Below are 56,298 nucleotides of genomic sequence, written 5' to 3'. Positions count from 1 at the left end.
GTTGGAAATGTTCGAGCTTCGGGACGACGACCTTGACGGCTGAAAGTGGTGCGAAGCGCTGGGAGAGGACCACGCGAAGGACCTGCCGGATCCCGCGCCGGCCGAGTGTTTCAATCAGTGTGCCAAGCGCACTGTCAATGTCGATCGCGGCGTTCGAAGCGTCGGGGATGGCGGAGTACTGAATGCATTCTGCGGAGTCGATGGCCTGCTCACGGGCCGCGCTCATCGCCTGTTTCTCGAACTCCCGCCCATAGCGAGCGAAGTACTCGTGGCGGTCGACGAGGTCGTCGCGGCCGCCATGGATATGAGTGAGCCGCGACTGGGCGGCCTCAGACAGCGCGCGGACAGCTGCGATGTTTTTCACGAGGTGCAGTCCGGCGCCGTAGGCAAGGGCAACCGGAGCATCGTCGGACGACTCTAGGAGGAATGCGTCGAAGTAGGGCAGTTCGAACTCGTTCGGGGTGTAGCGGATAACCGCTTCAAGACCAGCGGACACAATTTTGGAACGGAGAACCTCAATATGGGCAGTTGGGTCACCGAAATTTACACGACGTGAGGTGTTCTTGAAGTAGTTAAGTGACCTAATGTCGCGTTCGATGACCTCGCAGAGGCCGTGCACCGTGGCCTCATCGATCGAGTTTCCTGAACATAGCCCATTGGTTCCGGAGCCGAATATCCGCTGCCCCGGGTTCTCTGGAAAAGGATGGTAGGCGAGCTCTGCGGGGACCAGCAATGTGCGTCCTGTAGTAACGTCTTCAGCCTCGACGCAGGCAAGAGCTCCGTCCGGGTCGACCGGAACCCCCATAACCGGGCAGAGGTCGACAAATTCGAAATCCGCCCACTGCTGCGAAGCCACCTCGCGCGGAGTGGACATGATAATCTCGATCTCGCGGTTTCGGTATTCTGCGAGCGCGAATTCGATGGCCTCCATGTAGGCCCCCACTCGGGCTTCTTCCGGATATGCGCCCTTTCCAGCATTGACGCAGAGAGATTTGGAGTCCGGGCGAATGCTGGCAAATACTGGAATGCCAATGCAGTCGAGCCAAGTAGTATCCGTCACTCTAACAATGCCGAGTTCTTTCGCTGCTACTTTCGCCCGCGACAGAGTTTCGGCCAGCGGTGCAGTTCGCAGGCTTGAGGTCATCCGATGCACGTTGCGCCCTCCGCCCAATAGGTCCGAACGGTTCGGTGTGGCGGCGGACCGGTATCAACTGCCGACGGTCGTTGTGGAGCAGTTAGGTGCTCCACAACGACCGGCCGCCGAATAAATCAGTTGGCGACAGTAGGGGTCTCCGGGTTGACGTCGGTGATCCCCTCAGAGAGGGCGTGGTAACCTGCAAACATGGGGCCTTCGTCGGTCAGCAGATCGGAGAACTTCTCCACGGCGGCCTCATCAAGGACGAAGTTTCCGGAAAACATACCGCTATTCATAGACTTAATCCCTTACTGAAGAGCTTGGCATTTCCACGATAATATGTACCTCCCGTGAGCGAGGGCTTGAGTAGTTGATACTCAGAGCGGCGCCCCAACCTGACGTAGTGATTCCTAACGTCCTGTGTCTGGTACTGCAGGAGCGCTTCGTGTTGAAGTCCCCCGTTGATCTGGACAGGTTGATACTGGGACGGGGTGGTCCCGCAGTAAGCAGTCCAGTCACGTGAGTAGCAAGAGCAGTTCGGGTAAGCGGTACACGGCCGAGTTCAAGTACTACAGCAGCAGATCTTGAGTGAGTGGTCGTTCTTGGTCGGCGTGTTTCCAGGGGCGGAGTCGTGCGGGGAGTGGGTCGTCGCGGCGGTAATGGGCGATGGTGGCCCGGGGCTAGCCTCGATTCGTCAGCGGGGTTCGATCGCTGATCGGTCCGGCGGTTCGCCTGTAATGTCCTTGGCCGGTGTAGGACAGGTCGTCGCGTGACGCTGCGGCTGCGCCGGGTTCCACGGGCCCGGAGACTGCGAGGCTCCTCCTTCCTGATCCTCGTCGGGGCAGTTCCCGGCCGTCAGGTGACGGCCGGGAGGGCGGTGAGCCGCTGCCAGCAGGTAGTGAACGCCGATGCCCAGGGCCAGGTCCGCTCGATGCGCAGCCATCGGCGGCGGGCGTGGTCGGCGAGGCGGGCGGGCAGGTGGTAGAGGCGGAAGCGCATGGTGTCCGGCTCGGCGTCGGCCAGGCCCTCGTTGTCGTGCAGGGCCAGCAGCCGCACCCAGGCGTCGAGATCACTCGCGAGGTTCGCGGCGAGCATCCAGCCGCGATTCACCTCCCATGACGCGGAGGGTAAATTGTCCAGCCCCATGGCCTTGTTGGTGCGCACCCGGTCTTCCACACCGGCATGCGAGCGGTGCAGCACGTCCAGGAACTGGCTGTGGCCCGAGCCGGCGATGCCCCACATGTGGCGGATGTTGGTGGCGGTGATGCAGTAGCGCCAGCCGGTCTTCTTCTCGAACGCGGTCAGTTTCTTCAGGTGCCGCCGGGTGGGCTTGACCCGGCGCACGATCAGCCGCATGCCCTCGGGCCAGCCTTCACGGGTGTTCAGCCCGGTCAGCTCCGCGACGAAGTAGCCCTCCTGGAGGCTGCCGTCCTGGTGCACGGAGGTCTCCCAGGCGCTTTCGGGCAGCTTTGCGATGGCCTTCTCGTCGTCTTCGGTGATCTTCCAGCCGACGGTGTAGCGGACCGTGCGCCGGGTGGTGTTCAGTGCTTCGAGGTGTTCCAGCAGCCCGTGGGTAGCGCCGGCCCCGTCCACCCGCACCAGGATTTTCGCCGTGGAGGAGCCGGGGATCTGGGCGAGCGCGTCGGTGAGCACGGCGAGGTGGTCGGCCACCGTGTTCGCCCCTGCGTTGCCCGGTCGCATGAGCATGGCCAGCGATTCGGTGGTGTTCGCGCACCACGCGGCCAGTGGATGAAACCCGAACGTCTTTTTGAAGGTGACCGCAGCCCCGGTCTTCTTCGAGGCTGCGGTGATGACGGTGGCGTCAAGGTCGATGACGATCCAGCCGGTCAGCCGCTTGCCCGCCACCGTCAGCCAGGGGAAGCCGCCCTGCCGCAGGTGCAGCAGGCTCCACACGTGCCGGCGCACCCTCGCCCGCGCCTTTGCGACCTTCGACAGGGTGGCCACGTCAAGGGCGGCCAGCGTGCGGCGGGCGGTTGAGTCCGAGGCCGCAGCCCCGAACAACGGCCGGTAATACGACTGGAGTTGCCCGGCTTCCGAGAAGTTCGCCGCTCCCAGCACGATCGCGACCGCGAGGTGCACCAGCACCCCTGCGCGGTCCCGCCAACCGGCCACTGTGCCGGACGGCAGCACCCCGGCCAGCGCCTCCGTCAGTCCCGTGCGGTCTGCGCACCGGCGCAGCAGCACCGCCCCGGTATGCCCGACCAGCCTCTTCCCGTCAGCCGCCACGGACAGCCGACGGTCCCACCCTGTACTCTCGACCACCAGAAAGGTGCCTTGCTCTCTGCAGCGGATACGACCTAGACACTCGCATCCTCGCAGGTCAACGGCACCTTTCTGCTATCGGGGCGTCAGATCACCCAATTCCGCTGAATACCCAGGGCTAGTGTTCGGTGCGCCAGCGGTGCTGTTGAAGCTGATAGGCGTCGCTGTGATGGGGCGTCAGGATCGTACCCGCCGCAAAACGCTCGCCGGCCTAGTGCTGGATTCCTCATTGGATGTCACATATCGGCGCTACAACAGGCGATCGCACGTTCGCGTTGTCTGGTCGGCTGGTGCGAGTTCTCCGTCCGGTTGTTCAGTCCCTTGTGGGAGCTATCGACCGAGGGCGTCGCCTCGCGGTGGGCGGCGCCGTAGGAGCGGAGCTTGTCGGTGGGCGGCGCCGTAGGAGCGGAGCTTGTCGGTGACGACCACCCGCGGCACCGCGCGGGTCCCTTTGAGGAGCTTGCGGAAGAAACGCCTGGCCGCAGCCTTGTCGCGGCGGTTCTGGACAAGAATGTCGAGCACGTTGCCGTCGGCGTCGACGGCCCGCCACAGGTACTTCTGCTCCCCGTTGATTGTGATGAAGACCTCATCCAGGTGCCATTTGTCACCGGGCCGGGGACGGCGGCGCCGCAGGCCGTTCGCGTAGGCCTGTCCGAACTTCAGGCACCACCGGCGCACCGTCTCGTAGGACACGACGACACCGCGCTCGAGCATCAGCTGATGGCGTCCCGCGTGATGGTGTAGGCGATCACCGTGTGGGTGTGCGCGGGCGGGTGCCCGGGGCGTGCATCCGGTGACGGTCTCCGCTCCCTGCGCATGAGGCAGGCCACCGTGCAAATCTCCCTGGTGAACGGCCAGTTCAACCCTGGAGGTGCCCGATGGCCTTGTCCCAGTCTGACCTACAACGCCTGCTGGAGTCACTACGCACGGCGGACGGGATCGAGCTCGTCCGCAACGTCGCCGAGCGCATGCTGCAAGAGCTGATCGAGGCCGAGCTCAGCGGCCGGATCAGCGCCCAGTGGAACGAGCACACCGAAGCCCGCACCGCCTTCCGCAACGGCCACCGGGAGAAGACCTTGGCCACCCAGGCCGGCGATCTGGACCTGGCGATACCGAAGCTGCGCAGCGGCAGCTTCTTCCCCAGCCTGCTGGAACGGCGGCGCCGCATCGACCAGGCGCTCTACGCCGTCATCATGGAGGCATACGTGCACGGGGTGTCCACCCGCTCGGTCGACGACCTGGTCAAGGCGCTCGGCGCGGACAGCGGAATCTCCAAGAGCGAGGTCTCACGGATCTGCGGTGACCTGGACGAACAGCTCACGGTCTTCCGCGGCCGGCCCCTGGATCACAGCCGCTTCCCCTACCTCTACCTGGACGCCACCTACTGCAAGGTGCGCGTGAACCACCGGATCGTCTCCCAGGCCGTGGTCATCGCCACCGGCATCAGTGAGGACGGCGGCCGTGAGGTGCTGGGTGTGATGGTCGGTGACAGCGAGACCGAAGCGTTCTGGAGCGAGTTCCTGCGCTCCTTGCGCGAACGCGGCCTGGGCGGGGTCCGTCTGGTCATCTCCGACAGTCACAGCGGCCTGGTGGCAGCGATCCGCAAGGTCATGCTCGGTGCCGCCTGGCAGCGTTGTCGTGTCCATTTCTTGAGGAATGTGTTTTCCGTGATCCCCAAGGAATCCGGGGAAATGGTCGCGGCGACCATCCGCACCATCTTCATCCAGCCCACCGCCGAAGCCGTCCATCACCAACTCGATGCGGTGGCCGACATGCTCGGGCAGCAGTTTCCCAAGGTCAGGCAGATGCTCCTGGACGCCAAGGAGGACCTGACCGCCTTCGCTGCCTTTCCCATCTCGCATTGGAAGAAGATCCAGTCTTCAAATCCCCTGGAGCGGATCAACCGCGAGATCAAGCGCCGCACCGACGTCGTGCAGGTCTTCCCCAACCCGGCCGCCCTCGAGCGGCTGGTCACCGCCGTGCTCAGCGAGATGCACGACGAATGGATCGCCTTCCCCCGCCGCTACCTGTCCGAAGGCAGCATGACTGCCATCTACGCCGCCGAACACGCCGACCACACCACCCATGCACTCCCCAACACCCCGAACACTACGGAGGATTGATCGCCTACACCATCACAGGGGACGTGACCCATCAGCTCCTCGACCTCGCGGAAGCTCAGCGGGAACCGGAAGTACAGCCACACACAGTGGGAGATGATCTCCACTGGATACCGGTGCCCCCGGTAAACGACGGCAACGCGCTTCCCACGGCAAGCCCCCTCCCGAGCATGATCATCCCGCACCGGCCAGCCAACGTGACAGCTCCACGTCGAGTTCTACCTCTACCTCGCCGCCACGTTCGTCACCATGCGTTGCCTCATCCAACAGGCCCGAAACCGCTACCTATAGGACACCCGCCCCAAACCCGTCGCCTGAAGTGTCACCTATCCTCGGTCGCTCTTACAGATCCGATCGAAACCGGGCAGCCCCGCGTATAGAAGCAAGTAGTGATTGCTCAGCCAAGTTGCGGCGGGGCGTGTTGGGGTGGAGACAACCCCGAGGCCAGTGCTGAAGCTCAAGGTCAACAGTGTCGCCACGGGCAACGCCTTGAGGTTCCCCCGAGTTGCGGCAGGCGTTGGCAGAGAGGCGGATGGGTTGCATGAGAGGAGCCCAGGCGATGCCTGCCCCGTACCCGCTGGAGTTGCCTGAGCGTGCGGTGCGGATGTACCGCGCTGCCGAGCCGAAGCCGGTCATCCGCTGTATAGCCGAAAAACTCGGCTTGCATCACGAGGCCTTGCGCGGCTGGATCCGGCAGGCCGAGGCCAACACCGGTGAGCAGGACGACCTGCTCGCCACCGAGGAAAAGGAGAAACTCGCCCAGCTGCGGCGCGAGGTGAGGGAACTGCTCTGGGCGAATGAAGTCCTGCGGACGAAGTCGTGCTGGCGTATGCCGCAGCCGAGTACGATTACCGGCCCGTCTCCGAAGCCATGGTGAACATGCGCTACCGGCTGCACCGGGCAGAGGCGGCAGGGCTGATCAGCGCCAACAGCAGGGCATGGCAGGTGCATAGAGCCATGGACGCTTCCTGGCCCGACGGCAACTGGCCCCGGCACCTGCACCAGGCACAAGCCGACGGCCTGCCGTCCGAGGAGGCCGACCGGCTGTGGGAGTCCATCGGCACCGAGCGCCCGGATCTCAAAAGCAATGGCAAAGCGCTCCACCTGCTCGCCCGTCCCCGAGAGCGGACTACAGACGTAACGGCTGAGCCGTTCGTGTTCGAAACCACCAACGTCTGGCAGCGGATGCAAGCCCACCAGGCAACCACCCCGTTGTGACGTCGATCCAGCCCTCACCCGTCCAAGCAACGGACCGGCTGCCACGCTCCTACTGGCAGCTGTGGACCCTATCCCTGCTCACCGCCCTGGGCGGCTTCATCGTCCTATTCCTCACGCCCTACCTCACCGAAAGCCTCGGTCACAGCCCCGTCTTCGCCGGCCTGGCTATCACCTGCTTCGGCGCTGGCACCCTCGCCGCGCCCCTGGGTGGCATCCTCGCCGACCGCTTCGGCCCCCGCCCCATAATGTTGACTGCCCAACTACCCAGCGCCGCAGCCCTGCTGGCCCTCGGCCACGTCCGTCACCCTTGGCTCATCGTCACCTGCGCGGGCCTGGCTGGGCTCACCACCAGCACCGCCCGTGCCGCCCGCACCGCGATGATCACCAACATCGTGCCTGCCGCCCAGCGTCTGAAAGCCTTCTCCTACACCTACTGGGCCACCAATATCGGCTACGGCGTGGCCCCCCTCGCCACCGGCGTCCTCATCGACCACCACAGCGCCTGGCTCTTCACCGGCAGCGCTGCCATCACCGCCGCCTGCGCCCTGTTCGGCTACCGGATCCCACAAGGCCACCCTCCCCCCATGCCCGACGCCGCAGCTGCGGCGTCGGCCGTCCACAGGCCAGCGCAACCTGGCCAAGCAGCGCCTCCCGACCCAAGTGCCCTCCCGCGCCGGTCTCCTGCGGCCTGGCGCTGCGGGAGTCTGCCGTATGCGCTCATCGGCTCCTTCCTGGTGTGCCTGCTGTTCAAGCAGGCTTCCGTGACCCTCCCGGTCTCCCTGCAGGCCGACGGCCTGAGCAGCACCGTCTACGGCACCACCCTGGCCGTCAACGGTGTGCTCATCATCGCCCTGCAAGTCCCCTTGACCCGCTGGCTGACCGGAAAGAACGAAAACCGCATCCTCGCTGTCGCCGGCGCACTAGTAGGTCTCGGCTTCGGACTCACCGCCCTGGCCGACACGGCTTCGACCTACACCCTCACCGTCGTGGTGTGGACGGTGGGCGAAATGCTTTATACCCCCGCCTTCGCGACCCTCACCGCCAGATTGACCCCTGACGGCCGCCACGGCTACTACCAGGGCATCGCCGCCTCCACTACCTCGGCAGCTGGCCTCATCGCCCCGGCCACCGCCGGACTGGCTCTCACCGCCGTCGGCCTCATCCCCTGGTGGGGCCTCTGCACCGCCCTGGGCGCCCTCAGCGCTGTTCTGTTCCTCAAAGCCAGCCAGCGATCCGCCCACTCCAGCAGTCTTACCCAGACCGCCGAATGACCTCAGAAGCTGTTGGCTTTCCGGACGTGATCGCCGCGTTTTTGCTGGTCGGGCGTGGGGTCGGTGATTCGGTGGGAGTAGTGGCCTGTCGTGCTGTCGCTCCCTGGGAGGTCGTGGATGCCGTCGGTGGTCGGGCTGTTGGAACAGCGTGAGCTGGGTGCTCGCCGTCGTGTAGACGAGCTACGGGAGGAGGCCGACCGTATCCAGGCCGAGTTGGCCGTGGCCGAGCGGGAATGGAAGGAGTGGGCCATCGCCTGCTCGCGGGTCGGTGAGGTGCTGGCCCCGGCGGACGAGAGCGGGCAGGACCGCGCCCGGGTCGAGGGGACCGCGTCGGCCGCCGGGGAGCAGGCCGGAAAGACGTCGCAGGTGCCGGATGCGGCGAATATGAAGCCGCAGGTGCCGGTGTGGCGTGAGGGGCTGGCCTGGTCGGTGCTGTCGGTGGACTACCAGCGCATCCTGCAGGTGCTCGCGGACCGGCACCGGCTCCATCAAGGGCCGCTGACCTGCCAGGAGAGGGCCGCGGCGTTCGGCATGGACGCGGTGCCGGCACGCATGGAGGCGCTGCGGTCGACGGCGAAACGCCTGGTCGCGCGCGGCTGGCTGGCCGAGCCCGCGCCGGGCAGATTCACCCTCGCGCAGACCGTGGCCGGGCCAGGCGGCGGGTCATGAGCAGGATCATCGACCAGTAGATCACCGCTTCGGCGCTGGTGGTGCGGCGTTCGTAGTCGCGTGCCAGGCGGCGGGTGCGCATCAGGTGGGCGAAGAGGCGCTCGACGATCCACCGCTTGGGCAGCACCACGAAGCCGCGCATGTCGTCGCTGCGCTTGACGATCGCCAGGACCAGGGCGAACGCGGTGAGGCAGTACTCGACGGGGGGGCCGGTGTAGCCGCCGTCGGCCCAGATGAGGGCGAGCCGGTGGTGCGCGTCGGCCACCTCTTCCAGCAGCACCCGGGCGGCGGCGCGGCCGCCAGTGTCCGCGGCGGTGACCATCACCCCCAGCAGCTGGCCGAGCGTGTCGACCACGACGTGCCGCTTGCGCCCGTTATCTTGAGCCCGCACGAGTGTGTCCTTCATGTGCGTGAAGCACTCTGAAGTTTCCCCAACTCCCGTCGTGGATGCGGTTATCTGCTGCTGTCCAACACGGAAGGGGTGAATGCGCGATGCGCGTACAGAGGGTGCTGGCACCCGGGTCGACGACGGAATCGTGGACGCTGCTGGGGGATGATCTGCGACCGGTCGATCCGGTCGAGTCGTTCCTGGCCTACCTGACGGCGATCGAGCGGTCGCCGAACACCGTCAAGGCGTACGCCCACGACCTGAAGGACTGGTGGTACTACCTCGACGGTCGTGAACTGGACTGGAAATCAGTGGACTTGGAGGCAGCGGGCTCCTTTGTGGCCTGGCTTCGGCTGCCGCCCCTAGCCCGGAGCGGGACGGTGGCGGTGCTGCCGACGGTCGAGTACCACTGCACGGCTTCCAGCGTGAACCGCAAACTCTCGCGGTCAGCACGTTCTACGAGTTCCACGCCCGCAGCGGCATCGAGGTCGCCGACCTGCTGGTGACGATGCGCCCGGCCGGACCGCATCGATCGGCGGCCACCTCCTACAAGCCGTTCTTGCAGCACATCGCCTCCGGCAAGCCCGAGCGGACCCGGACGATCAAACTCAAGACCGGACGGAAGCACCCCCGCGTCCTGACTGCCGCCCAGGTCCAGAAGATCCTGGACTCCTGCGAACACCTGCGGGACCGGCTGCTGTTCGCCCTGCTGCTGGACACTGGGGTCCGCATCGGTGAGGCCCTCGGCCTGCGGCACGACGACATCGCGATCGCCGAACGGCATGTGACCGTGGTGCCGCGGCAGAACGACAACCGGGCCCGCGCGAAGGCCGGCCGGTCCCGCAGCATTCCGGCGAGCGCGGAGCTGATGCGTCTGTACTCGGACTGCTTGCACCGCGAGTACGGCGCCCTGGATTCCGACTACGTCTTCGTGAACCTCTTCGCCGAACCCCACGGCCGCCCCTGGGGCTATCCGGCCGTCTATGACCTGGTCAGACGGCTCCGGAAGGCCACCGGGATCGCTTTTGAACCCCACCCATACCGCCACACCTACGCCACCTGGCTGCTTCGCCGCGGGGCCGGGATGGAGACGGTGAAGGAGTGTCACAGCCGGACCTCCCGGCCGGTGAACCAGCCTGCGGCCTCCAGCGTCCGCACCTTCCCGCCGAGAAGGCATCGGGACGGACGAGCTGCTTGAGCAGCTCATGGCCGTCGTCCGATCCGAGTTCCGCACCGAGATCTACGTCCCCGCTCCGGACGACCCCGTCTTCATCGCCGACGAGTGCGCGGTCATGGACTGCGACCGACGGCAGCGTCGGCCAGGCGCGGACTCTGCAACGCCCACGACATCCGGTTCCGCAAGCGCGGCCGCCCGCCGATGACGGACTTCCTCGCCGAACCCGGCCCACCGGTCCGAGGCCGCAGATCGCTGGCCGCCTGCGTCATCGACGGCTGTCGCTACGGACGCCGCGCCAGAAACGGCTTGTGCTCCAAACACCACGACCGTTGGAGCCGGGCCGGCAAGCCCGACCCGGCCACCTGGAATGCCCCTGACCTGGCCCCACGTGACACCACGACGTCCGAGTGCCGTCTGCCGTTCTGCAACCTCTTGGTCGAAAACCCCGCCAAGCTCTTCTGCACGGACACGACGACCGCTGGCACCGCCACGGCCGCCCCGACCCCGACCACTTCATCGCCGACTGCGAACTGGTCGGAACCGCCAGCATCGATCTGCGTGACCTGGCCCCACAACTGAAACTGGAGATCCAGTACGCGCTGCAATGCCGCCACGACGCCCGCTCCCGCATCGCCGCCCCTCGCCTGGTCATGCCGGCAGTCCGACGCGTCAAGGCACTCGGGGTCGCCTCGCTGCTGGACCTATCGGAACAGCAGCGGCGCCAAAAGGTCGGGGCCCAGGCCGACGAGTCGGCTCTGTTCCTCCTCGACGCCCGTGACGGGCTGGAGGCCCTGCGCGACGGAACTGGCTGGGGGATCGAGTACCCCAGAGATGTGTGGCGGCTCCACAAACTGCCCGGCATCACCACCCCGGCTGGACGTCCCTGTCCACGCGCCCGGCTGCGATTCGACCGCATCCCCCAGTTCTGGCTCCGTGAGCTGGGCAAACGATGGACGAGGTTGCGGCTGACGTCCGGGTTGAGCATTGGTGCGGCCCGCGCCGGGGTCGACGCGCTCATCTGCTTCGGCGGTTTCCTCACGTCCGCCGGCGTCGATGCGCTCGCCGAAGTGAACCGGCCGCTGCTGGAGCGCTACCTCGCCCACGTGATGTCACAACCCGGCGGGCACAGCATGAAGAAGACGAGGATCGGCGCGCTCAACCTGTTCTTCCAGAACATCCGGCAGTACGGCTGGGAGGAGACCCTGTCCGGCACCGCGGCCTTCTACGTCGGCGACGTCCCGCCGGTCCCCGAGCAAGTCGACCGGCGCCTTGCCGAGTACGTCATGACCCAGATCGAGTCGCCCGGCAACCTGGACCGCTGGCCCGACGCGGCAGGCCGATTGGTCACCCTCATCCTCACCCGCTGCGGACTGCGCATTTCCAGCGCTCTGGCCCTCGACTTCGACTGCTTCCTCCACGACGGCCAGGGCGCCCTACTTCAACACCAAGATGAGGCGCGGGGCGGCCGTGCCCATTGACGAGGAACTCGAAGCAGCTATACGCGAGCAACAACGCCGGATGCTGGACCGGTGGCCGGACGGGACGGTCTGCTTGTTTCCCCGCCAACGCGCCAACGTCTCGGGGAACCTCCCGCTGGCGGACGGCACTTACCGGCGGATGCTCGGCCGCTGGCTGGAGACCTGCGAGGTGCGTGACGAACACGGCCGGCCAGTACACCTGACACCCCATCAATGGCGGCATACCTTCGCCTGCCGACTCATCAACCGAGACGTCCCGCAAGAGGTTGTCCGCGTCCTCCTGGACCACGATTCGCACAAGATGACCTCGCACTACGCCAAGATCACCGACCAGACGGTGCGGCGGCACTGGGAACAGGCAACCAAGGTCAACATCAAGGGCGAACGCGTAGTCCTTGATCCCGACGGACCGCTCGGTCAGGCCCAGTGGGCCAAGACGCGCTACGGCATCGCCACCCAGACCCTACCCAACGGCTACTGCGGGTTGCCTGTTCAGAAGACCTGCCCACACGCCAATGCTTGTTTGACCTGCCCGGTCTTCCTCACCGGGCCGGAGTTTCTGCCGGAGCTCCGCGAACAGCGCACCCGCACCCTGACGTTGATCGACAACGCAAAGAGCTGTGGTCACAGCCGCATGACCGAGATGAACCAACAGGTCGCCGACAACCTCGACCGCATGATCGGCGAGATGGAAGAAGGTCACGGCGAGGGCGAGGAGACCGCGGATGCCGGCTGACAACTCCCACCTGATCGTCGACGCGGCCCGTCGCCGATCCGCGGCGACCCGCCGACGGGCGGTCGCCGCTTCCTGCTGCGGATGGACGCCACCGGCACCGCGATCACCTTCGAGACCGTCGCCCGCGAAGCGGGCGTCTCCCGGTCCTGGCTCTACAACCAGGCGGACCTGAGAGCCGAGCTCGAGCGACTCCGCGCCGGCCGCCGGCCGATCCCCGCGGCCCGGCCGGTTCCAGACCGGCAACGAGCCTCCGACGCCTCCCTTCTGCGACGTTTGGAGGCTGCCACCGAGCGCAACCGACAACTGGAGGCCGAGAACCGGGAGTTGCGTGATGCCGAACAAGAAATCTTCTGCCGTCATGGGACCGTGCTGAGGAGACCGTCAAGGACAGCGTCCTCCACACAACGCACCAGGTCAGGCACCTACAAGATCAGCGGGCTCAAGATAACGCCCGACGATCTTCTTCCCGGCGTCGATGCCGCCGGAGGCAAGCACGCGGGTGGAGGTTTTCACGCTCTGCGCGTCGATCACGCAGGCCGACGGTTCGGCCTCCCGTCCTTCCTTCTGCCGTAAGAGTTGCCTGAGCAGGCCGTTGAGCTGGGCGAACACGCCTTCCTGCTGCCACCTGGCGAAGTAGCCGTAGACCGTGTTCCAGTGGGGAAAGTCGTGCGGAAGGTAGCGCCACTGAACCCCGGTACGGTCCACGTCACTTGTCGCCCTGCCCCGGGCGGCCCGGACGCAGCGCGGCGGCACAGGCGGGAACCGGCGCGTCCACTGGTGGATCGTCTCGCGGCTGACTTCGATACCACGCTCGAGCATCAACTCCCCCGACGTCGCGCCAGGCGCAGGCTGAACCGGTGGTACAGCCACACATAGTGGGAGATGAACCTCCGGCGGGAAACGGAACCCCCGGTACGACACCGCGTCCACGAGCAGCCCTCCCGGCGATCCGACCAGACGGACGATCATGCCAGCCGAGGAGGCCTCCACTCAACCTGACCATGCCCCCGCGAGAGCGTGTCTCAGTAGGGGCCGTTGACGTTGTCGATCGAGCCGTACTTCACCGCCGCGTAGTTGCACGCCGCCGTGATGTTCGCGACCGGGTCGTAGGGGTCCATCGAGGTGCCGAGGACGTGGTAAGCCTTGAAGGTCGGGTCGTGTGAGCGATCACGAAATTCCCCAGGTGGGGCGGGTGCCGCGTCACGTAATTCCCCACCCTCGCGGTCACGTAATTCCCCAGGGGGATCGCGGGTGGCGGGGGTCATAGTCCTGGCCGTTGAGAAGACGCACGCTTCCTCGATCAGTGGTTCGAGGTCGAGGGAAGCGCACGATGGCAAGGAGAACGTTCAACGTGGTCGACGTGACCGAGATCTACGTCCACTGGTATGCGGGCCGCTCGAAGAGTGAGCTGTCCGCGTCGCTGGGAGTAGACCGCAAGACGATCAGGAAGTACCTGGCCCCGGCGGAGGCTGCCGGGATCACCCCGGGCGGCCCTGCGATGACCGAGCGGGACTGGGCCGGGCTGATCAAGGGCTGGTTTCCCGAGCTCGGCGACGTCCGGCTGCGGCAGGTGACCTGGCCGGAGATCGACAAACACGGTGATTACATCAAGAGCCTGCTGGGGACGGTGACCGTCTCCACGATCCACCAGCGGCTGCGGGACGAACACGCCTTGACGGTGTCGGTGTCCAGCTTGCGGCGGTGGATAGCGGCGACGCTGCCCGAGGAGACCCGCCGCTCGCAGGTCACCGTCCTGCGTGACGAGGTCGAGCCGGGGCTGGAGGCCCAGATCGATTACGGCTTCCTCGGCCAGTGGATCAACCCGCGCAGTGGGAAACGGCACCGGATCTGGGCGTTCGTGATGGTGCTGCCGTGCTCGCGGCACATGTTCGTCCGGCCGGTGATCCACCTGGACCAGGACGCCTGGACCGAAGCCCACGTCGAAGCATTTCGCTTCTTCGGCGGCATCCCGCGGCGGCTGGTGCCCGACAACCTCAAGACCGGGGTGGACAAGCCCGACCTCTACGACCCGAAAATCAACAAGGCGTATGCCGAACTCGCCACCCATTACGGCGCGTTGGTAGATCCAGCTCGCGCCCTGAAGCCAAAAGACAAGCCCCGGGTCGAGCGCCCTATGCCCTATATACGTGACTCGTGGTGGCGGGGCCGGGAGTTCGTCTCGATCGAGCAGATGCAGACCGAGGCCATCAAGTGGTGCGCCGAGGTGGCGGGCCGTCGGCAGTGCCGGCCGCTGGGCGGGGCCTCTCCGCTGTCGGTCTTCGAGGCCGTCGAGGCCGGCGCCCTGCTGCCGCTGCCGAAGACGCCGTTCGTGCTGGCCCGCTGGAGCACGGCGACCGTCGGCCCGGACATCCACATCAAGGCCGGCCGCACCCTCTACTCGGTGCCCTGGAAACTCATCGGCGCCCGCGTCGACGTCCGCTCCACGGCCGCCTTCGTGTAGATCTTCCACGACGGCGAACTGGTCAAGACCCACGCGGCACTTGAGCAGGGCAAACGCACCCACCACGGCGACTACCCGCCGGAGAAAATCGCTTTCCCTATGCGGACCCCTGCCTGGTGCCGCACCCAGTCCGCGCAGGTCGGCGCCGCCTGCAAGGAAAGGAGGTGATCGACGGGCTGCTGGAGATCAACGCGCTCTACCGGCTCCGCGCCGCCCAGGGAGTCCTCGGCCTGCGCAAGAAGTTACGGCGATGCCCGGCTGGAGGCCGCCTGCGCCAAGGCCAGCACGGTCGGCGACCCGTCTTACCGCACCATCAAGGGCATCCTCATCGCCGGCACCGAGACCGAACCCGCACCCGAGAGCTCCGGCGACGGCGGAGCCGCCGCGTTCCTGCACGGCCCCAAGCGGCTCTTCGCGACCGCGGCGACCCCCGACATGACGAACGCCGGCCGTGATGACCACCGTCACGAAGAAGGAGTCGCGTGATGAGCATCATGGACACCGCCCTGCGCGACGCGCTCCGCGCGCTGAAGCTCTCCGGCATGCTGGAAACCCTGGACGCCCGCCTCGCCCAGGCTCACGGCGGCGAGCTCGGACACCTGGAATTCCTCCAGACGCTCTGCCAGGATGAGATCACCCGCCGAGACACCGTCGCGTTCCAACGCCGCCTGCTCCGGGCGAAGTTCGAGCATCAGGTCACCCTGGAGGAGTTCGATTTTTCGGCCTCGCCGAAACTCCCGGCCGCCCAGATCCGCGACCTGGCGGCCTTGCGCTGGCTGCACACCGGAGAGTCCGTCATTTTGTTCGGGCCGGTCGGTGTCGGGAAGACACACGTCGCCCAGGCGCTGGGGCATCTGGCGATCCGGCAGGGCGCGAATGTCCGCTTCGCCAAGACCAGCCGCATCCTGGCGGACCTGGCCGGTGGCCACGCGGACCGCACCTGGGACCGACACTTGCGCGAGCTGGTACGTCCCGACGTGCTCATCCTCGACGACTTCGCGATGCGCCAGCTCACCGCGGCCCAGGCCGACGACCTCTACGAACTGGTCAGCGACCGCCAGGGCCGGTCGTTGATCCTGACCAGTAAGGGCTCGTAGCGAAACAAGTTATGAATCAGTCGCGCGGCGCGTACGTTTCCTGCTATGCCGATCGATATGGAGTCCCTGGCCCGGCGCTACGAGGCGATCCGGGATCACCTGACCGAGCGGCAGCGACGGTTGTGGCTCGGCAACGAGGCTCGTGAGCTGGGTGGCGGCGGTGCACGGATCGTCTGTGAGGCGACCGGGGTGTCCCAGGACACGATCCGACGGGGCCGCGGGGAACTGGACGATCCGCAGCCGCTGGCGGTCGGGCGGTCCCGGGGGCCGGGAGGCGGCCGCAGACGGGCCGAGGTCCTGGACCCGCAACTGGCCGTGGACCTGGATGCCCTGGTCGAGCCGGAGACTCGTGGTGATCCGATGAACCCGCTGCGCTGGACCACGAAATCGCTGTCGCACCTGGTTGCCGAGCTGGTCAATCGGGGACACCGGTGCACCGAGAACGTCGTGGCCCGACTGCTGCACGAGGCCGGCTACTCCTTGCAGGGCAACGCCAAAACCGTCGAGGGCAAGCAGCACCCCGACCGCGACGCCCAGTTCCGCTACCTCAACGATCAGGTCAGGGCGGCCCTCGCTGCCGGACAGCCCGTCGTGTCCGTGGACTGCAAGAAAAAGGAACTGATCGGGAACTTCAAGAACGTCGGCAAGGAATGGCGACCGCCTGGGGACCCGGTGAAGGTCAACGTCCACGACTTCCCCGGACCGGCCGGCAAAGCCATCCCCTACGGCGTCTACGACATCGGCGCCAACGCCGGCTGGGTCAGCGTCGGCATGGATCACGACACCGCCGCGTTCGCCGTGAACACCCTGCGGACCTGGTGGAACAACGTCGGCCGGGCCGCATATCCGCAGGCCACGACACTGACGATCACCGCGGACAGCGGCGGATCCAACGGCAGCCGACTACGGGCCTGGAAGACCGGGCTGGCTGCCCTCGCCGCCGAGACCGGCCTGTCGATCACCGTGCTGCACCTGCCGCCGGGTACTTCGAAGTGGAATCGCATAGAGCACCGGCTGTTCTCCGCAATCACCATGAACTGGCGCGGGACACCACTGACCAGCCACGAGGCCGCCGTTTCCCTGATCGGTGCGACGACGACCGAGACCGGCCTGACCGTGTCCGCGGCCCTGGACACCGGTGTCTACCCCACAGGCATCAAGATCAGCGACAAGGCCATGAAGGCCCTCCCGCTGACCCGTCACGAAACCCACGGCCAGTGGAACTACACCATCAGCCCACCCGCCGACACTCCCGAACCCGCAGACGTTAAATCACACTGAGCCCCAACCGGGCACCCAGCGACTGGTATCCGCTCTTCCCCAACCCCGTGGTCGCCGAGTCGCTCCTGGACCGGCTGATCAACACCAGCCACCAGGTCATCATGAACGGCCCCAGCTACCGGCCCAACAAGCGCCCCCGAGCGGGCACCGACAAGACAAACAAGCCCTCGATCAAGTAGACATGGACAGGGCCAGGACCTGGGGAATTACGTGACGCCGGGCCCGGGGAATTACGTGATCGTTCACAGCAGCTCATGACCGAGCTCCTCAACGGCCCGGGCGACCCGGCACGCGAGATCCTCCAGCAGCGCTATCTCATGTGACTGACGGTAGCGGAAAGTAGTCAACACTACCGAGTATGGGTGTATCCCACCGGCCTTCACCACCAAAACGAATGCCAGTCACAGGGGCAAGTGACGCTTCGCCGGGATTCGAGAGGATGTGCGGGCCGTCCGCCGGGTGCCGGCGACCCGCTGGACGCCGGAGACGACGGAGTCATAAAGATGCAGGTCCAGGCCACTCTCCCCAGTGGGTACTCTGAGGAGGGCGGTACGCGGCATACTCGACGCATGGCTGGCATCGAGATTGACGACACCACCCGGGATGCGCTGCAGTCCCTAGCCGACGCGGCTGGACTGCCGCTCGACGGCTATCTGGCCCAGGTAGCCGACGAGAAGCGGCGCGAGCGTGCGCTGGCCGATGGCGCCGAGATCTTCCGCCGGGTGACCGGCGACCCGGACACGGTCGCGGCCTTCGACGCCGAGTACGGCGGCCCGGCGCAAGCCGAGCACGCCCCTCGGGCAGCCTGACCAGTGCCTGCCGAGTACTACGTCGATTACCGGTGGTTCCTGGAACGGCAAGCGGAGCTGCTGGACGACCTCTCGGTCAACGACTACTCCGTGTTCGTAGGCCTTGCGGCCCGACACAAGGTCGACCCACCCCGCCATGACCAGCACCAGCCCGACGCATTCTGGCGGGCAGCGGTGATGCTGGAGGAGTGCATCCTGCTGCGCCCGCTGCCCACCCGCAACGAGCTGTACGGCTTCGGTGTGGCCGTCGCCTACCTGGGCCTGCACGGGGAGCGAGTGAACACGAAGTTCGAGGAGTGGCGCAAACTGATCGCGGACATCCGTGCCCTGCAGCTCGACTCGTACGACATCGCCGAGCGGCTCCGATCCCTGCGCCAACCCTCCAGCTGACTCCGGCTGCCCTACCATCCCTGGCATGCCGCGGTGAAGAAGGCACGCGCCGGGGAAGAGGCAGCCGCGGCTGACAAGAGAGACCCACTCGAGAAGGAGCCTGTCGCTAACGCAGCGGGTCCCGCATCATCGTCGCGAAGACCGGCGAGTCGTCGAACGGCTGCTGAGTACCGATCTGCTTGTAGCCCCAGGACTCGTACACAACCTTGAGGCGCCCCTCGGAAAGCGCTGGATTGACCAGCAGTGTGACGCGCTTCTCTTGGCGTTGCGACAGCAGCTCCTCGTGCAGGGCATGCGCAGCCCCCTTGCCCTTGGCTCCCCGCCACTGTCGGCGTACGAGTATCTCGTTGAGGGCCAGGGTCCTCGTGCCGTCTTCCGTCACGTACTTGGCGGCGAGGGGCTCGCGTTCGGCAGACCACCATCCGGTGTCCTCGCCGAGCGGCACGGCGAAGACGTATCCGACTGGTTCCTCGCCCTGATATCCGACGACGGCCTCCCAGCCGGGGCGGGACGAGTACGCCGTCAGCCGCTCGTTGAACCGCTCACGCTGGTAGAAGGGCCGATCCATCAGCCCGAACTCTCCACGCACTTCGACGTGGATCCCGACAATGAGTTCCCGGACCTTCTCTACGTCACGGGTCCGACGGTAAGCGATCCTGTCGTTCATGCGGCTGCCTTCCGGTGCTCGAGCCACGCAGTGGTCTCTGGACTGCGCGGCGCCACGGACGTGAGTTGGGTGGTGAATTTGTGCAAGAGCATGGAGATGCGACCGTGCCCAACCATCCCAGCCGGAACGGTTCGAGCCGCCGTGACGGCTGGCTCGATGTCGCCCTGACCGAGCTGGGCGAGGGCCAGGTTGGCATGCGTCAGGGCGCGGTTCCGTTCGAGGTCAGGTTGCAGCGCAGCAAGGCAACGGTGTGCGTGACGTTCGGCGTCCTCCCACTTCATGAGCCGCAGGTGAGCGAAGGTGGCCAGGCTGTCGAGTTCCGCCTGATCGTAGAAGCCCATCCACGGCGGGCGGTGCTTCGTCTGGTCGGCCCGGTTGTAGCTGGCCTGCGCGAGACTGATCGACCGGAGCGCACTGCGCTCGTCTCCCGCGTCGGCGTGGAAGGTCGCGAGTCGCGCCAGCGCCAGAGAAGCGTACAGCGGGTCACTGCGAGTGATAGACGTCGCACGGGCCGCTTCAGCGGCAGCAATGGCATCGGCGGGACGGCCAAGGTGCCGGTACATGATCCCGGCATGGCCCCATACCCGGAAGAGGACGTGACGGTTGTTGGCCAGGCCAGCAAGAGTGACGGCCTGGTTGAGGTAGGGCTCTGCCTCGTCGAGGCGCCGGCCGTCGATAGCGGCCCACATGGCGCTCGCCGTGAATGCGGCCGCGACACCGTACAGCTCGGACCGAATGCGGTTGGATGCGGCATGAGAGTTCTGCAGGCGCACAGTCTCCTCGGCGAGCCCGGCGGCGTGCCGTTGGAGCTCCGCCGTGCCCCCGTACTTGTTATCCATACTGACGACGGCCGCCAACTTGGCATTCATCCGGTCCACGTCGGCCGATCCAAGCCGGCGTTGCGTGGCGGAGGGCGCGGTCAGTGAAGCGCCTGCGGCGGTGGCCGCGGCCAGGAAAGCGCGTCGATACACGGGGTCGTCCTCGGGTGCTGGGGAATCTGAGTTCTGCTTTCCCCGGGGAACGAAGCCTAACTCTGCGGCTGTTCGGCCCGTCACTTTGTGGAGCGCTGCCTTCATCAGTGCATTGGGCGACCGGTGCTCCCCGCTAAGCAGCTTGTAGATGTGCCGGTCGTGCACTGTTCCGTAGCGACCTGTCAGATCACTGATTGCCGTGTTGACCAGGGACGTTAGCTCCCCCACTGGCACTCCGTGCTCGTGCAGCCACGATGCGAACGTGTCGTTCCGTGCTTCCGGCATGTCAAAACGTTAGGTCTCCTCGCCACAGCGAAGATTAAAGAGAGCGTCAAAACGGCAGAGGGGTTGCAGACAAGTCCCGGCCTATACGGCATCCACACGACCCCTTGCACAGCGGTTGTCTGACTACACGTAAGCAAGCAGGCGTGGCGGGGCAAGTCGCCTCTGCACCCTCTCCTGCCCCCAGAGGACGTGATGATGACGACATCCGTACGGACGCCTCGCGCGGCACCCCACTGCAGCGGCGAAGTGATGCAAGCGCGCTTCAAGGTCGCTCCTTGCCCCAATGACGCCCCGCCCCGTGCCGAGGACGCATACCGGGTGGGAATCATGCGCCGGATCGCCGCCGCACGACTCAGGTACTGCGGACTGGCCTCAATGACGGACGACGTCATGATCATCGTCTCCGAGCTCCTGACCAATGCCGTCCTGCACAGCGGCAGCCAGGACATCAGCCTTGTCATCACGGTCCAGGGCGGCTTCCTGCGCGTCACCGTCACGGACGGAATGCCGGGCACCGCCACCCGCCGGCAAGGGGGCACTCACAGCGAATCAGGGCGCGGCCTCCACCTCGTCCAGGCCATCGCGGAGGTAAACAACGGGACGTGGGGCACCGACAACGCCGGCGCCACCACCTGGTGCACTCTGGCCGTTTCGGCACAGGAACGACCATGACACCGACCGCCACCATGCCCACCCGATCCGCGCAGGCCTGGGCATCACGCCTGGATGCCACAGCGCTGAGCGCGCTGCTGGGGAAGATGCGACAGTGGGGGACTTTCGACGGTGACGCGCCCCTCGAGGACATCTGTGACGCCCTCGACGATGTGCCACCTCGCAAGGACAACCTCGCCGTCCTTGCCCAACGGCTCCACGAGCACCTGATACAGCTGGCCGACATCGCCGCCGCATCCCCAGCCAGCCACAAAGGCTCGAGCGATAACCCGCTGGCTGGCCAGCACGCAATTCCGCGCACAGGAACTGCCGGAAGACGTCAGGCAGGCCGTCGAGCGCCTGCGCCGCATGGCCTGGACCGTCAACGAGCTCCTCGATCAACTGGCCGCGGCAAGCGACTCAACGAAGCGACATGACCGCTCCCCCACTCATCTCCTACAGCCTGTCGCAGACGAGAAAGACGAACCGATCCATGCACTCCGTGAGCGAGCCGGGCCTCATTCCCTTCATCACCCACCGGGAAGGTGAACAGGCCGCACCGGACAACCTGCTCATCCTCCAGCACGGACCCGGCAACTACCGGCTCCACTACCGTGACGAGGACGTAAGGGACCGGGACCTGCGCGGGGTGCTGTGGGCGCGCTGCGCCTTCAATGCGGTCGACGAGCGTGGGATGCCAACGGGCGCGCCGTTATGGAAACTCATGCATCCCTACCGGCAGATGATGACGATGCAGGCGCTGCGCTGCCAGGTGTGTACCCGACATGCACGCACTCCACTCGGTTTCATCTTCCTCGCCGGGCCGGGCGACCACGACCCCACCCAGCCGCAGATCCTCACCAACCAGCCCCCCGTCTGCCCACGACATGCCCGTACGGCTGCCGCGCTGTGCCCGCACCTGGAGGCGAAGCCGATGGTTTTCCTGGCCACCAGCGCCCCGTTGTACGGGGTGACCGGCACCCTCTACGGCCTGAACGGTGACGGCGTCCACGTGGTGGCCAAGCCCGACCAGCCCCTGCCCTACGGCCACCCCAATCTGACGACCTTCCTCGCCTCCCAGCTCATCCGCCGGCTCAGCAGCTTCCGCGTCCTCGACCTCAACACGCTGCAACGAGAGCTGGCAGAGGCACAAACCCCTGCCTGACAATCCCAAGGCCATCGGGCAGGCCTGAGCGTCCGGCGCGGGAAACCCCCCGCCTACCCCGCCCCGCGCCGGACTCGCACCACGTGACATGCGATCGATGGGAGAGGACCGTGACGACAGCACGAGACCGTGAGGCGTTGCCTCGTGCACCCTGCCAAGGCCGTAGCCCCACGCCCTGGTGGGTGAGCCACTACCGAGGACGTCTGCTTTGGAAGCTCCTCTCGGACCACTCGGGCGGACATACCGGGAAGACCGTGCAGGCCGTCCTGTCGGCGTCCTCGAGCGACCCAGTTGGCCCCGACGGACCTTGACTGAACCGGCCCCACCACCCCCAACCTCGCCGAGGCTCCCCATGCCCGATTCATCAGTGACCAGTGGTGCGCCCACCCGCCGCGGAGTCCGTACGGCGCCCCCCAATGGCATGCATCTCATCCTCAGCCCGGTCGGTGCCGATTCCGATTTGCGGGCAGCACTGGAGGACTTGAAGCTGGGCCGCTACGCGGCCGCCCGCGACCTGCTGCACCGGACAGGCTCCAACTGGTCGCTCCTCGCCAGCCGCAGCCAGCTCCTGGCGGCAGACGCGGGCCTGCGCGGCATCCTCAAGATGTGGCGGGATGAGGAACCGGCCAACCAGTACGCGTCCATGCTGTGGGCTCGCGCGCTCACCCAGGGAGCGACCGACCTCGCCCGCAGGGGCCAAAGCCTCAGCGTGATGGGCCGCGCCGCCTCGATGGCGCAGCAGGAATGGAAGAGGGCGGCTGACCTGTGGCCGCAGTCTCCGGAACCGTGGTGCGGCCGCCTCCAGCTGAGCCGACTGCCGTTCGATCCGATCCTTTTAGACCCCTTACGGCGCAGCCGTCCCCTGCCCTGGGACCGGCTGAACGACCCCACGATGCATTTCCCCGGGCCCTGGCCCCTTCTGGCTGAGGCCAATGTGCGTCACCCCGGCAGCCGGGACGGCCACCACCGCATGCGCGAGCATTTCCTGTACCGCGCCGGCGCCGGTGTCTCTCTCCAGTACGCGCAGTGGCTCGTCTCCGGCCGCCTGGAGAATCCCGAGCTGCTGATGCTGCCGCTGTACGCGCTGATGGACCTCTACCGGGCTCAGCACGGCAAAGGCCAGAGCGGTGCACTCCAGTTCTGGCAGACAGCCCAGGTAGCCCACTACGCCACCAGGGCCTACGAGGAGTGGTTCGCCCATGTCCCGCCGACCGAGTACTGCTGGGTGTCGCACTGGGACCTGAACCACCTGGCGCACGCCCTGGTGGCCTGCGGACAAACCGCGCGGGCGGCGAAGGTGTTTCGCGCTCTGGGCCCCTACGCGACGCCGCAGCCGTGGAAGGACGTCAACGACAGCCTCGGCCGCTCCAAAGAGTGGGCGGACGAGTTCCTGCGCATCCGAACCGCTGTCCTCGATAGGGCCGTGTCCGCATGACCATCCGCGCACCGCCTCACCGCTCCCGCATCTGACCTTCACTCCACACCACCCCCACCCCGCCCCTTCTCGTCCCTTCCTGTCTGGAACGAGGTTTCTGGTGTCTCACAGAAGTGCCAGTCCGCATGTGCTGGATGACGATGACGTCCTGGCCGCCCTCGGGATCAAGCCGGAGCTGTCCCGCAAGATGGGCTCCTTCGGGAACTTCGCGATCAGCTTCTCGGTCATCTGCATCCTGGCCGGCGGCATGTCGTTATTCGGATTCGGCCTCGGCCACGGCGGACCGGTCGTCATGCTCGGCAGCTGGGCCGTGATCGGCGGCATGACGCTGCTGGTGGGCATGTCGCTGGCCGACGTGGTCTCCGCCTACCCCACCTCCGGCGGCCCCTACTTCATGGCCGAGAAACTCGGCGGCAGACGGTGGGGCTGGTACACCGGCTGGCTGAACCTGCTCGGCCTGCTCGGCGCGATCGCCGGCATCGACTACGGAGCCGCGGCCTTCATCGGCGCCTTCGCACAGCTCCAGTGGGACATCACCCCCACCACTACCGGCACCCTGCTGATATTCGGGGCCATCCTCCTCCTGCACGGACTGCTCAACTCAGCCGGCGTGCGCCGAGTCAACGTCCTGAACTCGATCTCGGTGTGGTGGCAGCTCCTGGGCGTAACGGCCATCGTCGGCGCCCTCATGCTCGCCCCGGCCCCACACCAGTCCGCTGCTTTCGTGTTCACGCACTTCCACAACGACACCGGCTTCACCAGCCCCGTCTACGTGGCCGTCGTCGGTTCTCTGCTGGCCGGCTACACGTTCTGCGGCTACGACGCCAGCTCCCACGTGGCCGAAGAGACCACCGACGCCTCCACCTCCGCCCCCAAGGGCATCGTCCGCTCCATCTGGGTCTCCTGGCTGGCCGGGTTCGTCCTGCTGGCCGGCATGCTCTTCGCGATCCAGGACTACGCCGGAACCCAGAACACCGCGACCGGCGTGCCGCCCGCACAGATCTTCCTCGACGTCCTCGGCGCCCAAGGCGCTAAGGCACTCCTCCTGGTCGTCATCATCGCGATGCTGTTCTGCGGCAACGCCGAGGTAGCCGCGGGCAGCCGCATGGTCTACGCGTTCTCCCGCAGCCGCGCCCTGCCCGGCTGGCAGAGCTGGCGTCAGGTCAACGCGAGGACGAAGACCCCCACCCGAGCCGTCTGGCTCTGCACCGCGGTCCCGTTCATCCTCGCCCTGCCTGCCCTGTGGTCTCCGGCCGCCTACGGCGCAATCACAGCGATCAACGCAGTCGGCATGGTCCCCGCCTACGGCATCCCCGTCTTCCTCGCCCTGCGCAAGGGCCGCCACTACCAGCCCGGGGCCTGGTCCCTGGGGCGGTGGCGGCGGCCCATCGGCGTCATCGCCATCACCTACGTCGTAATCATCACCGTGGTGTTCTGCCTGCCGCAGACCGCGCCGATCACCGCCCAATCCTTCAACTACGCCAGCCTGAGCCTTCTGGTAGCTCTCCTGCTGGCCGCAATCACCTGGATGACCCGCGGCAAACGCGACTACCAGCTCACCGCAGCCCACGCCGCTCTGCCCAGTGAGGCCGTCGGATTCACCGGAGGCTACTGATGACCACAGCACCCACCACCCCCGTCGAAGGCCCCCGGCCCCGGCGCACGCTCTCCATGAAAACGCTCCATACCCTGGTCGAGGAGCGAACCATCTCCCAGATCATGCTCGCCGCACCGGACATGCAAGGACGCCTGAAGGGCAAAATCTTCGACGCCCGCAACTTCCTGGAACGCATGCTGCCCGGAGCCGACATGTGCGCCTACCTCCTGGCCACCGACGTCGACATGGCGCCGCTCGACGGCTTCGACCTCACCGGCTGGGAGCAAGGGCGGTTTCCATCAGTGGTTGCGAATCACCTGGTCAATGGGCCTGTGAGGCATTCTTGCATGGCCTCGGCCGGGGTCTTGTCCCCGAGGACGATGCGGGGTCGGTGGTTGAGTTGGCGGGCGACGGCGCGAAGGTCTTGTGCGGTGTGGACTGACAGATCGGTGCCTTTGGGAAAGTACTGCCGCAGCAGGCCGTTCATGTTCTCGTTGGTGCCGCGCTGCCAGGGCGAGTGAGGGTCGCAGAAGTAGATCCGGAAGCCGGTGAGGGCCTCGATGTCCTCGTGGAGCGTCAGTTCGCGCCCCTGGTCCCAGGTGAGGGTTCTCTTCATCTGGGGCGGGATATGCGCGGTCTGCGTGATCAGCGCGTTGCGCACCTGCGGGGCCTTCCAGCCGCCGGGCAGGTGGATCAGGTGAACGTAACGGGTGGTGCGCTCGACCAGGGTGCCGATCGCCGAGCCCTGTCCGCGGCCGATGATGAGGTCTCCCTCCCAATGCCCGGGAGATCTGCGGTCGTTGACCTCAACGGGGCGCCGGTGGATCAGCGTCATGTTCTTGATCTTGTTCAGGGTGGGCACGCCGCGACGCTGCTTCTTGCGTCGGGTTCGGCCGGTGCGGAGCTTGGCGTCGCGCCGGCCGAGGAGGCCGGCAAACAGGGCCCGGTAGATCGTCTCCGGGCATGCCCGCATCGATGTGTCGTGGGCGTGTTCGCGGGCCAGGTGACGCGAGATCTGCTGAGGAGACCACTTCTCAGTGAGCTTCTCGCGCACGAACGTCCGCAGCGGCTCGCCGACCCGGATCTTCTCCTCTTTGGGACGCCTGCGACGCAGGAGGGCGCGATTGTGGGCCCACCAGGGGTTGTAGCGGCCGTCCGGCTTGCTGTTGCGCTCGATCTCCCGGTAGACGCTCTGAAAGCTCTTCCCGATCGAGGCCGCGATCCGCTTCACGCTCTGATCGGAGTGCAGGCCGTCGGCGATCGCGATGCGGTCGTCCTGGGTGAGGAAGCGCGGCGATATCGGGCCGGGGTCAGCAATGATCATGCTCCCAGCATCGATGAACCACAACGAACCGCAGCTCGTGGACACCCCGACCTGGCGGGCGGCAGCCGCACCTCGATACCCCGCGTGCAGCAGCTCGAAGTACCTCTTCTTCACCGCAGTCGGCACTCTGTTGGGGGCGTACCTCGGCATGCAAACACTCTCCTTCCGGAGCGTTCGCAACAACCAATAGAACTCAAGGTGTTTACCCCGTTTTGTTCGTCGATGCCATCAACGTCAAGATCAGGGTTCTGTCAACGATCTTGTGATCCGGACGGTCGAGTACCCCACGCCGCCCAGGTCGCCAAGGCCGTACGCCACCGCACCGACACCAAGACCGGCAAGCAGAGCCGGGAAACGGTCTACGTGATCACCGACCTGACCAGCCGCCAAGCGTCTCCCGAACGGATCGCAACGATCTTGAGGGCGCACTGGGTGATCGAAAACAGGCTCCACTTCGTCCGCGACACCGCCTTCCGCGAAGACGCCTCCAAGATCCGCACCGGGCACAGCCCGGAGAACATGGCCACCCTCCGCAGCTTCGCCATCAACCAACTCCGCGACGCCGGCCACACCAACATCGCCGCCGGACTCCGCACCACAGCCCTCCGCCCCTACGAGCGGCCACTGGCCCTACTCGGCCTCAACTGACCTGCGCGACACACGATCGAAGGACTTTGCAATCGCCCTGGACACCGACCCCTTGATCAGGTGGGGCCCAGGGCTGTTCCAAAATCCTGCCCCGCCACCACCTGAACCCTCCCCGCCTGCCGCATCCATCAGGACACCGACGCCGGAGAGTCAACTCGACCTGCCCGGGCACTACTTCATTTTCGGATCAGATCCAGAAAACCCTGACAGTTCACGCTATCGAGTATCGGCTGCTCTAGTCAGGGGGCGCTGCCTGAGCTGAGGGTAGTCAGCGGAACGGGGGGTGCCAGAATCTTTGGATCCCCCACCTGACCTGCTTTCGAAGGCGCAAGGAGCATTTGGTGTTGTCAACTAGCGATCGGCTTACCATCGCCGCCCTTCTGCTGGCCAGTCTCGCGGCCCTGACGGCCTGCACTACCGACGAAGAGACAGGCAAGGCGGCCAGTAAGTCCTCCGCGAGCACATCAACCAAAGCCGGTCGAGATAACGGCAAGGCATCCCCGTCGGCACCCACTAAGGGCTCCGAAGGAACGGGTTCCTCCGGCGGGTCGAAGGGCACCACGGACGGCAGCAGCAACGGCGCGCCCGGCCCAGACGAATACAGCGATGGCGATGGATACGGAAACGGCGCACCTGGCCCAGACGAATACAGCGATGGCGATGGATACGGACAGCACGCCATGCTGTGCGACAAGCAGAAGTTGAAGGCCAGTCTCGACGGTCTCTCCGAAGCGGGAACCAGAGGCAAGGGCAGGTTCATGGTGGAGAACACGTCGTCCAAGGACTGCGTGTTGCCGAAGGTCTTGGACGCCACGTTCGGCGCCGCCGGAAATGATTTGCCCGTCAAGAGCACTACGGACGCCGCCCAGGCCCCCATCACCCTCAAGCCTCACGCAACGGCGACAGCACTACTCTGGTACACAGTAGACGCGTCCAAGCCGTCCCTTGAAAGCGCGCAGCTCAATTTTGACGAGTTTGGCTACCTCGCGGTGGAAAAGTGGGGCGAAGCTATATACATGGGAGGAACAACCGCCAAGGTCGGTGCCTTCACCTCGTGATCTGGAGCTAGCCTCGCCGCTTCGGTTGGGATGAGGCCGGGAGGGCGATTCACAAGCCCCGGTTTGTGTTCCCGTCCTTCATCAACAGCAACGGCCTTACTCTGCAGTCTGACGAGCCCTCACACAAGTCGGCTACTCAGGGCGGGGTCGTTGGGCTGGCAGGCTACCCTCCCGCTGACCGTCGCCCCATACCGCCGTGAACGGACTGTGCACCGGCAAGACCCCACCCCCCTGAAGTCGACGAACGCTGTGATCAGTCAGCGACTGGAACAGTACCCATAGTGCCGTCGCTGCCGATCGGGCGGTGCACTGGGGGTCGGGACGGACATGTCCCTCCTGATCCTCTCAAGGGGCGCGCCTGCCTCTCGCCAAAGTGTCAGGGCGCGCCCCTTGTCTTGTGTGGGCCACTCGTTTCTACGGCACGACACCGACAAATGAGAAGCCCAATTCCGCTTCTCCTGAGTCGAGTTGACATCAGCCCAGCAATGTTTCACGTTAAGTGAGTGTTCGAAATCTCTGGCCAGGTGATCTGCTCAGCTGGAGAAGATGGTCTGGCTTCATCGGGATTTCGTAGGGTGGCAGGGGCGCGTGCTCGCCTTGTTTCCAGCGCCACGATCAGCCGTTTTCCATGCCAGCTCCGCTAAAAGACCGAGTGAATGAGATGACATCGATCGCAGTGACTGGGCATGCGAACCTCACGGAGGTGAGCAAGCCTCTGATCAGAGAAGCCCTGGTGTCTAGGCTCCTCCGATACCCAGCCTTGGAGTTGGCTGGTATATCTTGCCTGGCCGCAGGTGCGGACAGGGTCTTCGCGGATGCCGTTTTGGCCGTGGGAGGACGGTTAATCGCGGTGATCCCCTCGTGGGACTACCGGGAACGCATGGTGGATCCGAGTCATGCCGATGACTTTGATCGCCTGTGCCAGGCGGCCGCTGAAATCAAGGTGATGCCGTACCGGCGGACCACGCATGATGCCTATGTTGCCGCCAACCGTGTGCTCCTGGGTCGTGCCGAGTTGCTGATGGCCGTGTGGGACGGCATCCAGGGTGGGCGCGGTGGGACGGCGGATGTCGTAGCCACAGCCCAGGCCTACGGGCTCCCTGTGGAGATCGTCTGGCCGGCCGGTGCTGCGCGAGGGCGGCCATGGCTCATTCGCCCTTGAGGAGAGCTGGGCGAGCTGCTCGTCCAGGGTGAAGTGGCCGGTGTCGACCGCGGCCTCCAGCCAGTCCGCGGCACCGCGGACCTTCGCGATCCCGCCGCGGATCGTCTCGCGCTCGTCGTTGGTGAACTCCTGGTCGCGCATCCGCGGGACGAGCCGGCCCAGGGTGGCGACATACTGGTGGCAGGAGCCGACCAGGTCCAAGTATTCGAGGGTGTGCTCGATCCTGCGGACCGCCGGGATACGGTCGCGGATCTTCTCCCGGGTCTCTTCGCTGTTGTCGAACTGGGCCCGGTTGACCGTGAAGCGGGTGTCGTCGTTGCGCATGGCCTGCCGCGCGACGCGGGGCCGTTGCAGCAGCTCGGAGGTGACGTGCGTGGCCACCTCGTCATCGCGGGTCAGCTCCTTCACCACGCGGACCCGGTCAGCGGCCGGCAGCGCGGCCGCGGTCTCCGGACGGCTCAGCAGACTGGCCGTGACCTTCACGGCGACCTCGTCGTCGCGGGTCAGATCCCTGACCGCCCGGACCTTCTCCTCGACCGTCACCGGCCGGTCGACCTGCTGCCCGACCAGGCGTTTCGCCCCGTCCGTGGTCCACTGTTTCTTGTTGGCCCGAGGGTTGAACGGGGCGTCCTCGATGGCGGCCCACCGCTCGGCCTCGTCCGGAATCGACGCAAGGATCTTGTGGACGGTGAACGGCACTCCGTCCTTGCGCCTGCCGGCCGGCCAGCGCGACGCGGTCCACCGCCAGTCCGTCACCGTGGCCAGGGCCACCCCGATGTCGTCGGCGAACATCTGCAGCGGCTCCTCGACCGTGAACAGCTCCTCGGTGCCCTTGGCCACCGATCCGCCCACCGGCCTTATCGGTTCGATCTCCACAGCCTTGTCCCCGAGAGCGAACTGGGTCTTCGCGACCTGCGCGACCAGTTCCCTCGCTTCGGCCACCAGCTGTTCGTAACGCGTCCGTGACACGCTCCCGACCCGCTCCGACATACCGCCTCCACCCTCTTCATCCCGGGCAGGGCCACCCACCGGACAGCGGCCGCACGACAACACATCAGCCCAGGTCACGACCAGAGTGGAGCCCCGCTTTCCCCAGCGGCAGGCGCGAGGGAGGCGCGCGATGCGCGACGACGAGGCCGTTACCCCTCTGCGGAACCTGTGGTCCTGCCGGGACGGAAGCAGCGTTCGCCTATGACGTCACCGTGACGGAATCCCGTGGCACCCTGCCCCTCTAGGCCCGAGTGCGACACCGCGACGAACAGAACACCGCCGATCGCCGATGTTCAACCCCCACCGTCCATCCCCGGCCGCAGACCGGACACACCGCATCGTCCCCACGCTGCATCGCCGCCACCCGTCGGCGAGCCTGATCCAGCACCCGCCACCGCCGTGACCTGCACCTACCCGAACAGAACACCGCTGTCGCCAGCTTCGCCGGCGACAGCGGCACCCCACACTCCCGGCAATACCTTCGAACCACCCCACCAGACGCCATACCGCCCAGCATCCCGATCACCGGAACGTAGGGCCAGAGATCTCAGACAGACACTGAGCTTGTTCTTTATCTACCAAGACCTTCCCGGCTTGCCGATGGCTTTGAGGCTCTCGGGGCGTTTGACGGTCTTGCCGACGTCGTAGCGGGGTGCCCGGTGTCTGTTCTTGGCGCCGGGTGGTCGTCCGGGGCCGGTGCCTCGGGGTTTGGGAACACGGGTCGGGCAGGCGAGGTAGGCGCGAATGTTCCTGAACCCCCGGCGGACCCGGGCCGGGGTGAGCCGGTCGGAGGTGGCGGGTTTCTCCCACGGCCGGCGGAGGTCTTCGGCGAGGGGCCGGGCGAGCCGGAGCTGGGTGTGAGCGACGATCAGGATCCAGGTCCAGCGGTCCGCCGCCTCGGGAGTACGCAGTTTCGGAGTGGTCCAGCCGAGGGTCTGCTTCGCGAATCGGAAGGTGTGCTCCAGGTCGAAGCGGCGGAGGAATGCCTGCCAGAAGCGGTCCACGTCTTCCGGGGTGGCGCCCGTCTTGGAGGACCATAACCATACCGGCGGGGCATCGCGGTCCTTGGACAGATGCTCGACTTTCAACCGGATCAACGTCCCCTCGACCAGGGGAAGTTCACCGTCGTGGTCGAGCCATGAGGAGCGGTGGGTGAGCCGTGGGTGGACCCGGTCCCAGGCCTGGGTTTCGGCCTTGCCGTAGTTGGTGGTGTCAGTGACCGTGGTGATCGCGGGCTCGGGCCAGGTTTCCGGCCTGGTGAAGCGGAATTCCGGGCCGTGCTTGGGTGGCCGCCCGCCCTTCGGGTCGTGGACGCGAGGCGGCTTCGGCAGGCGCATGACGCGGTCGGAACGGACCCGGCCGACCAGCTCGACGGGCAGGTCGCGCAGGACCCAGCACGATATCCGGGCCCCCGACCTGCCACTGGCCTGCGGCGATGAGCCGTTCGATGACACCCCGCAGCTGGGAGGCCGTGACCGCGGTCGCGTCGTCCGCCGGGCCGAGCCGGACCGCGTCCAGGATCGCGGTCCAGGACGTGGCACCCGGCTCCAGGACGGCCACGAAGGAATAGGGCCAGCCCGGAATGAACTGCGATGCCGTCTTCGCGCGGCCATAGACGTGACAGAACAGCCGGTCGGCTGAGCACGGCGCGTCCGAGCGGAGCCACGGCGACACATCGACCGCCAAGACCAGGCGCCCGCCGTCGAAACGCGGCAAGGGCAGCCCTGCCAGCAGCGTCCGAAGCCGGTCGACGTCGATCCGGCCGCGGTTCAAGCCTCCGTACATCGCTCCGTGCCCGCGCCGATGCTCGGGCAGAAGGGTCAAGTCCACCGCGGACTTCACCGCACCATCGGCACACAGCACCGCGTCCACCAACTCGAACAGTTCGTCGCGCCGAGCGGTCAGACACTCGTAGAACTCGCCCCGGAAGCGTGACGCTTCCGCGAACGCTTCCCTGCGGACAGCATCAGGCAGCAGACTCATCCTCACGGCCTTCGTCGTGGTCACGTGCACCTTGGTCGGAGCACATGATCAGACGAAGGCCGCCCCCACGTCCGACGAACCCTCAGGTGAGCGACTTAGTTCGAGACACCGTTCGGGGCCGGAAGAAAAAGAACAAGCTGAGTCCAGTTGATCTGGAGCGGCGGCGTATGCAGGCGACTGAAGCACTCAAACAAGGATGCGGTGAAGCAAGGTCGCGGAAGTACTTCGTATGCCGTGCCCAGACTGAACCTCCGGGGCCCCGTAGTGTCCCCGGCAGGGCCAGAACCTCTCCAGGCCCGTAGCGGTGGGCCAGCCGGTGGCTTCAGGTCCGTCAGGAGCAGCGTCGGCATCGGCTGTGGCACGCCGTCTCGGACGCGAAGGCCACCCGTGTGTGTGCTGGACTTCAAGGCAGGCCGGCTATCGAGGCGAGGCTCTCAAGCACAGCGACGGCCGTGAGTATCCCCTGCCCGACCCCGCGCGCGGTGAGGCTGATCTTTGGGAGTGGACACCCTGACAATGGATTTTGATGGTCCAGGGAGGTGCTCTACCCCGCTGTGGGTCCGCCAGGACGAGGCCCAGGCCGTGGGAGACTCAATGAAACCAGACCAGGGCCGAAACCCTGATCTGCCGTTCTTCCCGGATGACCGCGTATTCGATGATGACTGACTCTTCAGGGACTTCCAGCGAGTAGCGGATGCCGGAGTCGTCCATCGGATCGCCGGGCGGCTTACGGTTGGCATCGACAGCGGTGCCCGCCTCGATTCCCAGGGCATGCAAGAAATGCAGGACCATTTTGGACAGTTCCGGGGGCATATCGAGTATGACACTCGCCGGGATCTCCTCCGTCCATACCGTCCAGCCGCGCCGTGGCCGGCCGGTCATCCGACCCCCTTTTCTACCTGCTCCAACAGGTCCTCGACCGCGAACAGAGGGCGGCTGGCGCTGACCCGACTGGTCTCGGCCTCCCGGGCACGGTCGAGCATGACGGCCTTCCACCAGCGGCGCATCACGCCGGGAACCTCGTCCTCCTCAACGGTCAGTACCTCGCCGTGAAAGCGCGCACGGTCCTCGTCAGTCAGAGAGTCGCCGATGGCACTAATGGTCCGAGGGATCGCGGCAACCCGGCTGTCTGCCGGATGCTCGGGCTGCACGGACACAGAGTCCCCTTCACTGTCCAAGGCTCCAGCGCCCCACGAGTAGTCCAAGGTCTGCCCCCGCTCACCCTACAGATCACCAGGTCCCCAACCTCGATTCGTCAGCAGGACTCGGTAGCTGACCTGCTCGACAGTTCGCCCGTAATGTCCTCCGGCCGTTCGTTCTGATTCCCTCCTCTGCCGCTGGACCGGCATGCCCGACGCTCACAGCCCGGTAACCATGTCGAGAAACGGGACTCGCTGATCGAGCGCGTCGTGCTGGTACCACAGGACACTTACCTCCGCGGTAGCGGAAATCCACAGGACCGGGTCCGGGTACACCGAGAGAGCAGAGACTGAGTACGTGCTGCGCTCAGCCGCTGTCAACGGCACATGAGATCGTCCGGACCATGAACGTGGATATGCATGGGGTCCACCTGGTCGATCGGGTGATCGACCTCGATTCTTCAGCGGTGGCCATCGACTGACTGGCCTGGCGGGCTGCCCGTTTTGTCCTCTGCCGTTCGAGGACGGGCCGTCGCGTGACGCTGCGGGTGCGCCGGCCTCCACGGGGCCGGAGTCCTTCCGGTCTGCTCCTTCCTGGTCCTCGCTGGGATGGTGGCCGACCGTCAAGTGACGGCCGGGAGGTCGGTCAGCCGCTGCCAGGCCAGAGTGAACGCGTGGGCCCAGGGCCAGGTGCGTTCGATCCGCAACCACCGGCGGCGGGCGTGGTGGGCCAGGCGGGCGGGAAGGTGGTAGATCCGGAACCGCATCGTGTCGGGCTCGGCGCGCACCAGATCGTCCTGGTCGTGCAGGGCCAGGAGACGGACCCAGCAGTCCAGGTCGTGGCCGATGTTCGCGGCGAGCATCCACCCCTGGTTGACCTGCCACTTCTTGGACGGCAGGTTACGCAGGCCCATCGCCTTGTCACCACGCACGCGGTCCTCGACCGTGGCGTGGGAGCGGCTGAGGGCATCGAGCCACTGCGGCTGGTGGGAGCCGGCGATGCCCCACATGTGGCGGATGTTCGTGGCGACGATGCTGTACTTCCAGCCGGTCTTCTTCTCGAACGCGGTCAGCTTCTTGACCTGCCGCCCGGACGGTTTGACCCGGCGGACCAGCAGCCGCATCCCGTCCGGCCAGCCCGGCCGCCGGTTCAGCCCGGTCAACTCCGCGACCCCATAGCTTTCGTGGGGTGTGCCGTCCTGTTCGAGCAGCGCGTCCCAGGCTGCGGCCGGCAGTTTCACGATGGCCTGCTCGTCGTCGGCGGTGATGGTCCAGCCGGTCAGGTAGCGCACGGTGCGCCGGGCGGTGTTCAGCTTCTCCAGGTGCTCCAGCAGTTCGTGGGTGGCGCCCGCGCCGTCGACGCGGACCAGGATCTTCGCGCGGGAGCTGTCGGGGATCTGCCGAAGCGCGTCCGCGAGCACGGCGAGGTGGTCGGCGACCGTGTTCGAGCCCGCGTTGCCCTCGCGCAGCAGCATGGCCAACGACTCCTGGGTGTTGGCACACCACGCCGCGAGCGGGTGGAAGCCGAACGTCTTCTTGAAGGTGGCCGCGGCGCCCTCCTTCTTGGAGGACGCGTTGATGATCGTGGCGTCGATGTCGATCACGATCCAGCCGGTCAGCACCTTGCCGGCCACCGTCAGCCAGGGAAGCCGCCGGGACGCAGCGCGAGCACGTCCCACACCCGGCGGCGTACCCGCGCGCGGGCTTTCGCGATCCGCCCGCGCGCCCGCCGGTCGAGGTCGGCCAGCAGACGGTGCGCGGTGGAGTCCGACGCGGCCGGGCCGAAGATCGCCTGGTGGTGGGCCTGGAGTTGCCCGGCGTCGGACAGGTTCGTCGCCCCGAGCACGATCGCCGAGGCCAGGCCCAGCAGCACGTGCGTACGGTCCCGCCAGTTCGCGCTCCCGCCTGCCGGCCACAGCCGCGCAAGCGCGGCGGTCAGCCCGACCTGGTCCGCGACCCGTGCAGCAGCACCCCGGCATGCCCGACCAGCCCCTTCCCATCAGCCGTCACAGACAGCCGCCGGTCCCAGAAAGGTGCACCTGACTCTTGCGCTGATACGACCTCGACACTCGCATCCTCGCAGGCCACGGGGCACCTTTCGCTAACTCCGAGTCAGACCGGCTCGCCCGGCTGAATACCCGAGGTCGAGCAGGTGACGCAGCACGGTTGGGACACGACGGATGCGCCGGTCATTTCCGATCCGGTGCCGGTGCCAGCAGAAGTGATAGCCCGATTGCGACTGCCCGGAGACAGGTCGTTGCCGCCGAGCCTGCAGCGCTGGCTCGCCTTCGACGGCTCGTGGCTCACCGAGCTGGGCTGGCTCAAGAGCCCACAGCACCCCCTCCTGGAAGGCCAGCCGTTGGGCGAGACCACGGCGCAGATGCACGGGTTCACCGAACAGGACGGCCCATGGGTGGAAGTGTTCACCGCTTTCGAGGGGCTGCTGCCTGGGCGGTGCTTCCCCCTCGTCGGTGGCTGCGACTCCCGGCGCCTGCTGTATCCGGGGGAAGCCGACTCCACCGGTGAATACCCCATCCTGGTGACCGATATTGACGACCTGCCCTATGTCGCCGTGATGTACCCGGGACTCGATGTGTACCTGGCCGAACTCGCCGGAGTGATCGACCTGGACTTCGACGACTACACCTCGCTGACCCACCACGCCGAGTACGGCAGTCGCATGCGAGAACACGCCGACCGCACTGGACTGGGCCCCGAGGGCACAGAAATCCAGGACCGGGATTGGTCAGATAGCAGCGGCTGACCGTCTGAAACTCACCTTGGAAGAGGCGATTGCCCATTTTGAGGAAATCGGATTTCCCGGTCGGCGGGATCACTCTTCCCTGCCGGTCGGAACTGCGAACCGTGCCGCCAACGTCTATCGCGAGCACGAGCGACCATCACTGGAGGCCATTGACCATGACTTCGAAGAATTCCGGCGGCGTCGGATGCCTCCTCGCCGGCCTCGGTGCTGCTATCGCGGCGCTCGTGTGGGCGCCGCGGGCCGCGTTCAGTATCGATGGAGGGTTCGAAGGCCATGCCGTGATCTGAGCGTACTCTTCGTCGGTCTGCCGCTCATCGTGCTTGGCGGCGCTCTGGCTCCGGCCTTCGCCTGGGTGCTGACCATACGGTGGGTGCGCCGCCCCCGGGCCGCGGCACTCGCGGCCGTGGCCGCGCTCGCATTCGGGGTGTGGGGCGCTCACGGAGTGGTGGACCCCGCGCCAGCACCCGGCCCCCGGTTACGGACCCGGGATCTGACCTGGCGCCGTCTGTTGAGCCCGGGCTGCCACGGCTCGAAGCAAGCCCGGCTGCCGCATGCGTACGCGCGCACCTTGCCGGTCTGCGCTTGTGCCTTCAGCCGTTGATGCCTCCACCGTCAGGGGGACCGGCTACTGTGGCCGGACATCCTGAACGATCTTGGTGGGAGTGGTGGGCAGTGGCGGGCGAAACGCTGGCGACGGTTGTGGGGAACTTGACCGCTGATCCGGAACTCCGGTTCACAACGGCAGGAATTCCGGTGGCCGGTTTCACGGTTGCATCGACGCCGCGCACGTACGACCGTGAACGGGGCCAGTGGGTGGATGGCGAGCCGCTGTTCCTGCGGTGTTCGCTGTGGCGGCAGCCCGCCGAGAATGCTGCCGGGTCCCTGACCAAGGGCATGCGCATCATCGTCACCGGACGGCTCAAGCAGCGGACCTTCGACGACAACGAGGGACAGCGCCGCACCGTCGTCGAGATGGATGCCGAAGACGTCGCGGTCTCCCTCACGTACGCGACCGCGTCTGTCACCAAGGCCTATCGGCCCAGCGGCAGCGGAGCAGCCGCACCAGTCCCGGGTCAGCAGCCGCAACAGCCCAGCGCCGAGACGCAGCCACACCCCTTCTGAGCTTCCGGCCTCGTGAGAGGTGAACACGGGCGGCGATAATATTCCTAGGATTCGGGGGTCATCGATGGTAGGAATTTCGCGTCCTGACTCCCAGTCTCAGTAGTCGACGTCAATGAGCCTTTTTCACTTGTACGGCCTGCGGGTGAGGGTCGGCAAAGTGTTGCCGGTGGCGTGCCGAACGGGGCATCCCGTTGGTTTGGAGAGTCGCCAGACATAACCTTCACCTGCGGAGATGCCCCGTGTTCTCCTATGGTGCCGGATGCGATGTCGATCCGGAGCTCCTGGAGCTGGTCACGATGGTGATCGTGTCCTGTGAAGCCGGCCGGCGCTGCAGACTGCGTCCGTACGACCGGGCCCGGTGCACCCTGGTCTACCTGCGCAAGCACGACACCCTCGAACAGATCGCCGCAGGCTTCGGCATCAGCACGGCCACCGCCTGGCGCTACGCCCGAGATCGCCGAGTTCATCGACACCGGACACCACAACGCCAAGAGCGAGGGAATCAACCGCGTGATCAAGCTGGTCGCCCGCAACGCGTTCGGTTTCCGCAATGCCGTCAGCCAGCGCCTACGCACACGCTGCGTGACCACCCGCCGAGCCCGCGGACACCTCCGCACCGCTTAACTTCGAAGACCCCGCAAGGAACCCCTCCACCCCCGCTACGTCAAGGACGCCAGCGCCTACGAGATCAAGCACGAGGCGCGCTACCAGACCTTCGCGACCAACCATCGCCGGGGACAGATCGCCCATCTGGACGGCCGGCACCGCAAGCACGCCAGGATCGAGCCCAAGATCCGCGATCAGAAGGCGTCCGGGATCGGCCTGTTGCCCTCGCGCGAGTTGAACGTCAACGCCTCCTGGCTCACCGCCACCACCCTCGCCGCCGATCTCCGCTGCTGGTTCCAGCTCCTCGCCCTGGACGGCGAGATGGCCAGGGCCACTCCGAAGACGTTGCGCTACCGCGTCCTCCACGTGCCCGCCCGCCTCGTCCGCGGCCAGCGGAAACGACGCCTGAAACTTCCCGGCACCTGGCCCTGGGCCGGCATCATCATCCGCGCCTTCCGGCGCATCCTCGCTCTGCCGCACCCCATCTGACCAGCACAAACGATCACATCGAACGCCGAGAGGGGGCCACCAGCAGGCCCCGGGCCCGTGGAACCCGGCGTCATCCGGTACGTCAGCCGACGCGCGCCCCTGACCGGCACCGTCCCCGGACAGGAATCAACGCGACATCACGGACGCAAGATCAACCGACCGCCGCCGTGAAACAACGAGGCCAGGGCCTGCTGCGCCTTGCGGCGGCGCGAGGATGTGTCGGTGAGCGTGGCTTCCTCTTCGCTGAGGACGGTCTGGATGATGTCGACGTAGTCCGGACCGACCTTCCATACGGCCTGTCCCGGATCGAGCGCCGGGATCTTTTCGACAGGCTGCCGTTCGAGGGAGCGGGATACCGGCCCCGACCGCCTGGACGACCTGCCCGCCCAGTCCCGGCCGGTCATCGCCGACACCAGGGGTGAAGGCCTGGCGCTGTTCTGAGGGGTCGGATCGGCATTTCGTGTCGCGCCTTGGCCGCTGGCCTGGTGACAGGGGTTTCACCAGCTCTTGGAAGTCGAGGGCGGTGATTGTCTTGGCGACGAGAGAAAGGGCGCCGAGGGGGTCGCGGTAGTGGGTGGTGGGGATCTTCCTGTCCTTCAGATGAGCGATCGCACGAGTGCTGCTTTCGCGTCTGAAGGCAGCTTTTTGTTGTTGTTGGGGCTGCGGGGTTGTCCCGGTTTCTGCCGGGACAACCCTCATCTGGGGATGAACACAACAGGTTTCCCCCGCAGTGTCAGGCGCGGGTGGCTGTGGTGTTCAGCGATATCAGGCAAGCTCTGGTAGGAAGCTGACTGATCCCAGCCTTGCAGCGAGATCTTTCAGTAGTTCTCTCCCTGCCGACCACAAGGTGATATCCCAGCAGTTCGGTGACCTCTCGACCAAAAGCACCCGCTGGTCGCCGGACCGGTCGGCATACCGGAAAGTGGTCCCGGCAGGAACTTCAAACGAAGACTGCATCTGTTGGAGCTCTGTTCCGAGCGTCGTCAAATCGACCTGGGTTACTGGTAGCGCTCGACCGCTTAGGGAAAATCCGTCCGGGAATACGTCCCACAGGCGGGTGTAGATCAGATCGGAGAAGCGCGCCACATGCGGCTGCCACTGCATCTCGGGTCCCACCACATCAAAAGAAACTACCAGCGGCGGGTCATCTGCGCCGTTGAGGCGCGCGACCATGAACCACACGCCTTGATCCTCCTCCATGAACGGCAGGAGGCCGAGAGCCAACGGATCGACCCTGGAAGCTTCCTCGCCGGGCTCCGCCTCCTGGTCGCTGGCGCCACCGGGAAAACGCCAATACGGCCCCCAATACCCGAAGTCCCTTATTGGGTAGATTCGTTCCAGGCTCGATGTCGCAGCGAGGAGATCCACCAGCTTGGGGCGGGAGTACCATTCGCGGACCGCTGCAGGCAAGACAACGCCGTGCGTGGCCTCCAGCAGGTCCAAGCGATCTACGGCGGCATCAGACACATTCGCCGCTGCGCCAGCAAGGGTCAACGCTGCCGAAAAGTAACTCAACTTGCGAACGCCTCCATAAAGTGCACGGAAATGCCCCACTCGAGTAAACATTTACCCAGTCTTATTTACGAAACATGCCCTAGCTTGATCTTTAACGCCTGGCGTCGAATGACGCGTCGAACTTGATCACTCGGTCCGGTAACTGCCGTACGTGGAGGCGGCCTTCGTCTGAACATGTGCTCCGACCAAGGAACACACACATTCAGAACGAAGGCCGTGAGGATGAGTCTGCTGCATCACGACGCCCAATCGGAGGCGTTGGCACAACTGTCATGCTTCCGGGGCGAGTTCTACGCCTGTCTGACCGCTCGTTCGGACGCCTTGTTCGAGCTCGCTGATGCCATCCTGTGCGGTGACGGGCCGGTGAGGTCTCTGGCCGAGCTGTCGCTGGTGGGTGAACACCGTCGCGGTCATGGCGGGCTCTACGCGGCGGTGGCCCGTGGTCGCATCGATGCCGGCCGGCTGCGGCGGGCACTGGCCGAGGTGCAACTGCCACGGGCTGCCGACGGCCGGCTGGTCCTGGCCATCGACGTCACCTGCTGGCTGCGGCCCGACGCGCACACCTCACCGCAGCGGATCCTGTGCCACACGTACGGCCGGGGCAAGGACCACCACATCCCGGTCCCGGGCTGGCCCTACTCGATCATCTGCGCGCTGGAGCCGGGCCGCAGCTCATGGACCGCACCACTGGACGCACTGCGGCTGGCGCCCGGTGATGACACCGCCACCGTCACCGCCCGGCAACTGCGTGATCTACTGCAGCGACTGATCGCAGCGGGGCAGTGGCAGGCGGGTGACCCGGACATCCTCGTCGTCGCGGACGCCGGATACGACGCGCCCCGCCTTGGCTTTCTCCTCAAAGACCTGCCGGTCCAGGTGCTGGCCAGGATGCGATCCGACCGGGTCCTGCGCAGGGCTGTCCCACCGCGGCTGCCGCACACCCAGGGCCGGCCGCCCCGGCACGGTGGCGAGTTCGTCTTCGGACAGCCCGACACCTGGGGCACCCCGGACACCGAGGCCGTCGCCGACACCCGTCTCTACGGCACCGCCAGGGCCCGCTCCTGGGACCGCCTGCACCCCAAACTGACCCACCGTTCCTCCTGGGCCGCTGCCGACGGCACCCTCCCGATCGTCGAAGGGACGGTGATCCGCCTGGACATCGACCACCTGCCCAGCGGAGCAACCCCCAAGCCAGTCTGGCTGTGGTGGTCCGGCACCGACGCCACCCCGGCAGATGCCGACCGTCTCTGGCAGGTATACCTGCGACGCTTCGACATCGAGCACACCTTCCGCCTGTTCAAACAGACCCTCGGCTGGACCTCCCCGAAGATCCGCACCCCCGAGGCAGCCGACCGATGGACCTGGCTGATCCTCGCCGCCTACACCCAACTGCGGCTCGCCCGGCCGCTGGCGGCCGACCGACGTCGCCCCTGGGAAAGACCAACTCCGCCGGACAGACTCACCCCCGCCCGAGTCCGCCGCGACTTCCGGCACATCCGCCCCAAGGCCAGCTGCCCGGCCCAAGCACCGAAACCCACCCGTCCTGGCCCCCGACGACCACCAGGCCGAAAGAACACCCGACCCACCCCACGCCACGACGTTCACACACCCCGCAAAACACCGGCGGCGAAACAACGAACGAAGAAGTCGACCACCCCACGACCACGCCGCACAGGTTAAAGATCAAGCTAGCTTGCGCACCCGTAAAGACAAGAGCCACCGATGTCGATCCACTCGGTATCGCCGATAGACCCGCAAGTCTCTGATCAGACGATGTGATCACATTCGATCAGCAACTGCCATTCCTGGATTTCAAGGTAAGGCGCAAAGTGCTCATTGTCAGCCACGGATTTGCTTGCTGCGGGATCGCGCTCGACTATCTTCTCAAGTTCGCGCAGCGAATCGTTGGGTCTCCCCAAGATCGCCAGAGTCTCAGCATGTTTGTAGCGCACCATGAGAGCCATCGGCAATGCGGCCAACGTTCTCCCGCCGACTTCGGCAGCCTCCACATGAAGATCCAGCCTCCGCAACAGCAGAATCAGATTGAACGCCGAGCTTTCGTGGTCGTCTTCAAGCGCCAGTGCCGCGCGGTAGGACCCGAGAGCTTGTTCGTGATGCTGAAGCGCCTCATGAGCAAAAGCGAGGTTGAAGTGTGCATCAGTGAAGTCGGGATCTATTGTAATGCACTTCTCTGCGAACGATATCGCCGCCTCGTAGCTGTCTAGTGCGGCTGCTGCCTGAGATGCAAGAAAGAGAAGTGACGGATTCTCCGGCTCGGCGGCAAGCAGGGGGGTGAGCCGCTTCTGAGCCTTCGCAAATTTCTCGGAATGCAGCATCCAAACGACCTTCGCCATAGGGCTTTGCGGTGCCAGGACATCAACAACGAAGGGATCACCAGCGTACTTTGTGAATTCCCTCCGCGCTCGCTCGATCAGGTCATCGTTGAGCGCGAGCGCACTGGCCATGTCACGTACTGCGCGCCCCCGCCGTCCTAACCTCGATCGTTCATGAGTCCTTGTCGGTTTGTTGACGGGGACTCTGCGTTTGTGTGGTGGGGTCTTTTCGGGGCTGGGGCAGGCCGAGGGCCCGGCTCTCGCGTCGGATGGGCGCCGGGTTCCACTTCACCGGTGTGGTGGTGCGGGTTTGTCGGGACGGGCGATGTGGCTGGTCAACCGGGGTTCGGCAGGGCGTGGAGCCTGACGATCGCGTGGCTGATGACAGCGGTCCAGGGCCATCGGGCGGGCAGGCGGAGCCAGCGGCGACGGCCGGTGTTCACGAGCTGAGCGGCGGCGGAGAACAGCCGCAGCCGGAGCTTCTTGGGTTCCCAGCGGCGGGCCTCGCCGGTCAGCGCGAGCATCGGCATCCAGGCGAGGAGGTCGAGCGCGAGGGAGACGATCTCCAGCCAGATCTGGTTCTGGGCCGTGTCGTGCAGGGGCAGATTGCGCAGGCCGGTGGCACGGGCGCCTCGGATGCGGTCCTCGCAGCGTGCCCGTCTGCGGTGACGCAGTTCGAGGTCGGCGAGCTGGCCGCCTTTCGTGTTGGTCGCGAAGCAGGTGAGCCGGTTGCCGTCGAGGTCGGTGAAGCGCAACTGGGCGCCGGGGTGCGGGCGTTCTTTGCGGACGATCAGCCGCATGCCCGTGGGCCAGGTACTCAGGTCGGGCATGTCGGTGATCTCGGCGACCCAGGCGCCGGGCCGCTCGGTGCCGTCGGCGTCGTAGGCGGGTGTCCATGCCTTCTTCGGGATCTTCAGTACGGCCTGGTGGATGGCGTCGGTGGTGGTCATTCCGACGGAATACGACAGCCACCGGCCCCGGCGGGAGAGCCAGTCGAGGAAGGTGTGGGTGCCGCCGGCGGAGTCGGTGCGGATCAGTGTCTGCCGTCCCCGCCGCAGGTGTTTGGGCAGTTGGGCGACCCTGATGGTTAATTCGGGGTCAAGCCGCGAGGGCGAGTTCGAGGCGGGCGAGGTGGCTGGTCCTGGTCCGGTCCATGGGGTGGCCGTTCCACCAGGCGTGGAGTCGGATGAGGTTGAGAGCGACGGCCGAGTAGACGTGCTCGAGGTGCGTCCGGGCCAGGCCGCGGTAGCGGGCACGGCGGGTGCCGGTGACCGCGACGGCCTGGCGGATGGTGCCCTCGACGCCTGCTCGTCGTCGGTATTCGTGCTGCCAGTCACGGGTGGCCTGGGCGAGGCGGGCGGTGTGCTGGAGCTCGTGGAGTTGGCGGGGCAGGACGGTGAGCTGCCGGTATCCGGCCTTCGAGGTGGTGCACCGGCCCCGGGCCGGGCACGGCTGGCAGGTGGTCTTGGCGAACTTGATGACCACGGCGTCGGTGCCGCGCTGGGTGCAGGGGCTCCAGGACGAGCTGGTGCGGCCCTGCGGGCAGACGGCGTTCTGCTGTTCGAAGTCGATGGCGAACGCGGCCCGGTCGTAGCCGGCACCGGCTCTGGCCTGGGGCGAGCAGTCGCCCAACAGCGGGCTGATCAGCACGGTGCCGAAGTCCTTGAGCGAGGAGGCGACAAGCGCCGCGGAGGGATAGCCGGAGTCGACGTAGTGCTCGCCCGGAGCCAGTTTCCGGCCGGCCAGGGTCTGGTGGATCGGCTCGGTCATCGACGCGTCCGGCACGGTGGCATCGGTCGTGGCCACGTTCGTGACCAGGTTCGGGGCGCGGTTGTCGCCATCATCGTCGTCACAGGTCTCGGACAGGTGGATCTTGTATCCCAGCCAGAACAAGTCCTCGCCCTTGGCCGCCCAGCGGGCGTCGGTGTCGTACGGAGAGCCGAGACGGACTCTGGCCGGCGGGAGACCGTCCTCGTCCGCCGCCCGCCGCCGCACCTCCCGTCCTCTGGGGGTGTCGGTGACCTGGTAGTTCTGCACCAGTACGGTCCGCAAGACCTGCACCGCGGGCAGCTCGCGCAGCCATCCCGGCACGTCGGCGCGGTAGACCGCTTCCAGCAGTGTGACCGCATCCGTTCCGAACGCGACGGCCAGGTCGGCGCGCTTGGACGCGGTGACGGGCAGCCGCCAGGAATCGACCCGGGCCGCATAACGCCTGGACCATGGTTCGACGTCCACGACCGTGGCGAGCCAGCCCGGTGCCGCGGCCGCAAGCGCCTCCAGCACGGCCCGCACACTCTCACCGGCCAACTCCAGGCGGTTCATGTCCCGCACCGCGCTGATCACGTGAGTGGAGTCTGTCCGCTGCTTCCCGCCCGGCTTGACCAGGCCCTTCTCCTTCAACGCGGCCAGCAGCAGGTCCAAGGCCCGCTCCTCCAGGCCGTGCTCGACCACCCGGGTGCGGAACTCCGACAACACCGACGCGTCGAACCCCTCGTCCGCCAGGCCGAGCCCGAGCGCGTATTTCCAGGTGAGGTCCTTGCGGGCGGCATCGGCGGCCTGCCGGTCGGTGAGGTTCTCCGCCATCTGCAGCACCGTGACCAGCGCCAGCAGGCCCGGCGAGAGTGCCGGTCGGCCCCGTGCACCGAACGCACCGGAGAACTCCGTGTCCGGGAACACCTCGGGCAACTGGTCCCGGATCGCCACCGCGAGCGGCGGCTCCTTACGCGCGTATATCTTCCGCACCGCCGCAGCGATCTCCGGCGACGGTTCCGGCCACGACCGCGGCGACATCGACAAAACGAGCCCCTCCCCGGCCGGACCCTCCCGGCACAGGAGGAACCTGCCCACCCACTCCCACCAGCACCCTCAGCCGCACGAATTAACCATCAGGGTCTTGGGCCAGGGCGAGTTGGGCGGTTTCGATGTGGTCGGCGGCGGTGTTGGAGCCCGCGTTGCCGGGCCGCAGCAGGGCGGCCACCGGTTCCCCGGATCCGGCTGGGCCGTGGTCGACGAACGCGACGAGCGGGTGATGGCCGAAGGTCTTCTTCCAGGTCGGGGTGGCGTCCTGCTTCTCGGAGTGTGCGAGCACCAGTACCCCGTCGATGTCCACGATCACTTGGCCGTCGGCGGCCGGACTGCTTGTCCCGGCCAACTCCCAGACCCGCGTGCGTACTTCGGAACGTGCGCCCCGGATTGCCGCAAGAGCCTTCGGGCCGGAGGCGGCGAGCGCGTCGACGAGGCGGGAGACGGTCGGATCGGAGGCCACCGGGCCGAACACAGCCGGCTCGGCCCGCAGCATGCCGACGTCTGCCAGACAGTTGCCGCCGAGCGCGACGGCCAGCGCCACATCCAGCAGGATCTTGCCTGGGTCGTGCACGGCCCGCGGCTTGCGCCACGGTGCCAGTGCCGCCGCTATCGCACCGTCCAGGCCACACTTGCGGGCCGTCTCGACCAGCAGCACCGCCCCGGCCTGCGAGACCACCCCGCGGCCGCCGCCCTCGACACGGACGCGCGGGTACGACCCGCTACTCTTCTTCACCTGGAGAGTGCTTCTTTCCTTGCAGTGACAGGACCCTCGACAAGTCCCATCGTTGCAGGTCAGCAGCACTCTCCGCTTTTTTGATCAAGACCCGGACAGACCCACTCGCGAAAGCGCGAGGCTAACTGTGCATTGACGAGCGCACGCTCGAACAGCACTTCGGCCTGCGAGGGGCTATTTGTAAGCATTTGGGTAAGTTTGATACGTTTTTTCAGTAACGATTCTCTTGGCATCGCAACTCCGTGCTCAAAAACTTCACCGACAACACTCGCATAACTTGACAGCACACATCCGGCTGTAAACACCCCACGGCCCCGGAGCGTTTCCGGGATGTCCGGTTTGACCTGGTGATCGCTGGCGGGTCCCGGATGCAGGGCGAGCACGGCGCTTGTGGATCATGGAAGTTCTCTACGCTGCCACGATCTGCAAGGGTGCCGTGCTCGTCGCTCCATCTTCCCCCATGTCCGTTGCGCTTCCGGACGCGTCCCGTCTGACCGCATCGCCGACCTGCGTGGACTCGGTCGTTCCCGAGGGGCTGCTGCAGGTCCTGGCGCAGGTGCCCGACCCGCGTGATCCGCGCGGAGTGCGATATCAACTGGCTACTCTGCTGGCGATCGGCGTCTGTTGATGGCCACGGTGGGCCCACAACTCCCTTGTCTCGGTGGGCGAGTGGGTCCGCCGCTGCGATCAGCAGACCCTGGCCGACCTCGGATGTCCCTACGATCCGCTGGCCGGGCGGATCTGCTGCCCCGACGAGAAGACACTGCGCGACGCCTACGCCAAGGTCAGCCCCGACAAGCTGACCCGGGCCGGCTATCAACGCCTGGCCGCCCTGGCCGAGACAGCAACCGCCGGTGAAGCGAGCGCGCTGGGGGCAACCAGAAGAACCTCGCCCGCCAGCTCAAGTCTCTTCCCTGGAAACAGATACCGGTCCTGCACCGCACCGCCGAGCGCGGTCACGGCCGAGAGGAGATCCGCGAACTGCAAGTCGCCAGCGTCAACGGGCTCCTGTTCCCCACGCCCGCCAGGTCGTACGCATCCGCCGCAGAAGCCGCCCGCTCGGCAAGAAGAAGTGGACTGGAGATCGTCTACGCGGTCACCGACCTGCCCGCCGAGCAGGCTACCCCCGCCGAGATCGCCGCCTGGGCCCGCGACCACTGGACCATCGAGAACTCCGTCCACTGGATCCGCGACGTCGTCTTCGGCGAGGACGCCCGCACGATCCGCACCCGCAACACCCCCGCCGTCATGGCCACCCTGAGCGACATCGTCCGTGGCACGCTGCGGGCCGTCGGCTGGGCCAACACCGCCAGCGCCAGACGTGCCCACACCACCCCGGCCACCATCCTCAAGCTCCATGGCATCACATGACCAAACCGGACAATCCCGGAACACTCCGGGGCCGTGGTAGCGCCGGGACATGTCCCGGCGCTACCACGCGCATCTCCTCCCAAGACCTACTACGGCTCATCACCGTCGACTATGAACGCGAGCTCGCCCAGTTCGACGAGCGAGGGCATAGGCCTCTGCGATTCGATTCCCCGGCACCGCCGACCCGGCCGACGCCGGCTGGTGACTCCGGGGACTGCGGCACTCGTCACCTGGGCGAGTCACCCTCATGACCTGGCGACTGGCCCGGAAGAACTGACAGTCGGCGATCTGGTAAGAGTGGCCTTGGCCGGTGAGTAATGTTCGTCTGGGCTCACCGGCCAGGCATGGTCCTGGGTTAGCGAAGTTCCTCGTTCTGGGCGTGGTAGCAGGAGGGGAGCTCTCCCTTGAGGACATCTACGCCGAACAGCCCGTGAGGCGTGTCTTCATTGGACGGAAGAAAGACCACCAGGGTCGAGCCATCGGGAATCTTGTCCCGGTGAATGGTTGTGACTAGGCGGTTGTTTTCGCGTTCGATCTTCCCGATCGCAGCCCTGGTGACCCCCCTGTCCCGGTTGAGGTCCCTCTGGTCGACAGGGCAGCTGGGGTCTTCACGGTAAACGCGGGCATGTACGCCCATACGGTCCAGATCGTGCTGCAAGCCGGCAGGGTCAGCCAGCACCCTCTCAGGCTCAGGGCCGGTCGGAGGGACACTGCAATTGCCGTTGACGCACTTCAGCTCCCCTCCCTCAACCCGCATGCTCATTTTCACCGTGTTGTTGGGTTCCTGGTCGAGGGTGTAGGCCACGTTGCTGATCCGGTCTGGGCCGGCCGCGACGGTGTCGGTGTTCCCGGACGTCTGGCCGATACTCACCGCGACACCGGCCACGGCCGCCGCCAGCGCCACCGGGGCAACAAATCGCGTCGCCAGACGCCAGCGCCTCGCGGTGAGGCCGGACTCTTCTTGCACGTGGTTCATGAGGTGTTCCTTCAGCAAAAGGTGGCGGTCGCGAGAGAGATCCGGGTCCGCCGGTGCCGGCAGCAGCCGGGACAGTTCCTCGCGCTCCGACCCTTGCGGCGACTGCGGGGTGGCATTCATCGGTTCTTCTCCTGAATCGACCGGACCGCGGATGTGCGGTCACCCGGTATCTGTCCGCTGCCAGAGGCGCGTTGCATGTTTTTTTGAACCCGGGCCAGTTCCTGCTCAGTGAGCTCCCGCAGCCGACTGCGAGCTCGCGACAGCCGGGAACGAACCGTGCCGACCGGCACCCCCAGCGCCTCGGCCACCGCCGCATGCTCCAAGCCGGACCACACGCACAAGGCGAACACCTCCCGCTCTGCCGGCCGCAACTGCTCAAGCGCAGCCTTGGCCGCGGCCAGCTGCTCGGTGTCGGCCAGCCGCCCCACGAGCTCCTCCGCGAAATCGGGCACAGTCTCACGCGGCGGCAGTTGCGTGAGCGCCTTCTGGTGCCGGCGCGCGGCGCGGGCGGTGTTGCGCAGCACATTGGTCGCGATCCCCAGCAACCAAGGCCGCAGACTCTCTCCGTCCGGACGCAGCTTCTTCCTCAGCCGCCACGCCTCCAGGAACGTCAGGGACACCACGTCCTCGGCAGCGACCCAGTCGCCGGTCCAGCGCACCGCATGCCTGTACACGACCCGGGCGTGCTCATCAAAGATCTGCCCGAATGCGGTCGGGTCCCCGGCACGCACCCGGGCGCGCAACGATATCTCCACACACAGTCCTGTCCGACCACCCAAGCCCGTTGCAGTGATACCCGTCACAGAGCTCACCGCCGACATGCCCACTGCCTCACCATCGGTGCCGAAGCGAAGCGGCACGCCTCTGGCATCGAGCGTACGGTAACGATCGTTCGCGAAACACGAAGATCCACCTGACATTCCCAGGTCGCACATGTAACGCTACCCGTGTACGCACCTGTGCAACGCACAACCCCGTTCACGATACGGTTCAGACATGAGAATCGGCGTCGCCCGCGTATCGAAACGGGACCAACACCCTGAAGCGCAACAAGACGCCCTCAAAGCCGCAGGGTGCGAACAGATCTTCACCGACAAGGCATCCGGCAAGCTCGCCCGCCGCCCCGAACTCGACAAAGCCCTCCTCGTCGCCCGCGAAGGCGACCAACTCGTCGTCACCAAACTCGACCGCCTAGGCCGCTCGCTGGAGAACCTCATCGAGCTGGCCAAAGACCTCCAAGCCCGCGGCGTCGACCTCGTCGTGCTCGACCAGGGCATCGACACCTCCACCGCCGTCGGCAGGAAGTTCTTCCAGATCCTCGGCGCAGTAGCCGAATTCGAGCACGCCCTGATGTCCGAGCGCACCGTCGACGGCCTGGAAGCCGCACGCGCCCGCGGCCGCACCGGCGGCCAGAAACCCAAACTCGGCCCCCGCCAGATCAAGCTCGCCCGGGAGATGTACGACGCCGGTGAACTGACCGTCCAACAGATCGCCGACGAGTTCGGCGTCACCCGCCCCACCATCTACCGCCACCTCGGCAAGACCGCCACACCATGATCAATCCTTTAACGCGCAATCCTGGAGCGATACCGGCAGGACCCGGGACCTGACGATCGACCCGGTGACCGGGGTGCCATCACTCAAACAGCGCGTCGGCCGCGAGCGCACCGCCTCCGCGGAGGCACTGGAAGCCGAGCTCACCCTGCGATTACCAGCCCGGGGCATCCTGGAGCACCTCGCCCGGGCGGCACACTGGACCGGCTGGTGGCACCGCCTCGGACCACTGTCGGGGTTGGATCCGCGAAGCTGAAGGACCCGCTGGCCCGCTACGTGGTCACCGCGTTCACCTACGGCTCCGGCCTCGGCGCCACCCAGGCGGCCCCGCACATGAACACCGTGACGGCGCACGAGTTGGCCGCGATCGCCAAACGCCACTGCACCGCGACGAACCTTGCCCGGGCCGGCGCTGACGTGGTCGACGCCCACCTCGACCTGGACCTGGTCCGGGCGTGGGGCGACGGGTCGGTGGCCGCCGTGGACGGCACCATAATGGACGCCGCAGTCGACAACCTCCTGGCCGAGACCTCGATCCGGTACGGCGGCTACGGAGGCATCGCCCACCACCTGGTCGCCGACACCTACCTCGCCCTGTTCTCCCGGTTCGTTCCCTGTGGCGTCTGGGAGGCCGTCTACCTGATCGACTCCCTGCTCCAGAACCAGTCGGCGGCCCGGCCCGGGCCAGGTCCACGCCGACACGCAAGGCCAGTCCTTCCCAGTCTTCGGACTCGCCCATCTCCTGGGGATCGACCTGCTGCCCAGGATCCGCAACTTCCAGGACCTCACCACCTTCCACCGCCCCCACCCCGCCGTGCGCTACCGGCACATCGACCCGCTGTTCTCCACCGACCCGCGCACCGCGATCGGCTGGGAGTTGATCCGCCGCCACTGGCCCGACCTCATGCAGGTCGCCCTCTCCGTGAAGCACGGGTCTATCAGGAATTAGGTGTGATTCGTCTGTTTGGCCTACGAGTTGATGGGTGGGCTGTTCGGCCTACAGCCGTCCGGCGGTAAGGCGGCCGCTCTTCGCCGTCAGCAGCATCTCTTTCACCTTGGGGAACTGCTCGCCGAGCATGTCGGCAACGGTGTCCAGCTGGGTGGCGACCAGTTCCGCAGTGGGCTGGGCGAAGACGGTCCGGATCGTCGCGGCGACCATTTCACCAGCGCCTTTGGGTATGTGCGCGAAGCAGTTGCGCAGGAAGTGAACGCGGCACCGCTGATACGAGGAGCCCAGCATCACCTTGCGGATCGCCGCGATCAGTCCGCTGTGGTGGTCCGCGATGACCAGGCGGACGCCGCCCAGGCCGCGGGCACGGAGCGAGCGCAGGAACTCACTCCAGAACGCTTCGGTCTCGCTGTCCCCCACGGCGGTCCCGAGGACTTCGCGGCCGCCGTCCTCGGTGATGCCGGTGGCGATGACCACAGCCTGCGAGACGATCTGATGGTTCACCCGCACCTTGCAGTACGTCGCGTCCAGGTAGAGGTAGGGGAACCGGGTGTGGTCCAGAGGGCGGGTGCGGAACGCGGTCAGCGGCTCGTCGAGCTCGCCGCAGATGCGGGAGACCTCGCTCTTCGATATGCCACTGTCCCCGCCCAGGGCCTTGACCAGGTCATCGACCGAGCGGGTGGAGACCCCATGGACATATGCTTCCATGATCACGGCATAGAGGGCCTGGTCGATGCGCCGTCGGCGTTCCAGCAGGCTGGGGAAGAAGCTGCCGGTGCGGAGCTTGGGAATCTCCAGGTCCAGATCGCCGGCCGGCGTGGTCAGGGTCTTGTCCCGGTGCCCGTTGCGCCACGCTGTCCGGGAACCGGTGTGCTCATTCCAGCCGGCACCGATGTGCGCGCTCACCTCGGCTTCGATCAGTTCCTGCAGCATTCGCTCTGCCACGCTGCGGACGAGCTCGATTCCGTCGGACGAGCGTAGTGACTCCAGCATCCTTATCAGGTCAGACTGGGACAGGGCCATCACGTACTCCTCATGGTTGAACTGGGCGTTCACCAAGAAGAGTTACGTGATGGCCCTCCTCGCGTCAGGGAGCGTCGGACACCAGCAGAAGTGCGCCCCGGGCACCCGCCCGCGCACGCCCACAACTTGATCGGCTACACCACCAAGCGGGACATGACCCTTTCTCCCAAGCCCTGCGGCCTACTGTGTGCTCACACTGAGGGACGGGTGGCATCTACTCTGCGGTCGGTTGAGGTGACACCGCTCGCAACGAGTAGAGGATCGGGAGATAGGTGTCGCTGAAGGGGAAGCGGTAGTTGCCGTCGGGTCCTTGGGGCAGGATGCGGCGTCCGTCGAACTCGGCCTCTGTGTGTTCGCCGAGGTGGTCCACGATCAGTCCGGCTCCGGCGGCCGCTGTCACGATCTCGCCCACGGAGTGAGGATACTGGACTACTTCCTGCGCCTCCATCAGCAGGTCCGGATCGGCATACGTGCCCGTGACCGCTTCTCGCTGGGGTTCGCCGCCGCCGTAGGGCCAGTCGGCCACGAGCGGCTCGTAGCTGGCCAGGGTTTGGAAGGCGGGATGCAGGTCGACCAGTACCAGCCTGCCACCAGGCCGCAGTGCCATTGCCGTGCCGCGCATCCATGCATCGAGGTCAGCGATCCAGCACAGCACCCCGTAGGTGGCGATCACCCGGTCGAACCTGTCCGCCAGGTCGGATGGAAGGTTCTGCGTGTCCGCCTCGATGAAATCGGCGGTCAGCCCGGCGCGCTCGGCCAGCTCACGTGCCCGGGTGATCGCCGTCGACGAGAAATCGATGCCGGTGACCCTGGCGCCCAGACGGGCCCAGTTGAGTGTGTCCATGCCGAAGTGGCACTGCAGATGCAGCACATCCTGGCCGGTCACATCACCGGCTAGCTCCAGCTCGATCCCGTAGAGCGTCTGGCGTCCGGCCAGGAACGAATCGACGTCGTAGAACATGTCATTCGGGGTCGTTCCGTGTGCCCGGGCGCGGGCGTCCCAAAGGGCGCGGTTCGCGGCGAGTTCCTCATCAAGGCGTTTTCCGTTCATGCCAGCAGTGTGACAAAGCCCCCACCGGATCTCGAACAGCCTCTGAAGATCGCTCCAGCTCAGGACGGGAAACCGTTTTCCTCCCGGGGAAACGGCCGACCGAGGACGGGATCTCGCTGTTCCAACCCCAGAAGGTTCCGGTGATCCGCTACCGATACCGGGGACGGAACATACCCACACCATGGACGCCAATACCGGCAGCCGTCGGCTGACTGGAGGCAAGAGCACGTGGAGAGCCGGATGCCCGGAGACGGGCACGTCCGGTTCGGCGGGCGGGCCAGGAAAACGGAACAGTAGCACTACAGATCTTTATCTCGGTGCTTGACGGTCATTCCAGCAATACCAACCCGGTCCCGGCCAGGAATCCGCGCAGGAGGTGCGGGGCTTGCTTGATCTTGCTGAGTGCGGCGTCGGCGGCTTCTGCCAGCTCACGAATCGAACGGAATGCGCGGTTCGCGAGGAGATCTTTGACGATCTTCCACAGGAGCTCCACCGGGTTCAGTTCCGGCGTACGGCGGCAGTTGGACGATTCGTAGCCAGCGCTCCTGCCCCTCAGCCCACTCGCGTACCCCGGCGCTGGTGTGGCTGGAGTAGTTGTCCCATACGAGCGTGACGGGGCCGCCGAGGCGGGCGTACAGCATGGTCAGCAGGAGCGGGAAGTGCTCCTTGGTGTATCCCTCGCGACTCTTGTGCCACACAAGCAGCCTCGGCTCGAACCCGGGCCTGTAGGCGACGAACGCCACCATGTTCTCCCGGTCCCCGCGCGACCCGTTCAGCTTGATCACCGGAGTGGTGCCCCGCTGTCCCCAGGTGCGGCGCACCACGCCGGCGAGCGCCGCTCCGGACTCGTCCTCGAAGACGATCCAGCGCCCCTCGGTCACGGCTTGACCGGATGGGACACCGCCGGCCACGTCTCCGTGCGCCATGCGGCGATCGCCTCCTCGTCGCGCTGGACCGCCTGCGTCTTCGGAACCTGCCACGACCAGCCCAGACGGTCCATGAGGTACCACACCCCCGGCACCGTGAACCGCGCCCCGTACTTCTCCTCGATCACGCGCGCGATACGCGCGAGCGTCCAGCCCTGGCCCTCCCAGCCGTGCGCCGACGCCCCAAGTCGTAACTCTCGCAGCAACTCCTGCTCCTGCTGCGGCGTCAGATACGAGCGGGACCCGTTCGGCCGCGCCACAAGCGCCTCACGACCGCCCTCCCGCCACGCCGCATGCCACTGGCCGACCGCCCGCCGGGACACCCCCAGCAGCCGGGCCACATGCGCCTGCCTCACATCCTGTTCGAACAGGTCGGCGGCCTGCATCCGCCGCGCCTCCCGCTCAGCCGGCCCCCAACGCGCGGCATTCGAAGTCCCCATACCGCCCATATGCCCGAACTGACAGATCATCAAGCAAGACCTTAAAGATCAGTACTGGCGGACGCACGCTCTAACAAGAGCGCCACGGCCAAGGCGTTTATAGAACTCGCCCTGCATCAAAGTAACGCAGGGATGCTCATACTCGGCTACGTGCCCCCGAAGGGCGGCATGCAACTCACGCTTGACGGGATCGCATCGAAGCTCCTTTGCTTCCAAGCGAGTTGGTAGCTCACCTTAAACCAACGGAGCTTCAGCGCATCTACATTTCCCAGTTGACCAGAACGCACGCAGGAACAGGGATAGCAGGTGCACTGGGAATGTAGCTGGGTGTGGAACCCCCCACAGCTACACTACTGAACAAGCTGCTTGTAGTAGTAGTTTTTTGAGATGTAGTAGACCTTCTTGCACGGCCCACCCTCCGGGGGGACGTCTGAGCAGTCATGGCCAATGGAAAGCTGCGCAGAGGTATCACTGTCGAACACAGTGAACGCAGCCCCGCAATGCTCCTTGGCAATGGCTGAGGAATTGTAGAGATTATGAGTCGCATGGTTAGCAAATGCAACCATAGCTTCATTATCCGTGTAGCCGTGGTACTCGGTTATCACATGGACAGAACAAGGGTCCCCCTGCGGCATCTGTACGCTGGCTTGCCAGGTCGTGCTCTCGCTCTGCTGAGGGATCACCGAAGCGTTGGCCGTGCCGGTTGCTACAGATGCGAGAGCGAAGGCCGCTAGACCGAGTGCCAGGGATCGGGATCTCAAAGACATGTACACCCCTCAGGCGTAGTTGGAAATCAAAGCATCCCGCCAAATTCTAATGGCCGACAGAGTAATCGATACTGAATTACTTCCCCGTCCGCCAGTAATTTGTGATGTTCCATCAGTTCTCAAGCAGTCGTTTCGAAGGTGTTGGTGTAAGGTACGGGCGCGTGACTGAACCATGAATTTTTCACAACCCCCTTTGTTGCTATCGCCGTTGACCACATTCCCCTCGACAAACGTGGAGTACTGATCTTTGACCTCGATTCGCCTGTGGTCTGATCAGCTCGTACTACAGCCTCAGATCTCGTGACTGTTGATCGGTGATGTCGTTGTCTGGGCGAGTTCAACCAGTCGTTGCAACACCGGGCTGTTGCAGCGAGCGTAGCTGTTCTTCGAAGACCTCGGCCGGCGTCCGCCAACCCAGGACTTTGCGGGGCCGGTTGTTGATCGCCATGGCGACGGCTTCGAGGTCCGTGAACGACCAGCGGGAGAGATCGGTGCCCTTCGGGAAGTACTGGCGCAGCAGCCCGTTCGTGTTCTCGTTCGTCGGTCGTTGCCAGGGCGAGTGCGGATCGGCGAAGAACACCTTCGTCCCGGTATCGAGAGCGAACTGGGTATGACCGGAGTTCCTTCCCACGGTCCCAGGTGAGGGTCTTACGTAGCTGCTCAGGCAATTGCGTCATCGACGTGGTGAGCGCCGCGTTCATCGCGATCGCGCCGTAGCCCCCGAGCGAGGGGCCGTTCTTCACGGGCGGATTCTCGCCCCAGCCCTCCAGACGGGGCAGGTGCACCAGGAGCGTGGAGCGGCTGCTGCGCTCGACGAGCGTGCCGATCGCGGAGCGGCCCGTCCCGATAATCAAATCGCCTTCCCAGTGTCCGGGGACCGCGCGGTCCGTGGCCTCGGCGGGGCGTTCGCTGAGGACGACGTCCGCGGTGACATGCCCCTGCGGCTTGTTCTGCGACCGTGCACGGGGAGCCCGCAGCGCCCGGCCGGTGCGCAGGCACGTCACCAGTTCCCGCTTGAGCGCGCCACGGCCTTCGATGAACAGCGCCTGGTAGATCGCTTCGTGGCTGATGCGCATGGACTCATCATCGGGGAAGTCGACACGGAGTCGGTGCGAAATCTGCTCCGGACTCCATGCCGTCGCCCAACGTCTGTCCTGACGGTGCGGCTTGTTCAGCCCTTTCCATGCGGGCGTCTTGGGCCCGGTGACGGTCATGTTGTCGGGGCGACGGATGCTGCCGGCGAGCCGGTCCTCTACGTACTCACGCAACCGGTCGTTACCCAGGAG

Annotated in this window: 53 protein-coding genes and 16 pseudogenes (2 of these 69 only partly in view); 37 read left to right on the top strand and 32 right to left on the bottom strand. The window is 66.1% G+C overall.

All coding sequences use genetic code 11. The annotated features are described in order from the left end of the window. The 4 genes and pseudogenes from OG985_RS48425 to OG985_RS48410 all read right to left on the bottom strand — a co-directional run. On the bottom strand, nt 1–1,144 hold the 5' portion of the coding sequence (locus tag OG985_RS48425; protein WP_371666403.1) for a YcaO-like family protein. The gene continues 50 nt to the left of window position 1, outside the view; only the first 1,144 of its 1,194 coding nucleotides appear in the window; it begins with the start codon at nt 1,142–1,144; the stop codon falls past the left edge of the window. A gap of 125 nt (nt 1,145–1,269) precedes the next feature. After that, nucleotides 1,270–1,431 carry a hypothetical protein gene (locus OG985_RS48420; protein ID WP_371666404.1) on the bottom strand — a complete coding sequence of 54 codons (162 nt, stop codon included), beginning with the start codon at nt 1,429–1,431 and terminating at the stop codon, nt 1,270–1,272. A 559-nt stretch (nt 1,432–1,990) separates the two neighbouring features. Further along, nucleotides 1,991–3,418: an IS1380 family transposase gene (locus OG985_RS48415; RefSeq protein ID WP_371666405.1), complete on the bottom strand. Its 1,428-nt coding sequence runs from the start codon at nt 3,416–3,418 to the stop codon at nt 1,991–1,993. 263 nt (nt 3,419–3,681) lie between these two features. After that, nucleotides 3,682–4,135: pseudogene (locus tag OG985_RS48410) on the bottom strand (IS6 family transposase); the annotation flags it as partial. Between the two features lie 161 nt (nt 4,136–4,296). Here OG985_RS48410 and OG985_RS48405 point away from each other — a divergent pair. Then, complete coding sequence (locus OG985_RS48405) at nt 4,297–5,541, top strand: IS256 family transposase (RefSeq protein ID WP_371666661.1); 1,245 nt, start codon at nt 4,297–4,299, stop codon at nt 5,539–5,541. A gap of 29 nt (nt 5,542–5,570) precedes the next feature. Here OG985_RS48405 and OG985_RS48400 read toward each other — a convergent pair. Continuing rightward, nucleotides 5,571–5,645 (bottom strand): annotated as a pseudogene (locus OG985_RS48400) (IS6 family transposase); the annotation flags it as partial. 452 nt (nt 5,646–6,097) lie between these two features. On the opposite strand from OG985_RS48400, the gene OG985_RS48395 reads away from it, so the two are divergent. The 4 genes from OG985_RS48395 to OG985_RS48380 all read left to right on the top strand — a co-directional run bounded on the left by OG985_RS48395 (nt 6,098) and on the right by OG985_RS48380 (nt 8,696). Next, nucleotides 6,098–6,415: a transposase gene (locus tag OG985_RS48395; protein ID WP_371666406.1), complete on the top strand. Its 318-nt coding sequence runs from the start codon at nt 6,098–6,100 to the stop codon at nt 6,413–6,415. Next, nucleotides 6,358–6,756, top strand: a complete 399-nt coding sequence (locus OG985_RS48390) for a hypothetical protein (protein ID WP_371666407.1) — start codon at nt 6,358–6,360, stop codon at nt 6,754–6,756. The genes OG985_RS48395 and OG985_RS48390 overlap by 58 nt, the downstream gene beginning before the upstream one ends. After that, nucleotides 6,753–8,027, top strand: coding sequence for an MFS transporter (locus OG985_RS48385; RefSeq protein WP_371666408.1), 1,275 nt, complete (start codon nt 6,753–6,755; stop codon nt 8,025–8,027). Before OG985_RS48390 ends, OG985_RS48385 begins: the two co-directional genes overlap by 4 nt. A gap of 117 nt (nt 8,028–8,144) precedes the next feature. After that, nucleotides 8,145–8,696 carry a hypothetical protein gene (locus OG985_RS48380; RefSeq protein WP_371666409.1) on the top strand — a complete coding sequence of 184 codons (552 nt, stop codon included), beginning with the start codon at nt 8,145–8,147 and terminating at the stop codon, nt 8,694–8,696. Here the strand turns inward: OG985_RS48380 and OG985_RS48375 are convergent. Further along, nucleotides 8,653–9,087 (bottom strand): transposase, encoded by a 435-nt coding sequence (locus tag OG985_RS48375; RefSeq protein ID WP_371666410.1) that lies wholly within the window; start codon nt 9,085–9,087, stop codon nt 8,653–8,655. The genes OG985_RS48380 and OG985_RS48375 overlap by 44 nt on opposite strands. Nucleotides 9,088–9,188: 101 nt before the next feature. Between OG985_RS48375 and OG985_RS48370 the strand changes: the two genes are divergently transcribed. The 6 genes and pseudogenes from OG985_RS48370 to OG985_RS48345 all read left to right on the top strand — a co-directional run. Continuing rightward, nucleotides 9,189–9,590: a site-specific integrase gene (locus OG985_RS48370; RefSeq protein WP_371666411.1), complete on the top strand. Its 402-nt coding sequence runs from the start codon at nt 9,189–9,191 to the stop codon at nt 9,588–9,590. A 53-nt stretch (nt 9,591–9,643) separates the two neighbouring features. Further along, nucleotides 9,644–10,282, top strand: a complete 639-nt coding sequence (locus tag OG985_RS48365; protein ID WP_371666412.1) for a tyrosine-type recombinase/integrase — start codon at nt 9,644–9,646, stop codon at nt 10,280–10,282. Between the two features lie 7 nt (nt 10,283–10,289). Further along, entirely contained in the window at nt 10,290–10,466 is a 177-nt protein-coding gene (locus tag OG985_RS48360; RefSeq protein WP_371666413.1) for a hypothetical protein, read from the top strand. A 202-nt stretch (nt 10,467–10,668) separates the two neighbouring features. After that, nucleotides 10,669–11,739, top strand: a complete 1,071-nt coding sequence (locus OG985_RS48355; RefSeq protein ID WP_371666414.1) for a hypothetical protein — start codon at nt 10,669–10,671, stop codon at nt 11,737–11,739. Then, nucleotides 11,729–12,475, top strand: a complete 747-nt coding sequence (locus tag OG985_RS48350) for a tyrosine-type recombinase/integrase (RefSeq protein ID WP_371666415.1) — start codon at nt 11,729–11,731, stop codon at nt 12,473–12,475. Before OG985_RS48355 ends, OG985_RS48350 begins: the two co-directional genes overlap by 11 nt. An 81-nt stretch (nt 12,476–12,556) precedes the next feature. Beyond that, nucleotides 12,557–12,757: pseudogene (locus OG985_RS48345) on the top strand (DUF6262 family protein); the annotation flags it as partial. Nucleotides 12,758–12,922: 165 nt separating this feature from the next. On the opposite strand, the pseudogene OG985_RS48340 reads toward OG985_RS48345, so the two are convergent. Beyond that, a pseudogene (locus OG985_RS48340) lies at nt 12,923–13,294 on the bottom strand (transposase); the annotation flags it as partial. 532 nt (nt 13,295–13,826) lie between these two features. Here OG985_RS48340 and istA point away from each other — a divergent pair. The 6 genes and pseudogenes from istA (at nt 13,827) to OG985_RS48310 (ending at nt 18,513) form a co-directional block, all read left to right on the top strand. Then, a pseudogene (gene istA, locus OG985_RS48335) lies at nt 13,827–15,422 on the top strand (IS21 family transposase). Next, nucleotides 15,422–16,033 carry an ATP-binding protein gene (locus tag OG985_RS48330; RefSeq protein WP_371666416.1) on the top strand — a complete coding sequence of 204 codons (612 nt, stop codon included), beginning with the start codon at nt 15,422–15,424 and terminating at the stop codon, nt 16,031–16,033. Before istA ends, OG985_RS48330 begins: the two are co-directional and overlap by 1 nt. Nucleotides 16,034–16,078: 45 nt before the next feature. Continuing rightward, nucleotides 16,079–17,272: pseudogene (locus tag OG985_RS48325) on the top strand (ISAzo13 family transposase); the annotation flags it as partial. An 89-nt stretch (nt 17,273–17,361) separates the two neighbouring features. Next, entirely contained in the window at nt 17,362–17,493 is a 132-nt protein-coding gene (locus OG985_RS48320) for a hypothetical protein (protein WP_371666417.1), read from the top strand. Between the two features lie 390 nt (nt 17,494–17,883). Next, on the top strand, nt 17,884–18,123 hold the full coding sequence (locus OG985_RS48315) for an antitoxin MazE7 (RefSeq protein ID WP_371666418.1): 240 nt from the start codon (nt 17,884–17,886) through the stop codon (nt 18,121–18,123). 3 nt (nt 18,124–18,126) lie between these two features. Continuing rightward, entirely contained in the window at nt 18,127–18,513 is a 387-nt protein-coding gene (locus OG985_RS48310; RefSeq protein ID WP_371666419.1) for a toxin Doc, read from the top strand. Nucleotides 18,514–18,619: 106 nt separating this feature from the next. Here the strand turns inward: OG985_RS48310 and OG985_RS48305 are convergent, their stop codons facing one another. Together OG985_RS48305 and OG985_RS48300 are read right to left on the bottom strand one after the other, a co-directional pair. Next, a complete protein-coding gene (locus OG985_RS48305) occupies nt 18,620–19,180 on the bottom strand; it encodes an N-acetyltransferase (protein ID WP_371666420.1) in 561 nt (186 codons plus the stop codon). Then, nucleotides 19,177–20,436, bottom strand: a complete 1,260-nt coding sequence (locus OG985_RS48300; RefSeq protein WP_371666421.1) for a Tat pathway signal protein — start codon at nt 20,434–20,436, stop codon at nt 19,177–19,179. The genes OG985_RS48305 and OG985_RS48300 overlap by 4 nt, the downstream gene beginning before the upstream one ends. 192 nt (nt 20,437–20,628) lie before the next feature. On the opposite strand from OG985_RS48300, the gene OG985_RS48295 reads away from it, so the two are divergent. Further along, nucleotides 20,629–21,108 carry an ATP-binding protein gene (locus tag OG985_RS48295; RefSeq protein ID WP_371674197.1) on the top strand — a complete coding sequence of 160 codons (480 nt, stop codon included), beginning with the start codon at nt 20,629–20,631 and terminating at the stop codon, nt 21,106–21,108. Nucleotides 21,109–21,152: 44 nt separating this feature from the next. Here the strand turns inward: OG985_RS48295 and OG985_RS48290 are convergent, their stop codons facing one another. Further along, nucleotides 21,153–21,395: a hypothetical protein gene (locus OG985_RS48290; RefSeq protein WP_371666423.1), complete on the bottom strand. Its 243-nt coding sequence runs from the start codon at nt 21,393–21,395 to the stop codon at nt 21,153–21,155. 185 nt (nt 21,396–21,580) lie between these two features. Between OG985_RS48290 and OG985_RS48285 the strand changes: the two genes are divergently transcribed. The 3 genes from OG985_RS48285 to OG985_RS48275 all read left to right on the top strand — a co-directional run bounded on the left by OG985_RS48285 (nt 21,581) and on the right by OG985_RS48275 (nt 25,302). Then, entirely contained in the window at nt 21,581–22,252 is a 672-nt protein-coding gene (locus OG985_RS48285; protein ID WP_371666424.1) for a hypothetical protein, read from the top strand. Between the two features lie 421 nt (nt 22,253–22,673). Beyond that, nucleotides 22,674–23,687 carry a hypothetical protein gene (locus tag OG985_RS48280; RefSeq protein WP_371666425.1) on the top strand — a complete coding sequence of 338 codons (1,014 nt, stop codon included), beginning with the start codon at nt 22,674–22,676 and terminating at the stop codon, nt 23,685–23,687. 100 nt (nt 23,688–23,787) lie between these two features. After that, nucleotides 23,788–25,302 (top strand): amino acid permease, encoded by a 1,515-nt coding sequence (locus OG985_RS48275; protein ID WP_371666426.1) that lies wholly within the window; start codon nt 23,788–23,790, stop codon nt 25,300–25,302. Nucleotides 25,303–25,597: 295 nt separating this feature from the next. Here the strand turns inward: OG985_RS48275 and OG985_RS48270 are convergent, their stop codons facing one another. After that, on the bottom strand, nt 25,598–26,608 hold the full coding sequence (locus OG985_RS48270) for an IS30 family transposase (protein WP_371666460.1): 1,011 nt from the start codon (nt 26,606–26,608) through the stop codon (nt 25,598–25,600). A 222-nt stretch (nt 26,609–26,830) separates the two neighbouring features. Here OG985_RS48270 and OG985_RS48265 point away from each other — a divergent pair, with 222 nt between their 5' ends. Beyond that, entirely contained in the window at nt 26,831–27,256 is a 426-nt protein-coding gene (locus OG985_RS48265) for an ISAs1 family transposase (RefSeq protein WP_371666429.1), read from the top strand. Between the two features lie 341 nt (nt 27,257–27,597). Then, complete coding sequence (locus tag OG985_RS48260) at nt 27,598–28,314, top strand: DUF4232 domain-containing protein (RefSeq protein WP_371666430.1); 717 nt, start codon at nt 27,598–27,600, stop codon at nt 28,312–28,314. Between the two features lie 841 nt (nt 28,315–29,155). On the opposite strand, the gene OG985_RS48255 is transcribed toward OG985_RS48260, so the two are convergent. The 6 genes and pseudogenes from OG985_RS48255 to OG985_RS48230 all read right to left on the bottom strand — a co-directional run bounded on the left by OG985_RS48255 (nt 29,156) and on the right by OG985_RS48230 (nt 35,461). Next, complete coding sequence (locus OG985_RS48255) at nt 29,156–30,466, bottom strand: DUF6192 family protein (RefSeq protein ID WP_371666431.1); 1,311 nt, start codon at nt 30,464–30,466, stop codon at nt 29,156–29,158. 575 nt (nt 30,467–31,041) lie between these two features. Next, nucleotides 31,042–32,449 (bottom strand): annotated as a pseudogene (locus tag OG985_RS48250) (NF041680 family putative transposase). Between the two features lie 591 nt (nt 32,450–33,040). Beyond that, the gene (locus tag OG985_RS48245; protein WP_371666432.1) at nt 33,041–33,331 is read right to left on the bottom strand and encodes a hypothetical protein; all 291 of its coding nucleotides are present in this window, start codon (nt 33,329–33,331) and stop codon (nt 33,041–33,043) included. Next, nucleotides 33,328–33,606 carry a hypothetical protein gene (locus OG985_RS48240; RefSeq protein ID WP_371666433.1) on the bottom strand — a complete coding sequence of 93 codons (279 nt, stop codon included), beginning with the start codon at nt 33,604–33,606 and terminating at the stop codon, nt 33,328–33,330. Before OG985_RS48240 ends, OG985_RS48245 begins: the two co-directional genes overlap by 4 nt. 605 nt (nt 33,607–34,211) lie before the next feature. Beyond that, complete coding sequence (locus OG985_RS48235; protein ID WP_371674196.1) at nt 34,212–35,267, bottom strand: IS1380 family transposase; 1,056 nt, start codon at nt 35,265–35,267, stop codon at nt 34,212–34,214. After that, nucleotides 35,225–35,461: a hypothetical protein gene (locus OG985_RS48230; RefSeq protein ID WP_371674195.1), complete on the bottom strand. Its 237-nt coding sequence runs from the start codon at nt 35,459–35,461 to the stop codon at nt 35,225–35,227. The genes OG985_RS48235 and OG985_RS48230 overlap by 43 nt, the downstream gene beginning before the upstream one ends. A gap of 279 nt (nt 35,462–35,740) precedes the next feature. Here OG985_RS48230 and OG985_RS48225 point away from each other — a divergent pair, with 279 nt between their 5' ends. The 6 genes and pseudogenes from OG985_RS48225 to OG985_RS48200 all read left to right on the top strand — a co-directional run bounded on the left by OG985_RS48225 (nt 35,741) and on the right by OG985_RS48200 (nt 38,569). After that, complete coding sequence (locus OG985_RS48225) at nt 35,741–36,352, top strand: hypothetical protein (protein ID WP_371666434.1); 612 nt, start codon at nt 35,741–35,743, stop codon at nt 36,350–36,352. 155 nt (nt 36,353–36,507) lie between these two features. After that, nucleotides 36,508–36,846: pseudogene (locus tag OG985_RS48220) on the top strand (hypothetical protein). A 178-nt stretch (nt 36,847–37,024) separates the two neighbouring features. After that, on the top strand, nt 37,025–37,474 hold the full coding sequence (locus OG985_RS48215; RefSeq protein ID WP_371666435.1) for a single-stranded DNA-binding protein: 450 nt from the start codon (nt 37,025–37,027) through the stop codon (nt 37,472–37,474). A 296-nt stretch (nt 37,475–37,770) separates the two neighbouring features. Continuing rightward, a pseudogene (locus tag OG985_RS48210) lies at nt 37,771–37,908 on the top strand (transposase family protein); the annotation flags it as partial. 19 nt (nt 37,909–37,927) lie between these two features. Continuing rightward, nucleotides 37,928–38,098, top strand: a complete 171-nt coding sequence (locus tag OG985_RS48205; RefSeq protein WP_371674201.1) for a transposase — start codon at nt 37,928–37,930, stop codon at nt 38,096–38,098. Between the two features lie 63 nt (nt 38,099–38,161). Continuing rightward, nucleotides 38,162–38,569, top strand: a complete 408-nt coding sequence (locus tag OG985_RS48200; RefSeq protein WP_371674202.1) for a transposase — start codon at nt 38,162–38,164, stop codon at nt 38,567–38,569. 137 nt (nt 38,570–38,706) lie between these two features. Here the strand turns inward: OG985_RS48200 and OG985_RS48195 are convergent, their stop codons facing one another. Continuing rightward, nucleotides 38,707–38,973, bottom strand: a complete 267-nt coding sequence (locus OG985_RS48195) for a hypothetical protein (protein ID WP_371666436.1) — start codon at nt 38,971–38,973, stop codon at nt 38,707–38,709. A 361-nt stretch (nt 38,974–39,334) separates the two neighbouring features. Next, nucleotides 39,335–40,135, bottom strand: a complete 801-nt coding sequence (locus tag OG985_RS48190) for a hypothetical protein (protein ID WP_371666437.1) — start codon at nt 40,133–40,135, stop codon at nt 39,335–39,337. Between the two features lie 171 nt (nt 40,136–40,306). Between OG985_RS48190 and OG985_RS48185 the strand changes: the two genes are divergently transcribed. After that, a complete protein-coding gene (locus OG985_RS48185) occupies nt 40,307–41,764 on the top strand; it encodes an NF041680 family putative transposase (protein ID WP_371666438.1) in 1,458 nt (485 codons plus the stop codon). 86 nt (nt 41,765–41,850) lie between these two features. On the opposite strand, the gene OG985_RS48180 is transcribed toward OG985_RS48185, so the two are convergent. The 5 genes and pseudogenes from OG985_RS48180 to OG985_RS48160 all read right to left on the bottom strand — a co-directional run bounded on the left by OG985_RS48180 (nt 41,851) and on the right by OG985_RS48160 (nt 46,338). Next, on the bottom strand, nt 41,851–42,549 hold the full coding sequence (locus OG985_RS48180; protein ID WP_371666439.1) for a tetratricopeptide repeat protein: 699 nt from the start codon (nt 42,547–42,549) through the stop codon (nt 41,851–41,853). A 203-nt stretch (nt 42,550–42,752) separates the two neighbouring features. Further along, nucleotides 42,753–43,496, bottom strand: a pseudogene (locus tag OG985_RS48175) (transposase); the annotation flags it as partial. A gap of 19 nt (nt 43,497–43,515) precedes the next feature. Continuing rightward, a complete protein-coding gene (locus tag OG985_RS48170; protein ID WP_371666440.1) occupies nt 43,516–45,159 on the bottom strand; it encodes an IS1182 family transposase in 1,644 nt (547 codons plus the stop codon). Between the two features lie 145 nt (nt 45,160–45,304). Further along, nucleotides 45,305–45,955, bottom strand: a pseudogene (locus OG985_RS48165) (transposase); the annotation flags it as partial. A 59-nt stretch (nt 45,956–46,014) separates the two neighbouring features. Continuing rightward, on the bottom strand, nt 46,015–46,338 hold the full coding sequence (locus OG985_RS48160) for a hypothetical protein (protein ID WP_371666441.1): 324 nt from the start codon (nt 46,336–46,338) through the stop codon (nt 46,015–46,017). A 77-nt stretch (nt 46,339–46,415) separates the two neighbouring features. Here OG985_RS48160 and OG985_RS48155 point away from each other — a divergent pair, with 77 nt between their 5' ends. From OG985_RS48155 to OG985_RS48145, 3 genes and pseudogenes are all read left to right on the top strand, one after another. Beyond that, nucleotides 46,416–46,583: a transposase family protein gene (locus tag OG985_RS48155; RefSeq protein WP_371666442.1), complete on the top strand. Its 168-nt coding sequence runs from the start codon at nt 46,416–46,418 to the stop codon at nt 46,581–46,583. A gap of 296 nt (nt 46,584–46,879) precedes the next feature. Beyond that, nucleotides 46,880–47,134 (top strand): annotated as a pseudogene (locus tag OG985_RS48150) (ISAs1 family transposase); the annotation flags it as partial. Between the two features lie 69 nt (nt 47,135–47,203). Beyond that, the gene (locus tag OG985_RS48145) at nt 47,204–47,326 is read left to right on the top strand and encodes a hypothetical protein (RefSeq protein ID WP_371666443.1); all 123 of its coding nucleotides are present in this window, start codon (nt 47,204–47,206) and stop codon (nt 47,324–47,326) included. 355 nt (nt 47,327–47,681) lie between these two features. Here the strand turns inward: OG985_RS48145 and OG985_RS48140 are convergent, their stop codons facing one another. Then, nucleotides 47,682–48,422 (bottom strand): hypothetical protein, encoded by a 741-nt coding sequence (locus OG985_RS48140; RefSeq protein WP_371666444.1) that lies wholly within the window; start codon nt 48,420–48,422, stop codon nt 47,682–47,684. Then, the gene (locus OG985_RS48135; protein ID WP_371666445.1) at nt 48,419–49,057 is read right to left on the bottom strand and encodes an RNA polymerase sigma factor; all 639 of its coding nucleotides are present in this window, start codon (nt 49,055–49,057) and stop codon (nt 48,419–48,421) included. Before OG985_RS48135 ends, OG985_RS48140 begins: the two co-directional genes overlap by 4 nt. Nucleotides 49,058–49,298: 241 nt before the next feature. Here OG985_RS48135 and OG985_RS48130 point away from each other — a divergent pair, with 241 nt between their 5' ends. From OG985_RS48130 to OG985_RS48115, 4 genes and pseudogenes are all read left to right on the top strand, one after another. Next, a complete protein-coding gene (locus tag OG985_RS48130) occupies nt 49,299–49,859 on the top strand; it encodes a recombinase family protein (RefSeq protein ID WP_371666446.1) in 561 nt (186 codons plus the stop codon). A 64-nt stretch (nt 49,860–49,923) separates the two neighbouring features. After that, nucleotides 49,924–50,112 (top strand): hypothetical protein, encoded by a 189-nt coding sequence (locus tag OG985_RS48125; RefSeq protein WP_371666447.1) that lies wholly within the window; start codon nt 49,924–49,926, stop codon nt 50,110–50,112. Next, a pseudogene (locus tag OG985_RS48120) lies at nt 50,067–50,477 on the top strand (Tn3 family transposase); the annotation flags it as partial. The gene OG985_RS48125 and the pseudogene OG985_RS48120, both read left to right, overlap by 46 nt. A gap of 73 nt (nt 50,478–50,550) precedes the next feature. Continuing rightward, a pseudogene (locus OG985_RS48115) lies at nt 50,551–50,805 on the top strand (Tn3 family transposase); the annotation flags it as partial. An 81-nt stretch (nt 50,806–50,886) separates the two neighbouring features. Here the strand turns inward: OG985_RS48115 and OG985_RS48110 are convergent. The 6 genes and pseudogenes from OG985_RS48110 to OG985_RS48085 all read right to left on the bottom strand — a co-directional run. After that, a pseudogene (locus tag OG985_RS48110) lies at nt 50,887–51,828 on the bottom strand (IS256 family transposase); the annotation flags it as partial. Nucleotides 51,829–52,042: 214 nt separating this feature from the next. Then, complete coding sequence (locus OG985_RS48105; protein ID WP_371666448.1) at nt 52,043–52,879, bottom strand: class I SAM-dependent methyltransferase; 837 nt, start codon at nt 52,877–52,879, stop codon at nt 52,043–52,045. A gap of 428 nt (nt 52,880–53,307) precedes the next feature. Then, nucleotides 53,308–53,760, bottom strand: a complete 453-nt coding sequence (locus OG985_RS48100; protein WP_371666449.1) for a transposase — start codon at nt 53,758–53,760, stop codon at nt 53,308–53,310. Further along, the gene (locus OG985_RS48095) at nt 53,757–54,275 is read right to left on the bottom strand and encodes a winged helix-turn-helix domain-containing protein (protein WP_371666450.1); all 519 of its coding nucleotides are present in this window, start codon (nt 54,273–54,275) and stop codon (nt 53,757–53,759) included. The genes OG985_RS48100 and OG985_RS48095 overlap by 4 nt, the downstream gene beginning before the upstream one ends. 320 nt (nt 54,276–54,595) lie before the next feature. After that, complete coding sequence (locus OG985_RS48090; RefSeq protein ID WP_371666451.1) at nt 54,596–55,012, bottom strand: hypothetical protein; 417 nt, start codon at nt 55,010–55,012, stop codon at nt 54,596–54,598. Between the two features lie 337 nt (nt 55,013–55,349). Further along, nucleotides 55,350–56,298, bottom strand: a pseudogene (locus OG985_RS48085) (IS30 family transposase) (it continues 249 nt past the right edge of the window).

It is taken from the genome of Streptomyces sp. NBC_00289 (assembly GCF_041435115.1).
Classification (GTDB): domain Bacteria; phylum Actinomycetota; class Actinomycetes; order Streptomycetales; family Streptomycetaceae; genus Streptomyces.
This window is presented reverse-complemented; position numbering and strand designations above follow the sequence as displayed.

Bases quoted from the DNA above. Each gene is read 5' to 3' on its own strand.
- OG985_RS48420 (WP_371666404.1), bottom strand. From the start codon at position 1,431: ATGAATAGCGGTATGTTTTCCGGAAACTTCGTCCTTGATGAGGCCGCC.
- OG985_RS48405 (WP_371666661.1), top strand. From the start codon at position 4,297: ATGGCCTTGTCCCAGTCTGACCTACAACGCCTGCTGGAGTCACTACGC.
- OG985_RS48395 (WP_371666406.1), top strand. From the start codon at position 6,098: ATGCCTGCCCCGTACCCGCTGGAGTTGCCTGAGCGTGCGGTGCGGATG.
- OG985_RS48380 (WP_371666409.1), top strand. From the start codon at position 8,145: ATGCCGTCGGTGGTCGGGCTGTTGGAACAGCGTGAGCTGGGTGCTCGC.
- OG985_RS48370 (WP_371666411.1), top strand. From the start codon at position 9,189: ATGCGCGTACAGAGGGTGCTGGCACCCGGGTCGACGACGGAATCGTGG.
- OG985_RS48360 (WP_371666413.1), top strand. From the start codon at position 10,290: ATGGCCGTCGTCCGATCCGAGTTCCGCACCGAGATCTACGTCCCCGCT.
- OG985_RS48330 (WP_371666416.1), top strand. From the start codon at position 15,422: ATGAGCATCATGGACACCGCCCTGCGCGACGCGCTCCGCGCGCTGAAG.
- OG985_RS48315 (WP_371666418.1), top strand. From the start codon at position 17,884: ATGGCTGGCATCGAGATTGACGACACCACCCGGGATGCGCTGCAGTCC.
- OG985_RS48305 (WP_371666420.1), bottom strand. From the start codon at position 19,180: ATGAACGACAGGATCGCTTACCGTCGGACCCGTGACGTAGAGAAGGTC.
- OG985_RS48300 (WP_371666421.1), bottom strand. From the start codon at position 20,436: ATGCCGGAAGCACGGAACGACACGTTCGCATCGTGGCTGCACGAGCAC.
- OG985_RS48295 (WP_371674197.1), top strand. From the start codon at position 20,629: ATGATGACGACATCCGTACGGACGCCTCGCGCGGCACCCCACTGCAGC.
- OG985_RS48285 (WP_371666424.1), top strand. From the start codon at position 21,581: ATGCACTCCGTGAGCGAGCCGGGCCTCATTCCCTTCATCACCCACCGG.
- OG985_RS48280 (WP_371666425.1), top strand. From the start codon at position 22,674: ATGCATCTCATCCTCAGCCCGGTCGGTGCCGATTCCGATTTGCGGGCA.
- OG985_RS48270 (WP_371666460.1), bottom strand. From the start codon at position 26,608: ATGATCATTGCTGACCCCGGCCCGATATCGCCGCGCTTCCTCACCCAG.
- OG985_RS48265 (WP_371666429.1), top strand. From the start codon at position 26,831: ATGCCATCAACGTCAAGATCAGGGTTCTGTCAACGATCTTGTGATCCG.
- OG985_RS48255 (WP_371666431.1), bottom strand. From the start codon at position 30,466: ATGTCGGAGCGGGTCGGGAGCGTGTCACGGACGCGTTACGAACAGCTG.
- OG985_RS48245 (WP_371666432.1), bottom strand. From the start codon at position 33,331: ATGACCGGCCGGCCACGGCGCGGCTGGACGGTATGGACGGAGGAGATC.
- OG985_RS48195 (WP_371666436.1), bottom strand. From the start codon at position 38,973: ATGACCGGCCGGGACTGGGCGGGCAGGTCGTCCAGGCGGTCGGGGCCG.
- OG985_RS48190 (WP_371666437.1), bottom strand. From the start codon at position 40,135: ATGTTTACTCGAGTGGGGCATTTCCGTGCACTTTATGGAGGCGTTCGC.
- OG985_RS48185 (WP_371666438.1), top strand. From the start codon at position 40,307: ATGAGTCTGCTGCATCACGACGCCCAATCGGAGGCGTTGGCACAACTG.
- OG985_RS48180 (WP_371666439.1), bottom strand. From the start codon at position 42,549: ATGGCCAGTGCGCTCGCGCTCAACGATGACCTGATCGAGCGAGCGCGG.
- OG985_RS48155 (WP_371666442.1), top strand. From the start codon at position 46,416: ATGTCCGTTGCGCTTCCGGACGCGTCCCGTCTGACCGCATCGCCGACC.
- OG985_RS48145 (WP_371666443.1), top strand. From the start codon at position 47,204: ATGGCCACCCTGAGCGACATCGTCCGTGGCACGCTGCGGGCCGTCGGC.
- OG985_RS48140 (WP_371666444.1), bottom strand. From the start codon at position 48,422: ATGAATGCCACCCCGCAGTCGCCGCAAGGGTCGGAGCGCGAGGAACTG.
- OG985_RS48130 (WP_371666446.1), top strand. From the start codon at position 49,299: ATGAGAATCGGCGTCGCCCGCGTATCGAAACGGGACCAACACCCTGAA.
- OG985_RS48105 (WP_371666448.1), bottom strand. From the start codon at position 52,879: ATGAACGGAAAACGCCTTGATGAGGAACTCGCCGCGAACCGCGCCCTT.
- OG985_RS48095 (WP_371666450.1), bottom strand. From the start codon at position 54,275: ATGATCTGTCAGTTCGGGCATATGGGCGGTATGGGGACTTCGAATGCC.
- OG985_RS48090 (WP_371666451.1), bottom strand. From the start codon at position 55,012: ATGTCTTTGAGATCCCGATCCCTGGCACTCGGTCTAGCGGCCTTCGCT.